Source organism: Neisseria sp. P0022.S010, assembly GCF_051956635.1.
Genome location: NZ_JBQCXF010000010.1, coordinates 1 through 43159 on the forward strand (window position 1 = coordinate 1; position 43159 = coordinate 43159).

Annotated in this window: 47 protein-coding genes; 16 read left to right on the top strand and 31 right to left on the bottom strand. The window is 49.5% G+C overall.

The features are described 5' to 3' along the window. The 3 genes from ACTHUT_RS02375 to ACTHUT_RS02385 form a co-directional block, all read right to left on the bottom strand. On the bottom strand, window positions 1–697 hold a 697-nt coding region (locus ACTHUT_RS02375; RefSeq protein WP_440418668.1), incomplete at its 3' end, for a class 1 fructose-bisphosphatase. Between the two features lie 67 nt (window positions 698–764). Beyond that, window positions 765–1118 carry a hypothetical protein gene (locus ACTHUT_RS02380; protein ID WP_440386277.1) on the bottom strand — a complete coding sequence of 118 codons (354 nt, stop codon included), beginning with the start codon at window positions 1116–1118 and terminating at the stop codon, window positions 765–767. Between the two features lie 129 nt (window positions 1119–1247). Further along, complete coding sequence (locus ACTHUT_RS02385) at window positions 1248–2093, bottom strand: 23S rRNA (adenine(2030)-N(6))-methyltransferase RlmJ (RefSeq protein WP_440386278.1); 846 nt, start codon at window positions 2091–2093, stop codon at window positions 1248–1250. Between the two features lie 125 nt (window positions 2094–2218). On the opposite strand from ACTHUT_RS02385, the gene ACTHUT_RS02390 reads away from it, so the two are divergent. Together ACTHUT_RS02390 and ACTHUT_RS02395 are read left to right on the top strand one after the other, a co-directional pair. Next, a complete protein-coding gene (locus ACTHUT_RS02390; protein WP_440386279.1) occupies window positions 2219–2833 on the top strand; it encodes a riboflavin synthase subunit alpha in 615 nt (204 codons plus the stop codon). Between the two features lie 15 nt (window positions 2834–2848). After that, complete coding sequence (locus tag ACTHUT_RS02395) at window positions 2849–3715, top strand: ATP-binding protein (protein WP_440386280.1); 867 nt, start codon at window positions 2849–2851, stop codon at window positions 3713–3715. Between the two features lie 65 nt (window positions 3716–3780). Here the strand turns inward: ACTHUT_RS02395 and ACTHUT_RS02400 are convergent, their stop codons facing one another. Continuing rightward, complete coding sequence (locus ACTHUT_RS02400) at window positions 3781–4209, bottom strand: Spy/CpxP family protein refolding chaperone (RefSeq protein WP_036490577.1); 429 nt, start codon at window positions 4207–4209, stop codon at window positions 3781–3783. A 277-nt stretch (window positions 4210–4486) separates the two neighbouring features. Here ACTHUT_RS02400 and rpe point away from each other — a divergent pair, with 277 nt between their 5' ends. Then, complete coding sequence (rpe, locus tag ACTHUT_RS02405; protein ID WP_070608225.1) at window positions 4487–5167, top strand: ribulose-phosphate 3-epimerase; 681 nt, start codon at window positions 4487–4489, stop codon at window positions 5165–5167. Between the two features lie 105 nt (window positions 5168–5272). On the opposite strand, the gene ACTHUT_RS02410 is transcribed toward rpe, so the two are convergent. Further along, on the bottom strand, window positions 5273–6655 hold the full coding sequence (locus ACTHUT_RS02410) for a phosphomannomutase/phosphoglucomutase (RefSeq protein WP_440386281.1): 1383 nt from the start codon (window positions 6653–6655) through the stop codon (window positions 5273–5275). 121 nt (window positions 6656–6776) lie between these two features. Further along, window positions 6777–7619 carry a KPN_02809 family neutral zinc metallopeptidase gene (gene ypfJ / locus ACTHUT_RS02415; protein ID WP_440386282.1) on the bottom strand — a complete coding sequence of 281 codons (843 nt, stop codon included), beginning with the start codon at window positions 7617–7619 and terminating at the stop codon, window positions 6777–6779. A 186-nt stretch (window positions 7620–7805) separates the two neighbouring features. On the opposite strand from ypfJ, the gene ACTHUT_RS02420 reads away from it, so the two are divergent. Further along, window positions 7806–8303: a YbhB/YbcL family Raf kinase inhibitor-like protein gene (locus ACTHUT_RS02420; protein WP_440386283.1), complete on the top strand. Its 498-nt coding sequence runs from the start codon at window positions 7806–7808 to the stop codon at window positions 8301–8303. Between the two features lie 80 nt (window positions 8304–8383). Here ACTHUT_RS02420 and ACTHUT_RS02425 read toward each other — a convergent pair whose 3' ends face one another. The 3 genes from ACTHUT_RS02425 to ACTHUT_RS02435 all read right to left on the bottom strand — a co-directional run bounded on the left by ACTHUT_RS02425 (window position 8384) and on the right by ACTHUT_RS02435 (window position 11793). Next, complete coding sequence (locus ACTHUT_RS02425) at window positions 8384–8893, bottom strand: peptidylprolyl isomerase (protein WP_003747093.1); 510 nt, start codon at window positions 8891–8893, stop codon at window positions 8384–8386. Window positions 8894–9008: 115 nt separating this feature from the next. Beyond that, a complete protein-coding gene (locus tag ACTHUT_RS02430) occupies window positions 9009–10427 on the bottom strand; it encodes an SLC13 family permease (RefSeq protein WP_003747091.1) in 1419 nt (472 codons plus the stop codon). A 193-nt stretch (window positions 10428–10620) separates the two neighbouring features. Further along, on the bottom strand, window positions 10621–11793 hold the full coding sequence (locus ACTHUT_RS02435) for a sugar transporter (RefSeq protein WP_440386284.1): 1173 nt from the start codon (window positions 11791–11793) through the stop codon (window positions 10621–10623). Between the two features lie 144 nt (window positions 11794–11937). Between ACTHUT_RS02435 and ACTHUT_RS02440 the strand changes: the two genes are divergently transcribed. The 6 genes from ACTHUT_RS02440 (at window position 11938) to ACTHUT_RS02465 (ending at window position 16405) form a co-directional block, all read left to right on the top strand. Further along, window positions 11938–12147: a heavy-metal-associated domain-containing protein gene (locus ACTHUT_RS02440; protein ID WP_049344680.1), complete on the top strand. Its 210-nt coding sequence runs from the start codon at window positions 11938–11940 to the stop codon at window positions 12145–12147. Between the two features lie 149 nt (window positions 12148–12296). Continuing rightward, window positions 12297–14459, top strand: coding sequence for a heavy metal translocating P-type ATPase (locus ACTHUT_RS02445; protein WP_440386285.1), 2163 nt, complete (start codon window positions 12297–12299; stop codon window positions 14457–14459). Between the two features lie 74 nt (window positions 14460–14533). Continuing rightward, window positions 14534–14893, top strand: coding sequence for a hypothetical protein (locus tag ACTHUT_RS02450; RefSeq protein WP_440386286.1), 360 nt, complete (start codon window positions 14534–14536; stop codon window positions 14891–14893). Window positions 14894–15024: 131 nt separating this feature from the next. Then, entirely contained in the window at window positions 15025–15282 is a 258-nt protein-coding gene (locus tag ACTHUT_RS02455) for a hypothetical protein (RefSeq protein ID WP_049333330.1), read from the top strand. Window positions 15283–15404: 122 nt separating this feature from the next. Next, complete coding sequence (locus tag ACTHUT_RS02460; RefSeq protein ID WP_070460885.1) at window positions 15405–15971, top strand: SGNH/GDSL hydrolase family protein; 567 nt, start codon at window positions 15405–15407, stop codon at window positions 15969–15971. Between the two features lie 116 nt (window positions 15972–16087). Further along, window positions 16088–16405, top strand: coding sequence for a CsbD family protein (locus ACTHUT_RS02465; protein WP_371460129.1), 318 nt, complete (start codon window positions 16088–16090; stop codon window positions 16403–16405). Window positions 16406–16469: 64 nt separating this feature from the next. Here ACTHUT_RS02465 and trpD read toward each other — a convergent pair whose 3' ends face one another. Continuing rightward, the gene (gene trpD / locus ACTHUT_RS02470) at window positions 16470–17498 is read right to left on the bottom strand and encodes an anthranilate phosphoribosyltransferase (protein ID WP_107723128.1); all 1029 of its coding nucleotides are present in this window, start codon (window positions 17496–17498) and stop codon (window positions 16470–16472) included. An 86-nt stretch (window positions 17499–17584) separates the two neighbouring features. Further along, window positions 17585–18175: an aminodeoxychorismate/anthranilate synthase component II gene (locus ACTHUT_RS02475; protein ID WP_250615290.1), complete on the bottom strand. Its 591-nt coding sequence runs from the start codon at window positions 18173–18175 to the stop codon at window positions 17585–17587. Between the two features lie 175 nt (window positions 18176–18350). Between ACTHUT_RS02475 and ACTHUT_RS02480 the strand changes: the two genes are divergently transcribed. From ACTHUT_RS02480 to kdsA, 3 genes are all read left to right on the top strand, one after another. Beyond that, window positions 18351–19892, top strand: a complete 1542-nt coding sequence (locus tag ACTHUT_RS02480) for a YdgA family protein (protein WP_440386287.1) — start codon at window positions 18351–18353, stop codon at window positions 19890–19892. Between the two features lie 78 nt (window positions 19893–19970). Continuing rightward, window positions 19971–20354, top strand: coding sequence for an aspartate 1-decarboxylase (gene panD / locus ACTHUT_RS02485; RefSeq protein WP_128582724.1), 384 nt, complete (start codon window positions 19971–19973; stop codon window positions 20352–20354). Between the two features lie 74 nt (window positions 20355–20428). Further along, a complete protein-coding gene (gene kdsA / locus ACTHUT_RS02490; protein ID WP_003747068.1) occupies window positions 20429–21271 on the top strand; it encodes a 3-deoxy-8-phosphooctulonate synthase in 843 nt (280 codons plus the stop codon). Window positions 21272–21328: 57 nt separating this feature from the next. Here kdsA and mutL read toward each other — a convergent pair whose 3' ends face one another. The 6 genes from mutL to ACTHUT_RS02520 form a co-directional block, all read right to left on the bottom strand. Next, window positions 21329–23305, bottom strand: coding sequence for a DNA mismatch repair endonuclease MutL (gene mutL / locus ACTHUT_RS02495; RefSeq protein ID WP_440386288.1), 1977 nt, complete (start codon window positions 23303–23305; stop codon window positions 21329–21331). 36 nt (window positions 23306–23341) lie between these two features. Further along, window positions 23342–23824: a GNAT family N-acetyltransferase gene (locus ACTHUT_RS02500; protein ID WP_003747064.1), complete on the bottom strand. Its 483-nt coding sequence runs from the start codon at window positions 23822–23824 to the stop codon at window positions 23342–23344. 72 nt (window positions 23825–23896) lie between these two features. Next, window positions 23897–25033, bottom strand: coding sequence for a 5-(carboxyamino)imidazole ribonucleotide synthase (locus tag ACTHUT_RS02505; protein ID WP_440386289.1), 1137 nt, complete (start codon window positions 25031–25033; stop codon window positions 23897–23899). A gap of 82 nt (window positions 25034–25115) precedes the next feature. Beyond that, window positions 25116–25685, bottom strand: a complete 570-nt coding sequence (locus ACTHUT_RS02510; RefSeq protein WP_440386290.1) for an RNA 2'-phosphotransferase — start codon at window positions 25683–25685, stop codon at window positions 25116–25118. A gap of 43 nt (window positions 25686–25728) precedes the next feature. Beyond that, window positions 25729–27204 (bottom strand): anthranilate synthase component I, encoded by a 1476-nt coding sequence (gene trpE, locus ACTHUT_RS02515; protein ID WP_440386291.1) that lies wholly within the window; start codon window positions 27202–27204, stop codon window positions 25729–25731. Between the two features lie 135 nt (window positions 27205–27339). After that, the gene (locus ACTHUT_RS02520; protein ID WP_003747049.1) at window positions 27340–27717 is read right to left on the bottom strand and encodes a hypothetical protein; all 378 of its coding nucleotides are present in this window, start codon (window positions 27715–27717) and stop codon (window positions 27340–27342) included. A gap of 135 nt (window positions 27718–27852) precedes the next feature. On the opposite strand from ACTHUT_RS02520, the gene ACTHUT_RS02525 reads away from it, so the two are divergent. Next, window positions 27853–28473: a Smr/MutS family protein gene (locus tag ACTHUT_RS02525; RefSeq protein ID WP_440386292.1), complete on the top strand. Its 621-nt coding sequence runs from the start codon at window positions 27853–27855 to the stop codon at window positions 28471–28473. A gap of 51 nt (window positions 28474–28524) precedes the next feature. Here ACTHUT_RS02525 and ACTHUT_RS02530 read toward each other — a convergent pair whose 3' ends face one another. The 6 genes from ACTHUT_RS02530 to dnaB all read right to left on the bottom strand — a co-directional run bounded on the left by ACTHUT_RS02530 (window position 28525) and on the right by dnaB (window position 33401). Beyond that, entirely contained in the window at window positions 28525–29010 is a 486-nt protein-coding gene (locus tag ACTHUT_RS02530; RefSeq protein WP_440386293.1) for a PilX family type IV pilin, read from the bottom strand. Window positions 29011–29014: 4 nt separating this feature from the next. Further along, window positions 29015–29563: a pilus assembly PilX family protein gene (locus ACTHUT_RS02535; protein ID WP_049322681.1), complete on the bottom strand. Its 549-nt coding sequence runs from the start codon at window positions 29561–29563 to the stop codon at window positions 29015–29017. Further along, window positions 29542–30477: a PilW family protein gene (locus ACTHUT_RS02540; RefSeq protein ID WP_440386294.1), complete on the bottom strand. Its 936-nt coding sequence runs from the start codon at window positions 30475–30477 to the stop codon at window positions 29542–29544. Before ACTHUT_RS02540 ends, ACTHUT_RS02535 begins: the two co-directional genes overlap by 22 nt. Window positions 30478–30479: 2 nt before the next feature. Further along, window positions 30480–31145 (bottom strand): type IV pilus modification protein PilV, encoded by a 666-nt coding sequence (gene pilV, locus ACTHUT_RS02545; RefSeq protein WP_440386295.1) that lies wholly within the window; start codon window positions 31143–31145, stop codon window positions 30480–30482. 15 nt (window positions 31146–31160) lie between these two features. After that, entirely contained in the window at window positions 31161–31826 is a 666-nt protein-coding gene (locus tag ACTHUT_RS02550; protein ID WP_440386296.1) for a GspH/FimT family pseudopilin, read from the bottom strand. A gap of 159 nt (window positions 31827–31985) precedes the next feature. Then, on the bottom strand, window positions 31986–33401 hold the full coding sequence (dnaB, locus tag ACTHUT_RS02555; RefSeq protein ID WP_440386297.1) for a replicative DNA helicase: 1416 nt from the start codon (window positions 33399–33401) through the stop codon (window positions 31986–31988). A gap of 145 nt (window positions 33402–33546) precedes the next feature. Here dnaB and ACTHUT_RS02560 point away from each other — a divergent pair, with 145 nt between their 5' ends. Then, the gene (locus tag ACTHUT_RS02560) at window positions 33547–34128 is read left to right on the top strand and encodes a superoxide dismutase (protein WP_440386298.1); all 582 of its coding nucleotides are present in this window, start codon (window positions 33547–33549) and stop codon (window positions 34126–34128) included. A gap of 225 nt (window positions 34129–34353) precedes the next feature. Further along, window positions 34354–35895 (top strand): L-lactate MFS transporter, encoded by a 1542-nt coding sequence (locus tag ACTHUT_RS02565; RefSeq protein WP_049322676.1) that lies wholly within the window; start codon window positions 34354–34356, stop codon window positions 35893–35895. A gap of 58 nt (window positions 35896–35953) precedes the next feature. On the opposite strand, the gene ACTHUT_RS02570 is transcribed toward ACTHUT_RS02565, so the two are convergent. The 8 genes from ACTHUT_RS02570 to ACTHUT_RS02605 form a co-directional block, all read right to left on the bottom strand. Further along, window positions 35954–36799, bottom strand: coding sequence for a DUF817 domain-containing protein (locus ACTHUT_RS02570; protein ID WP_036490627.1), 846 nt, complete (start codon window positions 36797–36799; stop codon window positions 35954–35956). Between the two features lie 33 nt (window positions 36800–36832). Next, window positions 36833–38098: a flavodoxin-dependent (E)-4-hydroxy-3-methylbut-2-enyl-diphosphate synthase gene (gene ispG / locus ACTHUT_RS02575; protein WP_070813963.1), complete on the bottom strand. Its 1266-nt coding sequence runs from the start codon at window positions 38096–38098 to the stop codon at window positions 36833–36835. 1 nt (window position 38099) lies between these two features. After that, window positions 38100–38981, bottom strand: a complete 882-nt coding sequence (locus ACTHUT_RS02580; protein WP_440386299.1) for a helix-turn-helix domain-containing protein — start codon at window positions 38979–38981, stop codon at window positions 38100–38102. Next, on the bottom strand, window positions 38982–39737 hold the full coding sequence (pilW, locus tag ACTHUT_RS02585) for a type IV pilus biogenesis/stability protein PilW (RefSeq protein WP_440386300.1): 756 nt from the start codon (window positions 39735–39737) through the stop codon (window positions 38982–38984). Between the two features lie 8 nt (window positions 39738–39745). Beyond that, window positions 39746–40834 carry a 23S rRNA (adenine(2503)-C(2))-methyltransferase RlmN gene (gene rlmN, locus ACTHUT_RS02590; RefSeq protein ID WP_003747025.1) on the bottom strand — a complete coding sequence of 363 codons (1089 nt, stop codon included), beginning with the start codon at window positions 40832–40834 and terminating at the stop codon, window positions 39746–39748. Window positions 40835–41006: 172 nt separating this feature from the next. Beyond that, on the bottom strand, window positions 41007–41432 hold the full coding sequence (gene ndk / locus ACTHUT_RS02595; RefSeq protein WP_440386301.1) for a nucleoside-diphosphate kinase: 426 nt from the start codon (window positions 41430–41432) through the stop codon (window positions 41007–41009). A 94-nt stretch (window positions 41433–41526) separates the two neighbouring features. Beyond that, window positions 41527–42663, bottom strand: a complete 1137-nt coding sequence (gene zapE / locus ACTHUT_RS02600; RefSeq protein ID WP_049336592.1) for a cell division protein ZapE — start codon at window positions 42661–42663, stop codon at window positions 41527–41529. 260 nt (window positions 42664–42923) lie between these two features. Beyond that, window positions 42924–43159: integration host factor subunit beta (locus ACTHUT_RS02605; protein ID WP_440418669.1), on the bottom strand; the 236-nt coding region annotated here is incomplete at its 5' end.

Here is a 43159-nt window from a genome sequence, read left to right on the forward strand (position 1 = left end):
AGCGCATATTGTAGTTTTTGCCGCGTACGCCGGTTTCGCCTGCCAGCAATTCGTCAATGTATTGTTGAACAGGGGCGAACCAATGTCTTTGGTTGGACATATTGATGGCGAATTCTTTAGTGGATTCGGGAACGCGCGGATTTTCTTTGGTCAGCAGGAATTGGTTGGCATCGTCCAGAGTGAAGACGAATACGCCGTGACCGACAGTCAGTACCAGTTGGGTTTGCGGACCGTATAAAACATAACCTGCAGCCACTTGGTCGCGGCCTTTTTGCAGGAAGGACTCGGTAGTCAATGTGCCTTCTGGTTTCGCCAAAATGGAGAAAATTGTGCCGACGGAGATGTTGACGTCGATATTGGAAGAGCCGTCCAGTGGGTCAAACAATACCAAATAGCCGCCGTTTTCGTGTGTAGCGACATAGGTGTCTTCTTCTTCGCTGGCAAGGCCTGCGATGTTGGCATTGGCTTTTAAAACATCAATCATGATGTTGTTGGCGATGACGTCCAGTTTCTTTTGGTCTTCGCCTTGGATGTTGCCGGTACCGGCCATGCCTAAAACGCCGGAAAGCGCGCCGAGGCGGACTTTGGCGTTGATGTCCAAACAGGCGGCGGCTACGGATTCCAGTACGCCGGCCAGCTCCTGCGGCAGTTTGTGTTCGGGCAGGTGTTGGGCTAAGAATTGGTTCAATGTCTTCATGGTTTCACTCTTTTCCTAAGTTTGAATCGAATATTTTTCAATTTCAGGCCGTCTGAAAACGGCGTGTTCATTTGGTTTTGCTGTCGGCCATGCCTAAAACTTCTTTAGTGCAGGCGATGCTGGTGTCTTTGATGCGTTTTTTCAGCTCGTCGCTCATGGTGTTGCTGCCGCCCAAAAGCGAGGTCGCTTCTTCAGGATTGATTTGGTCGACTGTTTTTTCGCCGATGCAGCGGCAGATTTTTTCAGTGGTCGCGGAATCAAACGGGCTTTTTCCGGAGGCTTTTTCCACGCAGGCTTCGGTCGCCGAACGGATAAATTCGGTGCGGAAACTTTGGGTAAATTCTTCTTTAAATTCGTTTTTTACTGATTCGCTGCACGCACAGAGCAGGAGCGTGCAGGCTAGGGGTGTGCGTATATTCATGAGTGACGTCCGTTAATTGTTATGTTGTGAATTGTAGTGGAAAAAGGCTTAAGTATAAAGGGTTAAGGCCGTCTGAACAGGTATGGCGGCAAAATCGAAGCGCTTGGGTATGCGTTCAGACGGCAACGTTTATTTCGTTTTGCTTTCCAATACATAATGCGCGCCGGCATCTTGCGCCAGAATTTTGGAAAGCTCGGGCAGATTGTTTTGCAACTGTTCGGCAAGCATATAGGGCGGGTTGATGATGAACATGCCGCTGCCGTGCATGCCGAAGCCGTCGCTGCGCGGCGTATGGACATGAAGCTCGGCGTGCAGATAATTGTCGGGAGCGATTTTTTTGAGTTCGTCCGGCAGTTTGCGGCTTTCTTCGCGGCTCAAGCAGGGATACCAAACCATGTAGCAGCCGGTTTCAAAGCGTTTTAAAGCATCTTTCAAAACTTGGACGACACGGCGGTAGTCTTGTTTTTCTTCGTAGGGCGGATCAATCAAGACGGCGGCGCGGCGGGGCGGGGGAGGCAAGAGCGAAATCAGGCCTTGATAACCGTCTGCTTGGCTGACTTGCACTTTGCGCGGCGGACGGATTTCGCGCATATTGTTTTGCAAATGGACAAAATCGGCAGGATGCAGCTCAAAGAGGCGCATTTTGTCGCTGTCGCGCGTGAGCGCCTGTGCCAGCCAAGGCGAGCCGCAGTAAAGGTTGTCTTGCGGCAGGATTTGTTTCAGACGGCCTATAAATTCGGCCAATTCGGCAGGCAGCTTGTCAGCTTGTTCCAAGAGCGCAATGCCTTGTTTGTATTCGCCAACTTTTTGCGCTTCGTCGCCGCCCAAATCATACAAACCGGCACCGCTGTGCGTATCGATATACCAATAAGGCTTGTCTTTGCGGTTGAAATATTCGAGGACAAGGAAGAGGGTAAAGTGCTTGAGCATATCGGCATGGTTGCCGGCATGGAAGGCGTGGCGGTAGCTGAGCATGATCGGGCGGCGGAAATAAAAATCCGATTATACCCCAAACCATCGCCACCACCGCTTTCAGACGGCCTTTGTGCCTGGAAAATGCTACAATATCCGCCTTATCGTACCATCGGAAAGAAGACATCATGTTTACAGGCATCGTACAAGGCATGGGCAAAATTACAGACATCGCTCAACCTTCGCCCGACTTTCGTACCCACACTGTCGAGCTGCCCCCCGAAATCGCCGACAATCTGCAAACCGGCGCCTCTGTCGCCAACAACGGCTGCTGCCTGACCATTACCCGAATCGACGGCAACAAAGTCAGCTTTGATTTGATGGACGAAACCTTACGCAAAACCAATCTCGGCAGCTTGAAAGTCGGCGACCGTGTCAATTTGGAACGTGCGGCACGGTTTGGCGATGAAATCGGCGGTCATGTGATGAGCGGCCATGTGATGGCGATTACCCGAATTTCCCGTATCGAATCCAGCGAGTTCAACCGTACCGTTTGGTTTGAGCTGCCGGAAAACCTCAAGCCCTATATCCTGACCAAAGGCTTTGTCGGTTTGGACGGTTGCAGCCTGACCATAGGCGAAGTCGGCGACAGCGAATTTTGCGTACACCTGATTCCGGAGACTTTGGAGCGCACCCTGTTTGGCAGCCGTAAAGAAGGCGACCTCATCAATATTGAAATCGATCCGCAAACCCAAGCCGTTGTCGATACCGTGATGCGTGTGTTGGCGCAAAAGGCCGTCTGAAAGAAGAAAGTAAAAATGAAATTATCCGAATTTTTAAAAAAAGCCTATTCCGTTTTAAACCGTTTGGATTTAATCCTACCTGACGAGCCGGGAAAAACCGATTGGCAGGCACTTGCCTACCGTTGGCACAGCGTGGGCAAAAAAGGCATTTTAGAAAGCCTGCCGCGTCCTCATACGTTTCCTTTGAGCCGATTGGCAGCAGTCGGTTCGCAAACCGACAGGCTGAAACGCAATACCGAGCAATTTTTGGCAGGCCGTCCGGCCAATAATGTCTTGATGACCGGCGCACGAGGTACGGGTAAATCTTCCTTGGTTAAAGCGTTGTTGCACGAATACGCCGAACGCGGCCTGCGACTGATTGAAGTGGACAAAAGCGATTTGGTCAGCTTGCCGGCTTCGTTGACACTGTTGTCCGAACGTCCCGAGAAATTTATCGTCTTCTGCGATGATTTGTCGTTTGAAACCGGCGATGAAACCTATAAAGCCTTGAAAACCGCTTTGGATGGCGGACTGTCGCAACGTTGCGCTAATGTTTTGGTTTATGCCACTTCCAACCGCCGCCACCTGATTCCCGAATATATGGATGAAAACATTGGTACTACAGGGATTCGCGGTGAAATCCATCAGAAGGAAGCCGTCGAGGAGAAAATTTCCCTTTCCGACCGCTTCGGCTTATGGCTGAGTTTTTATCCTTTCGACCAAAACGATTATTTGACCGCCGTAGCCAACTGGTTGGACGATTTCAATGTGCCTTTTGACGATACCGCGCGCCAAGCCGCGTTGCAATGGGCGCAAATGCGCGGCAGCCGTTCAGGCCGCTCGGCGTGGCAGTTTGCCTGCGACTGGGCAGGACGCTTGCCGGAAGAAAGAGTGCTAGATTAAGGCTGAAAAAAGCAAAGGCCGTCTGAATATGGTTTCAGACGGCCTTTTGTATTTTTATTTATCCATTAGCGCAAACATGAAGACAACCATTGTTGGCGTTGGCGCGGATTGAGCAGATGATAGAGGCGGTATTGGATTTCCATTTCATCCACCGCATAGTCCATGCTGGAGAGGTAGCGGCTTTCAACATAGTCGCGGGCGGCGTTTGAATCGAATGAGTCGCCGGAGAGAATTTTGATGATGGTTTGACGGCGGTTGCGGTCGGAGCGTACGGTTTTGCGGTAGGCTTTATCGTTGATTTGTTTGAAGTCGGTACGCAAGCGGCGCAGGGCGGCGTGTTGGTCGGCGGATAAATTGAGCTGTCGGATGTCGCAATTCGGATGGAAGTCGTCCAAAGTGGCCAGAAACGGACCGGCATGTGCAGGCAGACTGGAACAGAGTAGGGCGAGTGCTAAGAAAGTAAAAGTCGGATAGCGGGAAAGTGCGACAGACACGGTGTTTTCCTAATGTTTCATCAGGTTTGGAAATATAACCGATTAGCGTGTGAAAGGCAGTATCAAAGCAGTTAACTTTTGTTAATGATGTTAGATTTTTCTGCACGTGTATGTATTCAAATAATTTATTTTCAAAGCCTTACAATTTAATTTTAAGTTTCATTAATGTATGTGAAATGTAAATTCATAAAAATGACAGTAGAGACGTTGTCGGCAGCATACAACATAGGGGCAAAAATGCGATAATGACAAAGGAACACACTTTAGGAGAACAAACATGACCGACTACCGTATCGCCCCCAGTATTTTGTCTGCCGATTTTGCCCGTTTGGGCGAAGAGGTAGCCGAAGTTATCCGCGCGGGTGCGGATTTGATTCATTTTGATGTAATGGACAATCATTACGTGCCGAATCTGACTTTCGGCCCTATGGTTTGCGCGGCTTTGAAACCGTATGCAACCGTGCCGGTCGATGTGCATTTGATGGTTGAGCCGGTGGACGATTTAATTCATGCGTTTGCAAAAGCCGGTGCCAATATCATTACCTTTCATCCGGAAGCCAGCCGCCATGTCGATCGCAGCTTGGGTTTGATTAAAGAATACGGCTGTCAGGCCGGTTTGGTATTGAATCCTGCTACGCCAGTCAATATTCTGGAAAACGTTTTGGACAAACTGGATATGGTATTGCTGATGTCGGTCAACCCGGGCTTTGGCGGGCAAAGCTTTATTCCGAATACGCTGGTGAAAATCCGCAAAGTGCGCGAGATGTTGGACGAGTATGAACGGCAAAGCAGCCGCCATATCGCATTGGAAGTCGATGGCGGCGTGAAGACAGACAATATTGCTGAAATTGCGGCGGCAGGTGCGGATACGTTTGTCGCCGGTTCGGCGATTTTTGGCAAACCGGATTACAAAGCCGTTATCGATGAAATGCGTCAACAGTTGGCGCAAGTCGGATAACAAAGCAGGGATACTCTTGGTTTTTTAAACTTTGGAATAACAATATTGAATATTAAAGGCCGTCTGAAATAATTTTCAGACGGCCTTTTGTTTTAGCCTAAACCCTTACAGCGGCCATTTCAATGCAGGATTGCTTTCAATGACTGCTTTGAATTGGTTTTGAATACGCTCAATCGCTTCTTGTGTATCCGCTTCAAAACGCAATACCAAAATCGGTGTGGTATTGGAAGCACGCATCAGGCCGAAGCCGTCAGGTAATTCAACGCGCAAGCCGTCGATGGTGATGATTTCGGTCGCACCTTCAAACTTGGCATTGGCAGCCAGCTCTTCAATCACTTTGTGGCCGTTGCTGCCTTCGGGCAGGTCGATGTTGAGTTCCGGAGTGGAAATGCTTTGTGGCAGCTTGTTCAATACTTCGGACGGATTGTCGAAGGCAGACAGGATTTCTAAGAGGCGTGCGCCGGCATACATACCGTCGTCGAAGCCGAACCAGCGTTCTTTAAAGAAGATGTGTCCGCTCATTTCGCCGGCAACCAGTGCGCCGGTCTTTTTCATGGTGGATTTGATGAAGCTGTGGCCGGTTTTCTCCATGACAGGATCACCGCCGTGTTCTTTAATCCAAGGCGCGAGTAGGCGGGTGGATTTGACGTCGAAAATCACTTTGGCTTTAGGATTGCGGCTCAACACGTCTTGCGCGAAAAGCATCAGTTGGCGGTCCGGATAGATGATGTTGCCGTCTTTGGTGACCACGCCCAAGCGGTCGGCATCGCCGTCAAATGCCAAGCCGATTTCGGCATCGCCGTTTTTGAGTTCGACAATGAGGTCTTGCAGGTTTTTCGGTTTGGAAGGGTCGGGGTGGTGATTAGGGAAGTTGCCGTCCACTTCGCAGAAAAGTTCGGTTACTTCGTTGCCCAAGCCTTTGTAGAGTTTGCCCGCGAATGCGCCGCCGACACCGTTGCCCGCGTCGATGGCGATTTTCATCGGGCGTTTGAGCTTGATGTGGCCGACGATGTTGTTGTGGTATTCGCCAGAGATGTCTTTTTCGGTTACGCTGCCTTGTTTGTCGGCGGCAACAAAACCGTCTTTTTCAACAATGGCTAAAAGTTCTTGAATGGCTTCTCCTGCGAGCGTGTCGCCACCGAGCATCATTTTGAAACCGTTGTAATCGGGCGGATTGTGGCTGCCGGTAATCATCACACCGCTGCCGCCACATTCGTTGATGGCCGCGAAGTAGAGCATAGGGGTGGCAACCATGCCGACGTTGAGGACGTCGATGCCGCTGTCTGTGAAACCGCGTTGAATCTGCGCCATCAGGCCGGGGCCGCTCAAGCGTCCGTCGCGGCCGAGTGCGATACGGGTAATGCCTTTTTCGGAGGCTTTGGTGGCAATGGCTTTGCCGATTAAATAGGCTGCTTCATCGGTCAGGGTTTTGTCGACGATGCCTCGGATGTCGTAGGCTTTGAAAATGTCGCGGGCGATATTTGCCATGTGGATTTCCTTTAAATTTAAGGGGAAATAATGAGGCTTATTCTAACACGGCTAAAAGGCCGTCTGAAAAAATCAGACGGCCTTTTGTCGTTACATCAAAGAACAGTGTTGTTTGGACGAATCAATTGTTGAAAGTGTTGCACTGGTTGATGTCGCCGCTTTCCAAACCGCGCTTGAGCCAAGTCATGCGCGCTTCAGACGAGCCATGGGTAAAGCTGTCGGGAACGACATAGCCCTGAGCTTGTTTCTGCAAGCGGTCGTCGCCGACGGATTCGGCGGCCAGCATGGCTTTTTGAATGTCTTCGGCTTTGAAGATATTGTTGTTGACGGCGTAGTGTCCCCAAATGCCGGTGAAACAGTCGGCCTGCAATTCGAGTTTGACGGAAAGGGCATTGGCCTCTTTTTTGCCGACTTGCTGTTGCATTTTGTGGACTTTAGGCAGAATGCCGAGCAGGTTTTGAACGTGATGGCCGACTTCATGGGCAATAACGTATGCAAACGCGGCATCGCTGGCGGATTCGAGCTTGGTGCGCATGTCTTCGTAGAAACTCAAATCCAAATAAACTTTTTGGTCGCCCGGGCAGTAAAATGGACCCATGGTAGATTGGCCTGTACCGCAGGCGGTGGATGTACCGCCTTCATACAACACCATGGTTGTCGGTGTGTAGCGTTGGCCGTGTTGTTGGAAATATTTGCTCCATGCTTTTTCCGTCTCGGCAAGGACGACACGGGACATTTCGTTCAATTCGGCTTCTTGTTGGCTGTCGAGTCGGGTAGCTTGCTGGGTAGGAATGCCCATCGAAGATGAGCCGCCAACCAAACCGCTCAAATCCACGCCGTAATATGCGCCGACCAAAACCACGATAATGCCGAGTATGCTTGGCGTTTTGCCGCCACCGCCGCCGCCACGGCTTCCGCGGCGATCTTCGACGTTTTGGCTTTGTTCACGGCCTTTCCAATCCATAATGCGCATCCTGTGTAGTTTTCATGCGGCGGATTATACTATGGAATGTCAAATGTGTTTGATCGAATTGCGAATATTGCTTGAGGTCGTCTGAAAATGCGACATCGGGAAAGTGAAAACGGCAGTATCTTTCAGACGGCCTTGGGGTTTGTTAGAATGAGCCAACCTACTATTGGGAGATATAAGATGAAAGTCAGCAGTAAAGCTATTGTCAACGGCGAATTTGAAGACAAATACGGCAAGCGCGGCAGCCAGTTCAGCCCGAATGGTATGCCTTCTTATTCGATTCCTTTTGAGATTGAAGATGCGCCGGAGGGAACAAAATCGTTTGCCGTGGTGTTGGAAGACAAAGATGCCATTTCAGCATCGGGTTTCGTATGGACGCATTGGTTGATTTCGGATTTGAAACGTACTTCCGTGGCAGAAAATGAAAGCATTTCTGCAACGGATTTCACGCAAGGCGCGAACACTTGGGCGAGCGCGTTGGGTAAATTTGAAATCGAAGAGGCTTCGTTTTATGGCGGTATGGCGCCACCGAACAACCGCCATCGTTACGAGCTGATTGTGTACGCGCTGGACACTGTTTTGGATTTGCCGCGCGGTTTCCGCTTTAATGAGCTGCATTTTGCCATGCAGGGCCATGTGTTGGATTCGGCATGTGTGGTCGGTACTTATGATGTGTGAAGGTATGCGTCATTAACGATTGAAAAACAGCCTGTCCGTTTTGAATTCGGACAGGCTGTTTTTATGGGAAATCAAATCAATTAAACCACTTCGGCTTTGGTGATGATGACAGGCTCGGTCGGTACATCGTCGTGGTAGCCGTGGCGTTTGGTAGAAACGCCTTCGATGGCATCAACCACGTCAAAACCGTCAACGACTTTACCGAATACGGCGTAGCCCCAGTCTTGGACGACGGTTTTGCCGTACAGTTCTTTAGAACGGAAGTTCAGGAAGGCGTTGTCGGCGGTGTTGATGAAGAATTGTGCGCTGGCAGAGTGCGGATCGGAAGTACGCGCCATGGCGATGGTGTATTTTTCGTTAGGCAAACCGTTGGACGCTTCGTTTTGAATCGGATCGCGGGTTTCTTTTTCGTTCATGTTTTCATCCATGCCGCCGCCTTGAATCATGAAGCCTTTGATGACGCGGTGGAAGATTACGCCGTCGTAGAAGCCGTCTTTAACGTATTGCTCGAAGTTTTTAGCTGTAACGGGGGCTTTGTCGAAATCAAGTTCGATTTTGATGTCGCCTTTGTTGGTGTGCAGGATAATCATGGGTTTCCTTTCGTTAGAATCCGGTTTTAATCATTCGTTAAATTGTGTCTGAACGACAAACTTCAAGGCCGTCTGAAAAATATTCTTTCAGACGGCCTCGACTATGTTTACGGGTTTACGGCATCAGGACGAAATAAGCCCACAGCGCAACCAATACGATACAGAGGACGTTCAGCAATAAGCCGACGTTCATCATTTCGCGTTGTTTAATCAAGCCCGTACCGAACACAATCGCGTTAGGCGGCGTAGCAACCGGCAGCATGAACGCGCAAGACGCGCCGATGCCGATGACGAATACCAAGACTTGTTCGGGCAGCCCCATTTGTGTGGCGATGCTGGCAAAAATAGGCACGAGCAGCGCGGCGGAGGCGGTGTTACTGGTGAACTCGGTCAGGAAGATAATGAAGGCGGCAACCACGAAAATCACCAGCAATGCAGGAGAGTGGGAGAAGGTGGAAGCAACCTGTTGACCCAATGCTTCGGACGCGCCGGAAGATTGCAGCAACGCGCTCAAGCTGATACCGCCGCCGAAGAGCATCAATACACCCCAGTCGGTATTGCGCGCGACTTCTTTCCATTGCGCCACGCCGAATACGACGACGGCAACGGCGGCAATCAGGGCGATGACAGTGTCGGGGTTGGAAATACCGAATGCAGCTTTGATTTTGGAGCTGAATACCCAAGCAACGGCGGCAGCCAAGAAAATCAACAATGCGATCACACGGTGCAGCGTCCAAGGGATAGATTCCTCTTTAACTTCCACGCGTTCGTTCAAATTAGGTTTGAGGATGACGTACATGGAGAACAGCATTAACGGCAGAATCAACAGCATCATCGGCAGGCCGAGCTTCATCCAGCCGACAAAGTCCAAGTTCAGGGCTTTGGCAGCAATCATGTTCGGCGGAGAACCGACCACGGTACCCAAGCCGCCGATACTGGCGCAGTAGGCGATACCGAGCAGGACGAAAACGTAGGTTTTGCGTTCTTTTTCTTGGTCGAGGTGGCTCATCATACCCATTGCCAAAGGCAGCATCATGGCGGCGGTCGCGGTATTGCTGATCCACATGGACAGGAAGGCGGTAACGGCAAACAGCATCAACACGGCCACTTTCATATTGCCGCGCGACAGGCGCAACAGGCTGACGGCGATTTTACGGTCGAGGCGCTGCATGTGCAGGGCTGTGGCAAGCGCGAAGCCGCCGAAGAAGATGTAAATCGTCGGATCGGCAAAGCCCGCCATCGCCTTTTTGATGTCCATGTCGGGGAAGCCGAGTACGACGGCGAGAATCGGCACCATCAATGCGGTTACCGTGATGTGGACGGCTTCGGTAAACCAAAGCGCGGCAACGAAAATCAACAGCGCAATGCCTTTGTTGGCGTCAGGGCTGTAGGGAAGGACGCTGTAAATGCCGAAACAGACGACGGCGGAGATGATGGTGGTCAGCAGGCCTTTAAAGTCGGTAATCGGCTTTTGTGCACTGAGCAGCTCGACGTTTTCCGGGTGCTGGGTTTTGTCCTTTGCGTGCAGATCCATAGAATGTTCCTCTGAAGTTTGCTGGTTTTTCTTTTACGCTTGTGCCAGCCGTTTTCAGACGGCCTGACAGCGACAGTATATTTGTAATTTAATGTAGTGTAAATAAATTGTAAATTATTTTTTAAAATAAAATAAAAAACGGACAAGCAGCAGGAGGGCTGTTTGTCCGTTCGATTAGGAAAGTGATTGGATTTTAAACGTTTTGTGTCGGGTTGGCTTGTGCTTTAACCAGTAGGCTGCACACGGCCAAAGCGGCTGCAGCCAAGAGTGCGCCTGCAATGCCGATATTGGAAAGGCCGAACCAAGTGGTCACGTAATGCCCCAAAAGCGCACCACCGCCGATACCGACATTGTACAAACCTGAATAAATCGAGTTGGCCACATCTGTCGCATCGGAAGCAAACGTCAATACTTTGGAGACCATGCCCAAGCTGACGATGACGATGGCTACGCCCCAAATAAACACCAGCGCATATACCGCATACGGGAAAGAGGCAAGCGGCAGAAGCAGCAGGGCGGAGAGCAGGATGACCGCCACTGCGCCGAGCATAAACAAACGTTGCGCTTTGGCAAACCATTTGCCGAACAGATAAGACGCGGCAAATCCTGCCAAACCGTACAGGCTCAAGACTATTGTTACTTGTTCGGCTTTAAAGTGGCCGATTTGCAAAACGAAAGGCTCGATATAGCTGTATGCCGTGAAATGTGCCGTAATAATCAATACCGTCATGGCATAGAGCAACATCAGGTTGCGGCGTTTGAACAAACTCGGCAGGCTGCTTAAAGAACCGGTATTCTGGCTGGGTAAAGCAGGTAGGTTTTTGGACAACACCAGCATTACGCCGGCAGCGCAGACCCCGATCAGTAGGAAGCTGAGCTGCCAGCTGAAATATTGTCCGACCACGCGTCCCAACGGTATACCCAACACCATCGCCAAAACCGTACCCGTACTGAGCAAGCCCAAAGCCTGATTGGTTTTGCCGGTGGGCGCAAGCCGTACCGCCAAAGAAGCCGTAATCGACCAAAAGACCGCGTGTGTCAGCGCAATCCCGATACGGCTGACCAAGAGGATGTTGAAGTTCCAAGAAAAGAACGACAGCGCGTGAAACAGCGCAAACAGTGCAAACAGCATCAGCAATAATTTGCGCCGTTCGATGTTTTTCGTCATCAGCATCAGCGGCAGCGATAGGAGCGCAACAATCCACGCATACACCGTAATCATCATGCCCACTTCCGTTGCCGCTTTGCCAAAGCTCTGACCGATGTCGCTCAAAAGCGCAATCGGAATGTATTCGGTGGTATTGAAAATAAACGCACCCACCGCCAGCGCGCATACGCTAACCCATTGTTTGAATGTTGAAGTCATTATTATGTCCGTTTGATGAAGCAAAGGTCGTTATTGTACGCCTATCTGCATTTTTCAGACGGCCTTAATGAAGAATTTGCAAGCTGTTTGCGTAAGGAGTAAAGTATTTGACAACCATATTTGTTTGAATGAAAGGAAATATAAATGCAAACTGTTACCCTCAACATCGACGGCATGACCTGCGGCGGCTGCGTGAAAAGCGTAACCCGTCTTTTGGAAGGCGTAGAAGGCGTGGAAAAAGCAGAAGTCAGCTTGGAAAACAAAAATGCAGTGATTACTTTCGATGAAAGCAAGACAGATGCCGACGCGCTGATTGATGCCGTAGAAGACGGTGGCTACGACGTGGCTTTGTAACCGACAAGCGTATTTTGAATAAAGGCCGTCTGAACCGTTTCAGACGGCCTTTGTCTCTTGATAACTTACTTTTTGCCATTATGTCGTTTTCGTTTGATAATACATAAATACAAAAAACACGCGCCAAACAATCAATAGGAGGCTTTGCCATGCAACAAAAAGTCCGTTTCCAAATCGAAGGCATGACCTGTCAGGCCTGCGCTTCGCGTATTGAAAAAGTGTTGAACAAAAAAGATTTTGTCGAATCGGCGGGGGTGAACTTCGCCAGCGAGGAGGCGCAGGTTACGTTTGACGACAGCAAAACCTCTGCAGCCGACATAGCCAAAATCATTGAGAAAACCGGTTATGGTGCAAAAGAAAAAACGGAAGACGCGCTGCCGCAGCCCGAAGAAACCGCGCATGTAAGCTGGCGGCTGTGGCTTTTGCTGGCCATTAATATTCCGTTCCTTATCGGCATGGCAGGGATGATGATTGGTCGGCACGATTGGATGATTCCGCCGTTGTGGCAGTTTGCGCTGGCAAGCGTGGTGCAGCTTTGGCTGGCAATCCCGTTTTACAAAAGCGCGTGGGCGAGCATCAAGGGCGGGCTGGCGAATATGGACGTGCTCGTTACCATCGGCACGGTGTCGATTTACCTGTATTCCGTCTATATGTTGTTTTTCAGCCCGCACGCGGCGCACGGCATGGCACACGTGTATTTTGAAGTAGGCGTGATGGTGATTGGTTTTGTGTCGCTGGGCAAATTTTTGGAACACCGCACCAAAAAATCCAGCCTCAACAGCTTGGGCCTGCTGCTGAAACTCACGCCGACCCAAGTCAACGTGCAGCGCGAAGGCGAATGGCGGCAGCTACCCATCGACCAAGTGCAAATCGGCGACCTTATCCGCGCCAACCACGGCGAACGCATTGCCGCCGACGGCATCATCGAGAGCGGCAGCGGTTGGGCGGATGAGAGCCATCTTACCGGCGAATCCAACCCCGAAGAGAAAAAAGCGGGCGGCAAAGTGTTGGCGGGTGCGTTGATGACCGAAGGCAGCGTGGTGTACCGCGCCACACAACTCGGCAGCCAAACATTGCTCGGCGACATGATGAATGCGCTCTCTGAAGCACAAGGTAGTAAAGCACCGATTGCGCGTGTGGCGGATAAAGCGGCGGCGGTATTCGTGCCTGCCGTCGTGGGCATCGCGCTTCTGACTTTTATCGCCACTTGGCTGGTGAAAGGCGATTGGACGGTTGCGCTGATGCACGCCGTTGCCGTTTTGGTGATTGCCTGCCCGTGCGCGCTCGGTCTGGCAACCCCTGCCGCGATTATGGTCGGCATGGGCAAAGCAGTGAAACACGGCATTTGGTTTAAAGACGCGGCGGCAATGGAAGAAGCCGCCCACGTTGATGCCGTCGTGCTGGACAAAACCGGCACGCTGACAGAAGGCAAACCGCAGGTTGCTGCCGTTTATTGCGTTCCCGACAGTGGCTTTGACGAAGACGCTTTGTACCGCATCGCCGCCGCCGTTGAACAAAACGCCGCTCATCCGCTTGCCCGCGCTATCGTTTCTGCTGCCCAAGCGCGCGGCTTGGATATTCCCGCCGCACAAAACGCGCAAACCGTTGTCGGTGCAGGCATTACCGCCGAAGTGGAAGGCGTGGGTTTGGTGAAAGCAGGCAAAGCCGAATTTGCCGAACTGACCTTGCCGAAGTTTTCAGACGGCGTTTGGGACATTGCAAGCATTGTTGCAGTCTCGGTCGATAACAAACCTATCGGCGCATTCGCACTTGCCGACGCATTGAAAGCCGATACCGCCGAAGCCATAGGCCGTCTGAAAAAACACGGCATCAACGTTTACATCATGAGCGGCGACAACCAAGGCACGGTCGAATACGTCGCCAAACAACTGGGCATCGCACACGCCTTCGGTAATATGAGTCCGCGCGATAAAGCTGCCGAAGTGCAGAAACTCAAAGCCGCCGGCAAAACCGTGGCAATGGTCGGCGACGGCATCAACGACGCGCCCGCACTCGCCGCCGCCAACGTCAGCTTCGCGATGAAAGGCGGTGCGGACGTTGCCGAACACACCGCGTCCGCCACGCTGATGCAGCATTCGGTCAACCAACTCGCCGATGCCTTGCTGGTATCGCAGGCGACTTTGAAAAACATCAAGCAAAACCTGTTTTTCGCCTTCTTCTACAATATCTTGGGCATCCCGCTTGCCGCGCTCGGCTTTCTAAACCCTGTCATTGCAGGCGCGGCAATGGCGGCAAGCTCGGTTTCGGTATTGAGCAATGCGTTGAGGTTGAAGCGGGTGAAGATTGAGTGAAACGTGGCAAAGGCCCTCTGAAAACCATACGCCCAGTTTCATTTTTCAGGTAGCCTCAAATTAGGAATCAAACGATGAAAAGCTATACGCTCGATATTCCCCACTTTGAATACCCTGAATCATTTGAAAAAATCGTCGAACTGAATTTAGTCGATTTCGATATTTGGCATCTGCTCGATAGCGATTGGGCCGCCAAGCTATACCAAGGCATGCAAACGCGTTATCCCAATAGAAAACTGATTCCCTTCGCCAAACGCAGCGATTGCGATGACACTGCTTGCTTCGAAATCGGCAAAGGCGGCATAGTCCAGCTTATCCACGACTTTGCTGACCCCGGCTGGGAGCAGCGTCAAGAATTCCCCGATTGCTGGGCATGGCTCGCCCAAGCGGTAAACGATATGATCGAACACAATCGGGAAGACGATATCCTGTAAACATCAGGCATGTTGGTTTTGGCCAAGGAAATGCAACGTTGAGCTTCAAGCTGAGGCGGTCTGAAGATTGTTTTTCAGACGGCCTTTAATCCATATTTTCTGATTTCGAGACTTAAGCGGGAGTATGTCGTATGGACATGATGTTGTTTACCAATATTGTATTGATTGTTTTATGTATTTTTACCATGTTGCTGGTGTGGTCGCGTAACTGGAAACGCAAGCAGGCGTATTTTGAGAAAATCAAAAGCAATCCGGAAAACCTCAAATGGGTTGGGCAGAATCTGACTGGTCAGGAATGGAAGGATTTGAAAGCCGTGAGCGACCGTTTTGGGCTGCCCATGTTGCAGGCCAAGCAATTAATTGATTTTTATAAAAACAGTCAGCTCTAATTGATGATTTAACGATAGAACTTGACTGAAGTTAAGGCCGTCTGAAATAGCACTCTTATAATAATATAAGTGATATTTCAGACGGCCTTGCTGTTGATTCAAATAAAGGGAGGAGAACAAAAATGACCGTTTACTTAATCGGCGATTCCGTTCGGCTTGCTTCGGAGCCTTACACGCGCGCCGCTTTGCCTGAGGTGGATATTGTTTCTCCATCGGAAAACTGCCGTTCGTCGCATGATGTGTTAGAGCATATCAGGCAATGGACAGAGGGCGCGACTGTGGGAGACATTATCCACATCAATTGCGGTTTGCACGACATCCGCCATAATCAAGGCTGTAATGAGCCGGTGGCCGATATAAAAACCTATCGCAGCAACCTGATTCAAATTTTCGATTATCTGAAACAGACAGGGGCAAAAATTATTTGGGCGAGCAGTACGCCGTTTTTGGAAAGCGTACACAATATCGTCAAACCCTCGCGCCGCTATCTGGCCGACTTGAAGGCCTATAACCGTGTGGCGGAGGATTTGGCAAGGCAATATGGTTTTACCGTCAATGATTTATACAGTCTGATGTTTGAGCAGGATTTGACCGATGTGATGCTGTGCGATGGACTTCATTTCAATGAGTTCGGCAGCAAGATGATAGGCGAGGCAGTAGCCGAAGCGATATTGAAACAGTTGTGCTAACTTGACGTAATCCATTTTTATTATGTTTTTAATATTGAGACAGACTTTAAGTTGCAACCCAATATCTATTGGGGTATAGTGATTACTCTTATCAACATGAAACTAAGAAGGAATAAATGATGACTGGCAAATTAGATCAAATCAGCGGTGAAGTAAAAGAGAAAGCCGGCGAAGTTCTTGACGATTCCAAACTCAAAGCTGAAGGCGTAGTTCAACAAGGCGTCGGTAAGACAAAAGAAGTTGCTGCGGATGCTAAAGAAAAAGCAGAAAACTTTGCAGGCGAGGCTAAAGAAAAAGTAGAAAACTTTGCAGGTGAAGCTAAAGAAAAAGCAGCTCATTTAGCCGGTGAAGCCAAAGAGAAAGTAGCACACTTGGCTGAAGAAGCCAAAGAAAAAGCTGAAGGCTTGATTAATGATATTAAAAGCAAATTTTAATATTTAAAGAATAAAAGGCCGTCTGAAAGATTTTTCAGACGGCCTTTGTTTATGGTTTTAAAGTTTAGGCAAACTGTTTGCCAAATTCGATAAACTCGTCTTTTTTGGCTTTGGCTTTGCCGGAGTCGATGGCTTCTTGCGCGGCTTTGACACCGTCCGCCAGCGATGCGACCACATTTCCTGCGTAGAGCGCGGCGGCTGCATTGAGGACGACGATGTCGCGTGCGGCACCGACTTTGCCATCCAGCACTTCGTTCATTTTTTGCAGGGATTCTTGCGCGTTTTCGACTTTGATTTCGTCCAAATTGCGGCGGATTTCCATGCCGAAATCGGCCGGGCTGATATCGTATTCGGTGATTTTGCCGTCTTTCAGTTCGGCAACGCGGGTTTTGCCGGTCAGCGTGATTTCATCCAAACCGCCTTCGCCGCACACAACCAAAACATGTTTGGAACCAAGCTGTTGCAATACGCGGGAAAGAATGCCGCACAAGTCGATGTGGAACACGCCCAAGAGTTGGTTTGCCGCGCCGGCAGGATTGGTCAGTGGGCCCAAGATATTGAAGATGCTGCGGAATCCGAGCGAACGGCGGACAGGGGCAACATAGCGCATGGCGCTGTGATGGTTGGGCGCGAACATAAAGCCGATGCCGGTTTGCTGAATGCTTTGGGCAACCTGTTCGGGGTTGAGATTGAGGTTGGCGCCCATTTGTTCCATGACATCGGCAGCGCCGCTGGATGAAGAAACGGAGCGACCGCCGTGTTTGGCAACTTGCGCGCCTGCCGCAGCCGCGACAAACATAGAAGTCGTGGAAATATTGAAAGTTTTGGCACCATCGCCGCCCGTGCCGACAATATCGACCAAGTCATCGGCGTTTTCCAGCGGCACTTTAGTGGCAAATTCGCGCATCACGCTGGCTGCGGCGGTAATCTCGGAAACGGTTTCAACTTTAATCCGCAGGCCGGTCAGGATGGCGGCGATTTGCTCGGGCGGAACTTGGCCGCTCATGATTTGGCGCATGAGGTCGGTCATTTCATCGTAGAAAAGTTCGTTATTGCTGATGAGGCGTTCAATCGCTTGTTGAGGGGTAATCATGATTGTTCCTTTGTTCGTGTCCGATGTGATTCAGGCCGTCTGAAAGGAGTTTGAACACTGTCAAACTCCTTTCAGACGGCCTTTCATTAAGATTTTTGCGGGCGATAGTCTTTGAATTCTTCCAAGAAGTTTTTCAGCATATCGTGGCCGTGTTCGGTCAGTAGGGCTTCGGGGTGGAACTGTACGCCTTCGACAGCATATTCTTTGTGGCGTACTCCCATGATTTCTCCGTCTTCCGTCCATGCGGTAATTTCGAGGCAGTCGGGCAGGGTGGCGCGGTCGATGGCCAGGCTGTGGTAGCGCGTGCAGTTAACCGGATTGGGCAGGCCTTTAAACATGCCTGTGCCGTGATGGAAAACGGGGGAGACTTTGCCGTGCATCATTGTTTGCGCGCGCACGACATTGCCGCCGAACGCTTCGCCCATGGTTTGATGGCCGAGGCACACGCCCATGACGGGCAGCCTGCCAGCAAAGTGCTGCATGGCCGCAACAGAAATGCCTGCTTCTTTCGGTGAGCAAGGGCCCGGGCCGATGACCAGATATTGCGGTTTCAGGGCTTCGATTTCTTCGAGGGTGATTTCATCGTTGCAGCGTACCAAAACTTCCTGCCCCAGTTCGGCAAAGTATTGAACGATGTTGTAGGTGAAGCTGTCGTAGTTATCAATGAATAAAAGCATTTGCAAACCTTTAATGACATTTCGGCAGACAGGGTAAGGCCTGCCAAAAGTGTAAAAACCGTTTATATTTGCATAATATCACAATCTTCCCCTAAAGGCCGTCTGAAACGGCGGATAAGACAAAACAGCTAAAAAATGCTATGCTTTACGCTTTGAACCTAATCTGTTTGAAGTGATGAAAAAGTATCTTATCCCGACTGCCGCCGTCGTTATCGCCGCTGCGCTCGGCACGCCTTACTATCTCGGTGTCAAAGCGGAAGAAAGCCTGACCGAGCAACAAAAGCTGTTGCAGGAATCCGGTTTCCTGACCGTTGAATCCCACCAATACGATCGCGGCTGGTTCAGTTCGACCGAGACGACCGTCATCCGCCTCAAGCCGACCCTGCTTCAAAATACGCAAAAATACCTGCCGGACAATTTGAAAACCGTCCTGCAAGAGCCGATTACGGTCATCAACCACGTAACACACGGCCCGTTTGCCGGCGGCTTCGGCACGCGCGCACACGTGGAAACCGAGTTCCAATACCATCCGGAAACCAAAAAAGTTTTAGACCGCTTCTTCGGCCAGCAAACGCCGTTGACCATGACCAATACGGTTTACCTTTCCGGCGACGGCAAACTCAGCCTCAATATCCCCGCCTTCGACTACGAAGAGCTTTCCGGTATCAAGCTCAATTGGAAAGGCTTTAGCGGCAATACCGATTACAGCCAAGGCTTCAAAAGCTATCGCCACGATTACCTTGCGCCGTCTTTGCAAGTCAAATTGGCCGACAAAGGCGATGTGTCTTTGGAAAACCTGCGCTTCGAATCCGAAACAGAAGACGGCCTGACCAAACTTTCTTTGGGCAAGAGCAGCATTACGCTGGATAAATTCCTGCTGCAATGGAAAGAAAACATCGATTACAACGTTAAGTTGAACGAGTTGGTCAACCTCGTAACCAACCTGCAAATCGGTGCATTCATCAATCCGACCGGCACGATTGCTCCGTCTAAAATCGAAGTCAACAAACTGCGTTTCGATACCCAGACCGGCGAAGTCGATAAATTCATCAACAGCGAAGGCCGCTTCCAATTTGAAAGCCTGACCTATGGCGAAGACAAATACGGCCCTCTGGATATTAATGTCTCTGCCGAGCATTTGGATGCCGCATCACTTCTGGCATTGAAAAACAAAATTGCCGAAGTGTCCGTGAAGAAAATGAGCGAAGAGGAAATTCAGGCTTCTTTGCTTCAGACGGCCAAAAACGAGGCTTCAGGCCTGTTTACCAACAATCCGGTTTTAAACGTCAAAACTTTCAAATTTACCATGCCTAATGGTGATGTCGATGTCAGCGGAAAGCTTGCCTTTAAAGGCTTGACGGCCAAAGACCTCAACAGCCTGGGCGATATGCTGAAGAAAACCGAAGCTGACTTCAACATGAGCGTACCTCAAAAATTGTTGGAGCAGCTCGCCGTCAACCAAGCCAGCAGCCTGTTTAGCGTCAATGCCGAAGATGAAGCCGCAGGCCGTGCCAGCATCGACGATATCAACGAGACCTTGCGCCTGATGGTAGACAGCACCATTAAAAGCATGGCAAGAGAAAAATATTTGACCTTAGAAGACGATAATGTCAAAACCCATCTGACTCTGCAAAACAGCGAGTTGAAATTAAACGGAAAAGTCCTTCAAAGCGACCCGGAACCCGAGTTTGACGAATCAGACTTTCCCAATAACTAATCCTCAATCACACAAACAGCGGTTTTAGCTTCACTGAAGTTAAAACCGCAAATCAACCCACAATCAAAAAGGAAACCCATGTTCCGTACCATGCTCGGCGGCAAAATCCACCGTGCCACCGTTACCGAAGCCGACCTCAACTACGTCGGCAGCATTACCGTTGACCAAGACCTGCTGGATGCGGCAGGTATTTGCGTGAACGAAAAAGTCGCCATCGTCAATAATAACAACGGCGAACGTCTTGAAACCTACACCATCCCCGGCGAACGCGGCAGCGGCGTTGTTTGCCTCAATGGCGCGGCCGCGCGTTTGGTTCAAAAAGGCGACGTCGTGATCATCATGTCTTACGTCATGTTGTCCGAACCCGAAATTGCAGCGCATGAGCCGAAAGTCGTCCTCGTCGATGAGAACAACAAAATCCGCGACGTGATTTCTTATGAGCCGCCGCACACCGTGTTGTAATATTCAAACAAAGGCCGTCTGAAACGTTTCAGACGGCCTGTTTCCCAAATTCAACTTATCTGAAAGGCTTTGCCGTGAATATCCAAATCAACAACATCACCGTCAGCAACGATGCGCCCTTTACCCTTTTCGGCGGCATCAATGTCCTTGAAGACCTCGACTCTACGCTGAAAGCCTGTGAGCAATACGTTAAAGTAACCGATAAACTCGGCATCCCTTACGTGTTCAAAGCCTCTTTCGACAAGGCAAACCGCTCTTCCATCCACTCTTTCCGCGGTGTGGGTTTGGATGAAGGTATGAAGATTTTTCAAGCGGTAAAACGCGAGTTTAACGTTCCCGTGATTACCGACGTTCACGAGCCTTACCAATGCCAGCCGGTTGCCGAAGTCTGCGATGTCATCCAGCTGCCAGCATTCTTGGCACGCCAAACCGATTTGGTGGTGGCAATGGCGAAAACCGGCAATGTCATCAACATCAAAAAGCCGCAATTCCTCAGCCCGTCTCAAATGAAAAACATTGTGGAGAAATTCCAAGAAGCAGGCAACGAGCAAATCATTTTGTGCGAACGCGGCGCAAACTTCGGCTACGACAACTTGGTGGTCGATATGCTCGGTTTTGGCGTGATGAAAAAAACGTGTCACAACCTGCCCGTTATTTTTGACGTAACCCATTCCCTGCAAACGCGCGAATCCGGTGCCGCCGCATCAGGCGGCCGTCGCGCCCAAGTATTGGACTTGGCGCTTGCCGGCATGGCAACCCGATTGGCCGGTTTGTTCCTCGAATCCCATGCCAATCCCGACCAAGCCAAATGCGATGGCCCAAGCGCACTGCCGCTTGCGCAATTGGAAGATTTCCTGACCCGTGTTAAAGCAATCGATGAAACCGTGAAATCGTTTGCACCTATGGATATTCGTTAAGGGTCAATCAATAAAAAGGCCGTCTGAAAGCAGTTTCAGACGGCCTTTTTATTGGCATTACTGTCCGCGCAAAAACAGTGCGTCCAATTCTTTTAAAGTCAGTTTGACCCAAGTCGGACGGCCGTGATTACACTGGTTGCTGCGCGGCGTATTTTCCATATCGCGCAGGAGGGCGTTCATTTCCGGCAGGGTAAGCTGGCGGCCGGCACGGACGGAGCCGTGGCAGGACATGGTGGCGAGGATGTGGTTTTCGTGTTCTTCGATGGTTTGGCTGCTGCCGACTTGGGCGAGTTCGCCCAAAACGTCTTTCGCCAGCGAAACGACGTCGGCTTTGCCGAGCATGGCGGGAACTGCACGGACGGCAAGGGTATTGCCGCCCATGTCGGACAATTCCAGCCCGAAGCCTGCCAGCGTTTCGGCATGATCGGCGAGGGCGGCGCATTCTTCGTGGGACGCGGCAAAGGTTACGGGAATAAGCAGGCGTTGGCTTTGCAGGTTGCCGTTTTCCTGACGTTGGCGTTTCATTTTCTCGTAGTTGACGCGTTCGGCGGCAGCGTGCATATCGATGAGCAACAGGCTGTCTTCGGCTTGGGCAAGGATGTAGATGCCTAATAATTGGGCAATGGCAAAGCCGAGCGGCGGCAGTTCGGATTGTGATGGAAGGCCGTCTGAAAGCGGCGTATCTGTTTTTTGGGTAGGGAGTTCAGACGGCATATTGCCGAAACGTGCCTGCTCGAATTGGCTCAACTCAAGGTCTATGTCGTCGGTTTTTTTGTAGAGCTCAGCATAAGTATTCATGGCCGCGCGGCTTTCGCGCAGGGACAGGCTGCGTTGTTGCGGCGAGCGTGCGGCTTGGTAAGGCATGGGCGCGGTTTTGCCTGATGAACCAAAGGCATTGCGTGTGTCGGATTTGTTGCCTGTCGGGTAGTTGGATGCGCCATCAAACAGATTTTCACTGTCGTTTTCAGACGGCATTGGTGCAGGCGTAACGCCGGTAATGTCATGCAACACTTCGCCTGCGTTGCTGACGCTTTCGGTCAAGTCGGCACGCGTGTCGGCAAGGACTTTGTTGAGCGTGTGGAACACGAGTTGGTGCACCTGCTGGCTGTCGCGGAAGCGGATTTCGGTTTTGGTCGGGTGGACGTTGACGTCAACGGCTTCGGGCGGCAGGTCAAGAAAGAGGACGAAAGCAGGCGTCAGTGCGTTGTGCAATACGTCACGGTATGCCTGCTTGACGGCATGGAGCATGACTTTGTCGCGAACAAAACGATGATTGACGAAGCAGTATTGTTTATCGGTTTTGCCTTTGGCGAAAGTCGGCTTGGCAATCGCGCCATAGAGCCGCAGCGCGCCATTGCCGCTGTCAATTTCCAATGAGGCCGTCTGAAAATCATCGCCGACAATGGCAGCAATACGCTCGTGCAGGCTTTGTGCAGGAAGTTTGAATACTTGTTTGCCGTCGCGTTTGAGTGAGAAGGCAATGTGCGGATGCGCCAGCGCGAGGCGTTCGAGCATGGTGGCGCAGTGGGCGTATTCGGTGTTTTCGGATTTGAGGAACTTGCGCCGCGCGGGGGTGTTGAAGAAGAGTTCGGCAGCTTCGATGGTGGTGCCGACGGGGTGGGCGGCTGCGGTGGGGCTGCTGAGTTTGCCGTCTTCGGCTTTAACTTGGGTCGCGTGCGTGCTGTCTTCTTGACGGCTGGTCAGGGTCAGGCGGCTGACGGAGGCGATACTGGCCAAGCCTTCGCCGCGAAAGCCCATGCTGGCAACGTGTTCCAAATCGTTTAAGGTTTTGATTTTGCTGGTGGCGTGGCGGTGGAGCGCGAGTTCGATGTCGTCCGGATGGATACCGCTGCCGTTGTCGCTGACGCGGATCAGGCGGATGCCGCCACCGGCCAGCTCAACATCAATCGCTGTCGCGCCTGCATCGATACTGTTTTCAACAATTTCTTTCAAGGCGTTGGCAGGGCGTTCGACCACTTCGCCGGCGGCGATTTGGTTGACAAGATGGTCGGGCAGGGCGGCAATTCGGGACATCGGTTTCTTTCAAAAAAGCAACGGCGGAAGGGGAAATTACAGGTATTTGCGCATCAATTCGCATTCGACGCGGACGGTTTTGTTTAACTGCAACACGGCAGTGCCGAGCGATTCGTAGCGGTTGAGGCGATAGAAAGGCACGGAATTGAGCGAGGCATACAGTTTGAGAAAGCTGAGGCCTGCATTTCGTGCCATTTCTTCGGCGCGGCTGAGCAGGGCCGTGCCCAAGCCGAGATTGTGGAAGAGCGGATGGACGTATAAGGCATCCAGTTGCGCTTCTTTGAAATCGACTTGGAAGAAGCCTTGAATCAGCCCTTTGTATTCGACCACCCACAAGGCTTTGTTTTTATCGGAGATGGTTTCCAAATAGCTGTTGATGTCGAGCAGACTTTCCCATGCGTGCATAATGGTTTCATCGTAACTGCGGATGCAGGCATATTGAACGGCATGCAGATGGGCGTTGTGTATGGCTTGGCAGTCTTTTTCGGTTGCCGGACGGAGGATGGTCAGAAGGCTCATGGCGGATGGTCGGAAAAATTGATTTCAGACGGCCTTTAGCAATCAAAGGCCGTCTGAAAAAAGTGGGAAAGGTTACAGGCTTTGATGCAAGGTTTGTGCGGTTTGGAACGCGTTGTCCGCATCGTTGGCCAAGACGGTAAAGTGGCCCATTTTTCGGCCTTTGCGCGCGGCTTTTTTACCGTAAAGATGCAGATGTGCATTCGGGTTGCTTTGCAGCGGCAGCCATTCGGGTTCGCCGCCGTTTTCTTTCCAAACGTCGCCCAAAATATTCGCCATACAGCAAGAACTCAGCAGTTTGGTGTCAGCCGGAGGCAGGTTGCACATCAGGCGGACCTGTTGCTGGAATTGGTCTGCCGCGCAGGCATCGATAGTGTGGTGGCCGGAATTGTGCGGACGCGGTGCGATTTCGTTGACGACCAATTCATGTGTGTCGCCGACAACAAACATTTCTACCGCCAATACGCCGACGTAGTTCAATTCATCGGCCAAACGTTGTGCCATCTGCCGCGCCTGTTGCTGAATGTCGGCACTCAGTCGGGCAGGGACGATGGAATAGGCGAGGATGCCGTTTTCGTGAATGTTTTCGGCAGGATCGAAGGTTTGCACGTTGTCATTGTTCAGACGGCATACGATAACGGAAATTTCACCACGCAAGTCCACCATTTTTTCCAAAACGCAATCCACACCACCGTGTTCAGCAAATGCGGCTTTGAGTTCATCCAATGTTTTAACGCGGATTTGGCCTTTGCCGTCATAGCCCAAAGTGGCAGTTTTCAAGATGCCGGGCAGAAATTGTACGCTTTCTTCAGTGATGTCTTCGGTTTTGCAAACTGCTTGATACGGCGCGGTTTGCAGGCCTGCTTTGCGTATCCATGCCTTTTCCTGAATGCGGTTTTGCGCGATGGCAACGCAGTCGCCGCTGGGGGAAACATTGGTGTGTTTGGCGAGAAAACGCATCGCATCGGCATTGACGTTTTCAAACTCGGTCGTAACCGCCGCACATTTTGCCAATTCTTCCAAAGCGGCCGAATCATCAAACGGTGCGCACAAATGGCGGTCGGCAAATTCCGCTGCCGGCGCGTTCGGGTCGGGATCGAGTACGGTTACTTTGTAGCCCATGGTTTTGGCAGCAACAGTAAACATTCTGCCTAATTGTCCGCCGCCGAGGATGCCGAGCATGGCAGGAGGGAGGATGGGGGATGTGTTCATGGATAATCGCTTTATGAGGAAATTGGGTAGGGTGTTTGCAGGCCGTCTGAACATGGTTTATGGCTTCAGACGGCTTGATGTTTTAAAGCTTGCCGATAAATTGCGGCGGAACGTTTTCAGTTAACCATACGCCGTTGTCCGCCAGATAAAATTGATGTTCTGCCGCAAGCATGGCGACAGTGTCGATGGTCAATACAACCGGCTTGCCGTGGCGGGAGCCGACTTTGACGGCTGTTTCGGCATCGGCAGACAGATGAACAAAATGGCGCGAGGCAGAATGCAGGCCTTGCTCCAAAATAGACGGAACAGAGCGTTCAGCCGTACCGTGATACAAAATCTGAGGAGGCGTCGCCACTTTGTGTTCGACCTGAACTTGTGCCGTCGAATGACCTTGCGCCGCGCGGATGCGTTTGCCGTCTTCAGAAAGGGTAAACCGTTTTTTATCGTTGTTTTCGACCACTTCCAACAATATTTCGTAGGTCAGCGGATTGCCCGTAAAGCCGCGCTCAGGATGGTTTGCCTGTGTCAGTAGGCTATCAATATCCACCCAGCCGTCTTTATCCAAAGTAATACCGATTTGCTCGGGATGATGACGCAAGATAAAGCTGAGAAATTTGCTGATGGATTTTAGTTGTTTTTCGTTGAGTATCATAATCTTGTTGTTTAGTCATTTCAGAGCGCAGGCCGTCTGAAAATTATTTATCCAACCCTTCCTGCACCATTTGCGCTGCGCGGATTACTGCCCGGGCTTTGTTTTGGGTTTCCTGCCATTCGGATGTCGGGTTGGAATCGGCAACTACGCCTGCGCCGCTTTGGACGAAGAGGGTATTGTTTTTAATCACAGCGGTGCGGATGGCAATGGCCAAATCCATGTCGTTGTTGAAACTCCATACGCCGACTGCGCCGCCGTAGATGCCGCGTTTGCTCGGTTCGACTTCTTCGATGATTTCCATGGCGCGGACTTTGGGGGCGCCAGAGAGTGTGCCGGCGGGGAACGTGGCGGCGAGGATGTCCATGTTGGTGATGCCGTCTTTCAGACGGCCTTCGACGTTGGAGACGATGTGCATCACATGGGAGTATTTTTCAATCACCATTTTGTCGGTGACTTTGACTTCTCCGGTTTTACTGATACGGCCGACGTCGTTGCGTCCTAGGTCAATCAACATGACGTGTTCGGCAATTTCTTTGGCATCGCTCAGCAGGTCTTGTTCGTTGGCAAGGTCTTCGGCGGGTGTTTTACCGCGCAGGCGCGTGCCGGCGATAGGGCGGACGATGACGTCGTCACGTTCGCGGCGGACGAGGATTTCGGGCGAAGAGCCGACAATATGGAAATCGCCGAAATCGTAGTAGAACATATACGGCGATGGGTTCAGTGTACGCAGGGCGCGGTAGAGGGCAAGCGGATTGTCGGTAAATTCCATGCTCATGCGTTGGCTGGGGACAACCTGCATGCAGTCGCCTGCAAAGATGTAGTCTTTGATTTTGTTGACGCAGGCTTTGAAAGGTTCTTCTCTAAATTCGCTGACTGCTTGGGTTTGTTTGCTGCCGAGCGAGAGCGGGATGGCGCAGCTTTGGCGTAACTGGGTACGGATGTCTTCAAGACGTTCGCGCGCGTGTTCGTAGCCGTTGGCTTGAGACGGATCGGCGTAAACAATCAGGTAGATTTTGCCGCTTAGGTTATCCACTACGGCAAGCTCTTGCGAGAGCATCAGGAGGATGTCGGGCGTACCGAGCGGATCGGCTTTGGCCGTATGTTTCAGGCGGTGGGCAAAATGTTCGAAATTGTAGATGGTTTCATAACCGAAGTAGCCGACCAGGCCGCCGGTAAAGCGCGGCAGGCTTGGGATTTCGGGCGTTTTGAAGCGGTTGTGGAAGGCTTCGATAAAGGGCAGGGGATTGCCGTCGTGTTGTTCGACGATTTCGCCGTTTTGATACACATCGACATGTTTGCCGCTGGTTTTGAGATAGTGGCTGCAAGGCAGGCCGATGAAGGAATAGCGGCCGAAGCGTTCGCCACCGACAACGGATTCGAGCAGGTAGGTGAAAGGCTTGTTGGCTAGTTTGAGGTAGATTGAGAGCGGTGTATCCAAATCGGCAAGCAGCTCTTGAACGAGTGGAATGCGGTTGTAACCTTGTGCGGCTTGTGCTTGGTATTCTTGTTTGCTGATCATCTTGATAAGTCTTTCAGACGGCCTGTTTCAGGGTGTTAAATCGTGTGAAGAGTATAGCATTTTATTGGAATTGTTGACAGTCTGAGCGCCATGTCAGATATGGAAAACGCCGTCTGAAAAAGACGGCGTAAGGTATCAGGCAAGGGGATCGGAAATTTTGTTTTTCCGGCTCCGCTTCCACTTGAAGATATAAGCGGCAATAACGGGAATCAGGGCGATAATGGATTTGAATGTCCAGCCTGAATACCATGTGCCTTCGGGAACGTCGCTTGCAAGCCAAGTGAAGTAGGGCCACCAGCAGGCAACCAGGCTACCGAGAAACAGCGGCCAAATATGACGGCTTAAGTTGCGTTGCCACAAGAAGAAGCATGCAATCGCCCAAATAAAGGTCAATACGGTAATCAGGAGGATGGTGTAGGCATCTGAAATCAGGATGGCGGCGAAGTAGTAGCTGAGTGCGACCCATAATAGGGCAAGTACCAAAACAATAATTTCTTCCGGGCGTTTAAACATGATTTTTCTCTTTGTAAGACTGACAAGGCGACAATACTATACCCTAAACAAGAAGCGATGATAAGAGTCTTTCAGACGGCCTTGTAATTGGGTTTGCTATAATGTGTGCAATCTATTTTTTGGAAAGGACAAACCATGACGGCAAACTTTCAAGAAACGCTGAAGGCTTTGGGCAAACAGGCGAAAAAGGAAGCTGCGGAGCGGGAGGCGGAAGCGAAGGCTAAAAAGCAGGCGGAAGATGTGGATTTCAGCAAGTCGGTTGGCAAGGTTACGCCGTTGAAAAATGCCGGCAACTATTATGAACAGCTCCGCGATAAATCGCCTATCAAACCGCGACCTAAAGAAATGGCGACTTTGGAGCAGGAAGATTATTTTTATGTGGGCAGCGGCGGCTGGGATGAACCGCCGGCTTCGTTCAGTAAAAACGGACAGGGAAAAAATGATTTGATGCGTTTGCGAAACGGCCATTATCCTGTGGTAGCGGATGTGGATTTGCATGGCTATACGCAGGAAGAGGCGCAGCAGGTATTGAACGAGTTTATCGAGTTTACGAAAAAACGCGGCGTTTGCGGCGAGATTGTCCACGGCAGCGGCTTGGGTTCTTCAGGCTATAAACCGGTTCTGAAAAATATGACGCGCCGCTGGTTGATGCAGCATCCTGACGTATTGGCTTATGTCGAGCCTCGACAAGGCAATGATGGCGCAGTTAGAATCTTGTTGAAACGCCAACGCCGAGATGATGATTGGAAGCAGTAAAATAAAAAAGCAGTGTCAGTAAGATGACACTGCTTTTTTATGGTTGTCAGACTAAGAAGATTTCTTTTTGGAAACCGATTCGCAACCTTTTCCATTGGTCATTGTGGTTTTAGAATCTTTGGCAGAATTAATATCAGTACATTTGTAAGCATTGCCCAAGCTATCCATCCAAACGGAAAGAGTATAGCCTGTTTTTGTGGGAATGGCTTTCAAACGATAGGCACGAGTGTTGGCATCAATCATTTCGGCAGAGTATTGGTATTTGTCTGCCAAATCTTTATGGCCTTTATATGAGGAAATAAAGTCATCCAATTTCTTTTTAATCTCATCAGTTTTCCACTTTGGATTTTTAACCATCTGGTTTTTAAAAGCAGAATTGATGGCGACTAACTCGGCATGCGCTTGTGATTGGTAGCCGCGTTCAATGTAGCGGTTGTAAGAGGGAATGGCAATCACGCTCAGGATGGCTAAGATGGCGACGGCAATCATCATCTCAACCAGCGTAAAGCCTAGTTGTTGGGTAGAGGTGGTATTCATTATATTATTCGCTGGCAACGTAAGACTGAAGAACGACTTGGGTATTAGCATTCTTACCCCATGCTTTGGCAGTAACGCGGTAGGTAATTCGACCCTCAGTAGTTTTACCTAAATATTCGATAATGTAGCGGGGATTTTTTGCAATGCCGCTATTTTTACCTAGAGAGTATTCTTTACCGTTGGTATCGATGCAAAGATTTTGATTTTTATCACATTTTCTTTTCCAGGCATCTTCAGTAGCGGTTTCTTCGATGGCTTCGCTGTCAGATTTTACGTTAGGTGTGGCGCAAAAACCATCTTTACACTCTTTGGTAAAATTAGTCTTTTTCCCTTCAATATCAAAAATTTGATTTTCACCTTCACGCAATGCGGCTTCGGCCAAGGTGGTTGCCAGTTTGCGGTCAGCATCGTTGGTGCTGATACGCTGTTCAGTATTGTAGGACTGGGTGGCTGTGACCACGAGCAGGGCGATGACGATCATCATCATTAAGACGATAAACAAAGCATAGCCTTGTTGCCGGTCAGGTTTTATTAGAGTGATCGGTCGGCGCATACGTTTCCTCCACGGATGGTGGCATTAATATTGTAGATATCGACTTTATTGTCTTGTTCTTTCGATGGGTCGATACTGCCGTTATTCAGTACGATTTGGATTGAGGCAGGAGACTTGGCTTCAGCTGAGCTATCCAATGCGGTTTTGTAATCAAAGGATTCTGTATTTACTCCGCTGGCAGAGGCATTTTCAGAATGAGGACATTCTGCATAGATATAGTGGATATCCATAGCAGTGATGCCTTTAATCAGTAGCTGCGGATTACCCCATGAGCCATCATCTGATAATTGGAAACGGAATAAGCCACTCTCTTCACCAAGTTTACCGACGGCATAGGCAATCATTTCATGCTTCATGATGGCGATACTGCCGTTTTGATCAGAGTAGGTCATTTTCAAAGCCGTTTTTGCCGCATTCAAATCTTTAATTTCTGTTTGAGGTTTGGCAATACCGAAACAGCTGCTGACAATGGCAGTTTTTGCAGCAGGGTTTGCTTTGTCGATTCCATATTGAAACAGCAGGGCTTTGCCGGTTTGAGCAAAGCCTGCATAGCCTAATTTATTGATTTCTTTAATCGGTAACAGATTATTCACACCGGCTGTTTTCAATGTGTATTCATCTGAGCTTTTGTCTTCTGTTACTGCAGAGGCAGGAAAATTCGACATATTGAAGCAGCCGAAATTGCCTGCCATACGCGCATCGCGGACGATCATGTTGGCGGCGTTGCGCAAATCTTGTTGGATACCGATACGGGTGTTGGCAGATTTGTTCAATCCGCGTGCAGTAAAGTAGGTGGAGCTGACAGCCATTAAGACAATCATACTGAGCAGGCTGGCAACCAGAAATTCAAGGATGCTGAAACCGCGAATGGCGGTTTTATTGGGAATATGGTTGAGTAAGCGTTTATTGTTCATTATTAGTCTCTTACGCGTGATTGGTAGGTATAGACAACGTGATGCCCCGATGTGTTGAGATTTTTTGAAGTATTCTCTTCTTCGACATCTTGCAACCATAAAACTTTCACGATGGTCGTGTCGCCTTTGCCATCGCATTTTGCGTTAAACCCCTTTTCGTAAGTCGGCTCTGTACCGGAAGAATCTTTGCAGATGGTCGAGAAGACTTGGGCTTCGGGAAGGGCTTTGGCTAAATCGGCTTTAAATTGGGCAATTTGAGCTTGCGCAAGTTGCGCTTTCGTCATTTTGTCTTTAAATTCCGTAGCTTGCTTTGAGCCTTTCAGCTGTTCAGAGCTTGATGTGATGTAAGCATCGTAGGATTTTTTATAACGGGAGGTTTTGTCGCCTGCTGAATTGGTTTCTTCAGAGAGCGTCGGGTTAATGAGCATGCCTTCGATTAGATTTTGCGTAATTTGGGCGACTGTAGTCTGATTTTCAGACTCACGCACGTTGGATACGGTACGCAATTGAACAGCCAGAAGAGCCAGCACACCGATGGCAAGTACAAACATAGCAATTAAAACTTCAATCAGGGTCATGCCTGATTGAAGTTTTGGAGTAAAGTTTGTTGAGCTCGCTTTCAGACGGCCCTTAAATGATCTGAGATGAGTAGGATTAGTAATGTTCATAAGATACCGTTGTTATTATTTGGAAGTGTATTCGCATATTTTGCGCTCATCGTTTTTAGCACAGATTTCGACATGCCCATTGCCATTGATTAAAAGTACGGTAGCACGGGCTTTCTTGGTTTCAGCATCGGCGGCGGATTTATCCGTCAGGCTGATTTTGATGTGGCCGTCTGAAAATTGATAATTCTTGCCATCGGTTGAATGGCCAAATGTACCATTGGGCAGGAATCTCCACCAGACTTCTTTTGAAGCTGAGGTCGAGAGGGCGGAACGGCCATTACCGATAGGGATATAGTTGAAGCTATATTCCACTTTGTCGGTATCCCCATTAAGGATAATGGAGCGGACGGATAAATCGACTGTATCGTTTTTATAGTTGGAATCTCCGTTTTTATCGGCGTAGGCCAACATACCATTACCGGCATATTTGGAATCGCAACCATTATTGGGCGAGCCATCGGATTTGATTTTGACCGGGCAGATGTAAACGGGAAGATTGAGACGGACCGCCTCATTTCGCGCGAAACGCAGCAGATTGGCAATTTGCTCTGCTTGCGATGCCGCACGTCTGGAGGCAATCCATTGATTCATATTTGGAAATGCGATGACGGCCATTATTGCTGCAATAGTAATGACGATCAGCAACTCAATTAGGGTGAAGCCTTTTTGTGTCTGATACATGAGTGATTTTTGGGTAGTAATGTGTTGGGGTAACCGACGTTTTCTCTTTTTGCATTTGCCTGTGGCAATGCTTTTGCTTTTATTGGATTTATTCTAAACGATTTTGTAATGCGTGACTAATAAAATATGAAATTCGGTTAGTTTTTCAGATAACCTGTCTCAATCTTCCATCAACATGGATTCTGGAACATAGGCAGCATTATCAAATTTGGTAAATTGGCCCATCCAAGTGAGGAACACTTTCCCGACGGGACCGTTACGGTGTTTGCCGATAATACATTCCGCCAAGCCTTTTGCGGGTGATTCTGAGTTGTAGTATTCATCACGATACATGAACATAATTAAGTCGGCATCTTGTTCGATGGCGCCGGATTCACGTAAGTCGGACATCATCGGGCGTTTGTCGGTACGCTGTTCAACGGTACGGCTCAACTGCGACAGGGCAATGACGGGAACTTGCAACTCTTTAGCCAATGCTTTGAGGGAGCGGGAAATTTCGCCAAGCTCGGAAGCGCGGTTGTCAGAACGGCCGGAGCCTGACATTAATTGCAGGTAGTCGATGACGATCAAGCCCAGTTTGCCGTTGAACTGGCGCGCAAGGCGACGGGCGCGGGTGCGCAGTTCGAGCGCGGTCAAGCCCGGAGTTTCATCGATATACATGGGTGCATCGGAAAGTTTAACGACCGCTTCGTTCAGACGGCCCCAGTGTTCGTCTTGCAATCTGCCGGTTTTTAAAACGCTTTGATCCAAACGTCCGACTGAACCCAGCATACGCATAACCAGCTGCGCGCCGCCCATCTCCATCGAGAATACGGCGACAGGCAGCTTGCCCTCTACGGCAACGTGTTCGGCAATGTTGATCGAAAAGGCGGTTTTACCCATAGACGGACGGCCTGCGACGATGATCAAATCACCCGGTTGGAGGCCTGATGTTTTTTTGTCGAGGTCGATAAAACCAGTCGATATGCCGGTTACTTCGTCAGGATTGTCGCGCGAATAAAGCATATCGATGCGCTCGACCACTTCTTTCAGCAGGTCGGGCATCTCAAGGAAGCCTTGTTTGGATTTGGCGGTACTTTCGGCAATTTGGAATACTTTGTTTTCTGCCTCGTCCAAAAGTTGGCCTGCATCGCGCCCTTGCGGATTGTAGGCGCTGCGTGCAATTTCCGTGCCGACTTCGGCAAGCTGGCGCATGATGGAGCGTTCGCGCACGATTTCGGCGTAGCGGCGGATATTGGCTGCGGATGGCGTGTTTTGCGCCAGCGTAATCAGATAGTTGAATCCGCCTGCCGCTTCCAATTCTTCATTGCGTTCCAAACTTTCTTGAACGGTAATGACGTCGGCAGGGCGGCTTTCGTTAATCAGGTTGGCAATGGTACGAAAAATCAGGCGGTGTTCGTGGCGGTAGAAATCTTCGCCGGAAACTACATCGGCAATACGGTCCCAAGCCGAATTTTCCAGCATCAGGCCGCCCAAAACGGATTGCTCCGCTTCTGTGGAATGCGGCGGCAAGGATAATGCGCTGATTTCACGGTCTTCAGACGGTATGTCGGAATAATTGCTCATGACGGGCATCTCTGGCTGGAAAATTGTAATCCGCTATTATAACGCAGTGTAAGTTCAATTGGTTTGTTTAGGCTAAAGCAGGTAAAATAGTCATGTTGTCAATATGACGACGCACACTACCAAAATATAAATATCAACAATCAGGAGCACAAAAATGGAACATAAGCTGCCACAACTGCCTTATGAACTGGACGCATTGTCCCCACATCTGACCAAAGAAACTTTGGAGTTCCACTACGGCAAACACCATCAAACCTACATCACCAACTTGAACAATCAAATCAAAGGCACTGAGTTTGAAGAAATGCCTTTGGAAGAAATCGTGAAAAAATCTTCCGGTGGTATGTTCAACAACGCTGCCCAAACTTGGAACCACACTTTCTACTGGCTGGGCTTTACCCCTAAAGGCCAAGGCAAACCTGCCGGTGAATTGGCTGCGGCCATCGACTCCAAATGGGGCAGCTTCGAGAAATTCCAAGAAGCGTTCAATGCCTGCGCGGCCGGTACTTTCGGTTCCGGTTGGGCATGGTTGGTGAAAACGCCTGCCGGCGAATTGGATCTGGTTTCTACTTCCAATGCAGGTACTCCGCTGACTACTGAAAATACTCCGCTGTTGACTTGCGACGTATGGGAACACGCCTACTACATCGACTACCGCAACAGCCGTCCTAACTACCTGAAAGGTTTTTGGGAAATCGTTAACTGGGATGAAGTTGCCAAACGCTTTGCCGCATAAAACGATATGAATGAAAAGGCCGTCTGAAAGATTTTCAGACGGCCTTTTTGTTGATATTGGATGAGGAAAATGGTTTAGATGAATGTTTTTTCTGTCTGATGCGCAAAATTATCATGGAGCGGACAAAAAGGAAAATGGGAGATTAATGTTACAATATTGTTAACAATTTTTCGATTCCACATGATATGGAATCAGCGTTTGACATACATAAGATAAGAGGATTTTATGAAGTTTTTAGACCGTGAGGCGACCATTGCCCAACCCGGCTTTAATCGTTGGCTGGTACCGCCTGCCGCTTTGGCCGTGCATCTTGCCATCGGACAGATATACGCTTATTCCGTGTTTAATGCGCCTTTAACCAAGCTTATCGGTATCACTGAGTCGGCTGCCGGAGATTGGAAGCTGACCACGGTGGGCTGGATTTTCAGTATTGCCTTGGCGATGTTGGGCGCGTCTGCGGCCATGTTCGGTACATGGATGGAACGCGTTGGGCCGCGTAAGGCGATGTTTGTTGCCGCCTGCTGCTTTAGCTTGGGCTTTTTTGTGTCGGCAATCGGCGTCCATACGCACAATCTGTTTTTGCTTTATTTGGGCAACGGCGTGATTGGCGGGATTGGTTTGGGCTTGGGCTATATCGGGCCTGTATCGACATTGATGAAATGGTTTCCCGATAAACCGGGCATGGCGACAGGCTTGGCGATTATGGGTTTTGGCGGCGGCGCGATGTTGGCTTCGCCTTTGTCGGTATCGCTGATGAGTTTTTTCTCCAGTGAAACTTCGGTTGGCGTTGCGCAGACTTTTGTGGTTTTAGGGTTGTTTTATTTGGTGTTGATGATGTTCGGCGCGTTTACGATCCGTGTACCTGCCGATGGCTGGAAACCTAAAGGTTATGTTGCGCCGAAAAACAAAAGCAAATTGGTCAGCAGCAATCATGTCAATGTCTCACAAGCCATGAAAACGCCGCAATTCTGGCTCTTGTTTTGGGTGTTGTGCTTGAATGTGACGGCCGGTATTGGTGTGTTGGGACAGGCTTCCGTCATGATTCAGGAGCTGTTTTCCGAGGCATCTGTAGGAAAACAAGCGGCCATTGGTGCGGGCGCGGCGGCAGGTTTTGTGAGCCTGTTGAGCCTGTTTAATATGGGCGGCCGCTTTTTGTGGTCCAGTGTGTCCGATAAAATCGGCCGTAAAAATACTTATACCATTTTCTTCGTGCTCGGCTCGCTGTTGTATTTTGCCATTCCGTCTATTGGCGGGAGCGGTAACAAGGCTTTGTTTGTCATTGGTTTCTGCGTCATTATTTCCATGTATGGCGGTGGTTTTGCAGCGATTCCGGCGTATTTGAAGGATTTGTTCGGCACTTATCAAGTCGGTGCAATCCACGGCAGGATTTTGCTGGCATGGTCAACTGCGGCCGTTATTGGTCCGGTATTGGTCAACTATATCCGCCAAAGTCAAATTGAAAGCGGCGTTCCGGCTGCTGAAGCTTATAGTATTACCATGTACATCATGGCGGGTTTGTTGATTGTCGGTTTGCTGTGTAACTTGAGTGTCCGTTCGGTTCATGAAAAGCATCACGAGAAAGACATTAAAGTAGCGGCACATAGCCGCAATCCCGATGATGAAACCGCTGTATCCGATGCCTATCTGATTAGCAAAAAAGTATCAGCGGGCGGTATCGGCGTATGGTGGCGCTGGGCTTTGGTCTGCATTCCTTTGGGCTACGGCGTCATTATGGTTTTTGTGAAAGCCTTAAGTTTGTTTAATTGATTGTTGAAAATGAAAGGCCGTCTGAAAGTTTCAGACGGCCTTTTAAAATGTTAAACAATTAATCTTTCGATACGCTGATGGTATGTTTAATATGTTTTAAATTCGCAACGATGGTAAAAGTCATCATCACCAGTAAAGCCCATGAGCTCCATTTGCTGATGTGTACCGATGCCCACGCGCCGATTTGGTTGGGATAGCGCCAAACGCCGAATAAAGTTCCTAAATTTTCCGCCAGCCAAATGAAAAATCCAATCAGGACGAAAGCGAGCAGGAGCGGCATTTTGCGAGTGGTGTCATAGGGCGTGTATAAGACCGTTGTCCGGGCGTATAGGCCGAGAGCAAAGGCTGCGAGATACCAGCGATAGTCGCCGATATAGTGATGAGTGAAAAAATTGATATAAATCGCCAGCGCGCACAAAGTGCCTAACCAATATGGCGGATGGCTTTTGATTTTGAGGTCAAACAGCCGCCATGCTTGGATAATATAGCTGCCGACCGCGGCATACATAAAGCCCGCAAACAGCGGTACGCCGCCGATTTTGGTATATGCTTCTTCCGGATAGCTCCAGGATTGGATACCGCCTGATGTCTTGAACCACTCTAAAGCAAAGCCGACCAAGTGAAACAGCGTAATCGATTTTACTTCGTCCCAAGTTTCCAGCTTGAAATACAGCATGGCTGCTTGCACGGAGACGGCAAAAATCAGCAGCAGGTCATAGCGCGAAATTCCCAGCCAACCTGTTTTGGGAATAAGAAACATGGCAATGAAAAACAAGCCTGCAAATAAGCAGGCTCGTGCTTCTTTTAAACCAAAAAACCAAAATTCAACGATAAAGCGTCGCCAACCATGCAAATCCTTGCGTTTGGGATGCTCAGTCAGCCAAGTATCCAGTTTGCCCAGCATATTTTCAGACGGCCTCTTTATCTTGATAATGTTTTAGGCAGACTGAATTGGAATGACACGGTTTTGCTTACGTTTTGCGCCACCTTCACAATAGTTGGTTTTGACATAATCTTCAACGATCTGCAAAAACTCGGCAGCGATATTGTCGCCTTTGAGGGTCACTTTGCGTTCGCCGTCTACATAAACCGGCGCAACCGGAGTTTCGCCTGTACCTGGCAGGCTGATACCGATATCGGCAAGCTTGCTCTCGCCCGGGCCATTGACTACGCAACCCATTACGGCAACGTTCAATGATTCAACGCCTGGATACTCAGTGCGCCAAACAGTCATTTTTTGACGTAAATAGTTTTGTACGTCTTGCGCCAATTCTTGGAATACGGTACTGGTGGTACGGCCGCAACCCGGGCAGGCTGTAACCATTGGTGTGAAGGAACGCAAGCCCATGGTTTGCAGGATTTCCTGACCGACAATGACTTCCTGAGTGCGCGAACTGCCGGGCTCGGGGGTTAGGGAGATTCGAATGGTGTCGCCGATACCTTCTTGCAGCAATACAGCCAAGGCAGCGGTAGATGCCACAATACCTTTGCTGCCCATACCGGCCTCAGTCAGACCGAGATGGAGCGGATAGTGGCAACGGCTACCCAATTCGCGGTAAACCTGAATCAAGTCTTGTACGGCGCTGACCTTGCACGACAAAATGATTTTGTCTTCAGGCAAGCCCAAAGCTACGGCTTTTTCTGCCGACTCTAGCGCCGAAACAATCAAAGCCTCTTTCATGATTTCTTCAGGCGGCTTCGGTGTGGCAGAAGCTAGGTTGGCATCCATCATGCGCTTGGCAAGGCTTTGATCAAGCGAACCCCAGTTCACGCCGATGCGTACGGCTTTATTGTTTTCCGCCGCTGTACGAATCATAAAGGCAAATTTCTCATCGCCTTTTGCACCTTTGCCGACATTGCCCGGATTGATGCGGTATTTAGACAGGGCTTTGCCGCACTCGGGAAATTCAGCCAATAAGCGTTCGCCATTGAAATGGAAATCGCCGATCAGGGGCGTGGTATAACCCATATCGTCTAAGCGGCTACGGATTTCGGCGACTTTGGAAGCCGCTTCCGGAGTATTGACCGTGATGCGTACCATTTCCGAGCCGGCATCGCTCAACTCTTTGACTTGTCGGGCGGTTGCTTCTGCATCTGCGGTGTCGGTATTAGTCATAGATTGTACAACGACGGGCGCATCCGAACCAACGATGAGATGATCGATTTGTACTTGATGTGTCAGACGGCGTTTAGGTGTGGTCATTTTAGTTTTTTCCTGCAACAAAAGAGGCGGATTTTTCACCGGCAACACGGTGTTTTAAAGGTTCGATTGGCGTGCCGCCGTAATTGGCTTCCGAACCGGCTGCAATACCGATCCAAACATTATAAGGCGCGCCGCCTCTCAGACGATGTTCGCTTCCGGCCGGAACAATGCGGCTGAATACTACTTTTCCATCTTTGTCTGCAATAATCAGATTGCTTCGGTATTGGACTTTAATCCACAGTTCGTCTTTCTCGACTTTGACGGCAGGTTTTTCTTCTACAACGGCGGAAGCTGCTGAAGCTGCTTGTTCATTGGCTGCTTCAGGCTTATTGGTAATTTCTTTTTTGCCCTCTTCGGTCATTTCGCTAACGGCAACATTATCCGTTTTCAAAGCAGGCGTTTTCATCGTATCGGCAACATCTTTGCTGTTTTGAATATTTGCCTGTTCGTTTTCATAGCTGGATTTACTTTGCCAAAAGTAAACACCGCCTATTGCTAAAGCCAATGCGGCTGCACCCAATATCCATTTTGGGAAACCCTGTTTTTCAGCATCCTCGTAGCTTAAGCCGCTGTTGGTGCTGCGTGTTACTGCATATACATGGTCTTCAAGTTGCGGAGTAATCGAGTGTAAATGTTTGGTGATGGTTTGTTCATCGATTTTGAGGAATCGTGCATATGAACGAAGATAGCCTGAGACGAAGACCAGGCCCGGAAAATTTGAATATTCCCCTTTTTCCAAGGCATCAATTTGTTCGGCAGACAGTTTTAAACGTGAAGCAACATCTTCAATATCGATTTTGGCATCAGTTCTGTGCTTGCGTAATTCATCCCCCAGTGTTTTGGCGGCTTGTGTGTCGTAGTTGATTTTATCGTTATTTTCCATTTAGTGGCCTGTTGTAACAGTTTGTAGTTCGTCTGAATAAGGGAAGTTTGCCCTAAGTTGGGCTTCGTATTCGTATGCGGCGTGTTTATTACCCAAGGCGGTAGCCAAACGCCAGCCTAAAAGCAAATCGTCAGCCTGCAGGACATCGACTTTGCTTTGGTATTGGCGGAAATAATAGTCGGCATCGTTCAGATTGCCTGCCATCATTTTGGTTCGGGCAAGCTCTTTGAAAGCAGGGAAGAATTGTGGATTGGCTGCCAAAGACCTTTCTAAATAGGCTTGAGCCAAAGAGTATTGGCCTAACCTTGCGCTGCAAATGCCTTTATTCATATTGGCAATAAAGGGGCTCGGGTAGGTCGGGTCAGCCAGTGCTTTATCAAAATAAGCCATGGATTCGGCAGGTGCATTCATTTGATTGCATAAGAACCAACCGTAATTGTTGTTAACTTCCGCACTATCCGGTTTTAAAGACAATGCTTTAAGAAAGCTTTCCTGAGCTTTATCGCGGACCTTCAGATATTGATAAATTTCAGCACGTACCAACCAAGCAATATCGTTTTTTGAATTGAATTTAAGCGCCTCTTCGATACTTTCAGTAGCTTGGCGGTAGTTTTGGCCGCGCATATATTCCACAGCAAGCTGGGTTTTGATATTGGAAACCTGAATGGCACGTTCTTTGGGGCTTGGTCCGGAAGAGGATACGCAGGCAGAAAGAGTCAGTGCGGTAAGTAAAGCGAATCCGAACTTGATTTTCATAATTAACCTTATTGTTCGACCAAAATTTGTTGCCATTTTTGTTGGCGGCGTGTTTTATCTTGTACTTGTCCGGCCAATTGTCCGCAAGCGGCATCAATATCGTCGCCGCGGGTTTTGCGGACAGTAACGACAAAGCCGGCTTGTTGCAGAATGTCGCGGAAGATGCGGATATTCTCGTTGGTAGAACGTTCGTAGCCGGAATTTGGGAAAGGGTTGAACGGAATCAGATTGAATTTGCACGGTACGTCTTTAACCAATTCAATCAATTCGCGCGCGTGTTGGGCCTTGTCGTTGATGCCGTCGAGCATAACGTATTCAAAGGTAATAAAGTCGCGGGGGGCTTTGACCAGATAACGTTGACAGGCCGCCATTAATTCTTTCAACGGATATTTCTTATTCAGCGGAACGATTTGATCGCGCACTTCGTCGTTGGAGGCGTGTAAAGATACTGCTAAAGCAACAGGCATTGCATCGCGCAGTCTGTCCATTTGCGGAACCATGCCCGAAGTGGAAACGGTCACGCGGCGGCGGCTCAAGCCATAGCCGTGATCATCCAGCATAATGCTCAAAGCGGTAACAACATTATCAAAGTTTGCCATGGGTTCGCCCATACCCATCATCACCACGTTGGAGATAACGCGTTCATTTTTAGGGGTAACACCCATGGCTTTATTGGCCCACCAAAGCTGGCCGATAATTTCTGCGGCAGTCAGGTTGCGGTTGAAACCTTGTCGTCCAGTAGAACAGAAGGTGCATTCCAATGCGCAACCTACTTGGGAAGAGATGCACAAAGTACCGCGTTCGGCTTCGGGAATGAAGACGGTTTCTACACCGTTGCCCGTGCCGACATCCAGCAACCATTTGCGTGTGCCATCCGTAGATTCTTGTGCCATCATTAATTTAGGCACTTCGATTGTGGCTTGTTCATTCAGCTTGGCGCGCAATGATTTGGCCAAGTCAGTCATTTCTTCAAAGTTTTGTGCACCGGCTTGATGCATCCAACGCATGACTTGCTTGGCGCGGAAAGGTTTTTCACCCATTTCGGCAAAGTGTTGCGTCAGTCCGTTTAAATCGTAATTCAGTAGATTGGTTTTCATGTATTTTTATGTTTCTCAATAAAGCTTTTAAAGTAAAGAGGCTTATCGGTCAGCTTTGCTTTAAAAGCCTTTAGGGGGTTTCAGACGGCCTGTCATTTGCAGGGCATACAAAGCAGTTTTGCCGTCCGATATGGAATCGGACGGCCGTATAGCGGCTACAGGCTTTTTGCTTTTATCGTGGGCAGATTTCGCTTTGGCTGAAGAAGTAGGCAATTTCAATCGCAGCGTTTTCCACGCTGTCAGAACCGTGCACAGCATTGACGCTGACAGATTCTGCAAAGTCGGCGCGGATTGTGCCTGGAGCGGCATCAGTCGGATTGGTTGCGCCCATCAATTCACGATTTTTAGCAACGGCGTTTTCACCTTCCAATACTTGAATCATGACGGGATTGCGTGTCATGAATTTAACTAAGTCTTCGTAAAAAGGGCGGCCTTTATGTACGGCATAAAACTCTTTTGCTTCGCGTTCAGACAGCTGTTTCATTTTTGCCGCAATAATGCGCAGGCCGTTTTCTTCAAAGCGGCTATAAATCTTGCCGATGACGTTTTTTTCTACCGCATCGGGTTTGATGATGGAAATCGTACGTTCGATGGCCATGTTATGTCCTTGTTTTTATTGATAGGTAAGTTGTCGCAACCAAGAGGCGAGGGAAGTGTATTCTAGCAAATTTCGCCCCTTTTTGGGAAAGGCATTATTTGCTTAAAGTCAGGTGTGGTTGTTCCAAATAGACTTCAGATTGCATTTCGATCATACGGCTGGCTGTACGGGTAAATTCTTCGGCAAAATCGCCTTCGACATAAATATCGTTTACGCCAACTGCACTGGTGGCGCACAATTTCACACGGAAATCGTATAAAACGTCAATTAACCATGTCAGACGGCGTGCTTCTGCTTTTTCTTGCGGGGTCAGGCGTTCCAATCCTGATAGAAAAACCATCTCGTAATGTTCGGCCAAATAAAGATAGTCGGCTTGTGAGCGCGGACCGAAACACAATGCACGGAAATCAAACCAGATGGCGCGTTCCGACTGGGCTTTATGAGGAATTTCCCGTCCATGAATAATGCTGATTCCTGGATTCAATTCAGAGATTCCGCTCATTTCTTTAAATAAAGTAGCCAGTTTTTGCTCGTTTTCTTCATTATTGGGCACAAAGAAAATTTCGGCAGGGCGCAATGTGCGCAATCGGTAATCTTCTCCGCCATCTACATTTAAAACGGTCAGGTTAGATTCGATAAGGGCGATGGTTGGCAGAAAGCTGCTGCGGTTTTGGCCTTGAGGATAGAGTTCGGATGGGGCGTAGTTGGAAGTGGCCACCAAAACAACACCTTCGCTCAGCAGGTTTTCCAACAAACGGCCTAAAATCATTGCATCGGCAATGTCGCTGACGTGAAATTCATCAAAGCATAATACGCGTGTTTCTTTGGCAATTTCTGCTGCAACGGCTTTTAAAGGATTCGCTTCACTCTTTAAAGCTTTCAGCCGTTGATGAATTTCGGCCATAAAGGCATGGAAATGCACGCGGCGCTTACGGCGATAAGGGAGGCAGCCAAAAAAAGCGTCCATCAGGAAACTTTTACCGCGTCCTACGCCGCCATAAAAATAGAGTCCTTTAGGTACTTGAGGGGAACGCAGGCTGCGGCCGAGAAAACGGTTGCGTTTGCGTTTGAACATCATCAGCTCGGTCCACAAGCGATCCAAATATTCAATGGCTCGTGCTTGTGCTTCGTCACGGATGAAGTTGGGTTGTTCGGCGGCGGCCTGATACCAAGTCAATGGGCTGTGGTTTTCAAATGGCGGTGGCGTAAATAGTTGGTCTCTATTGCTCATGTATAACCTTTATTATGTTTTGCTGGCGATAGTCGAAACATCATCCGCAATAATTTGGACAGTAGTCGGAATGATGTTCTCATTATGGAATAGTCGGTCTATTATAAATGATTTCAGACGGCCTGCGTTTTTTGCAAAGGCTTTGTTGTCAATATAGTTGGAAAAGTGTGCGATTAAAGTGCAAGTAAAAAGGGCTGGCTTTAGTATTTTTTGAAAAAACAAAAAAACGCCGCATTTCTGCGGCGTTTTGCTACTAAGTATTAATGAGCACTTTCTTGCAATGCCAAGTCTACACGCTCACGCAACTCTTTACCCGGTTTGAAGTGGGGAACATGTTTTTCAGGCACTTCCACACGTTCGCCGGTTTTAGGGTTGCGCCCGATACGGGCAGGGCGGTGGTTCAAGTCGAAGCTGCCGAAGCCGCGGATTTCGATACGTTGTCCACGAGCCAGTGAGCGGGTCATGGTATCAACCAAGACTTTTACACTGTATTCGA

Bases quoted from the DNA above. Each gene is read 5' to 3' on its own strand.
- pilW (WP_440386300.1), bottom strand. From the start codon at position 39,737: ATGAAAATCAAGTTCGGATTCGCTTTACTTACCGCACTGACTCTTTCT.
- ACTHUT_RS02420 (WP_440386283.1), top strand. From the start codon at position 7,806: ATGAAAGTCAGCAGTAAAGCTATTGTCAACGGCGAATTTGAAGACAAA.
- ACTHUT_RS02475 (WP_250615290.1), bottom strand. From the start codon at position 18,175: ATGCTTTTATTCATTGATAACTACGACAGCTTCACCTACAACATCGTT.
- ypfJ (WP_440386282.1), bottom strand. From the start codon at position 7,619: ATGGATTGGAAAGGCCGTGAACAAAGCCAAAACGTCGAAGATCGCCGC.
- ACTHUT_RS02500 (WP_003747064.1), bottom strand. From the start codon at position 23,824: ATGAGCCTTCTGACCATCCTCCGTCCGGCAACCGAAAAAGACTGCCAA.
- ispG (WP_070813963.1), bottom strand. From the start codon at position 38,098: ATGACCACACCTAAACGCCGTCTGACACATCAAGTACAAATCGATCAT.
- ACTHUT_RS02540 (WP_440386294.1), bottom strand. From the start codon at position 30,477: ATGAACAATAAACGCTTACTCAACCATATTCCCAATAAAACCGCCATT.
- ACTHUT_RS02385 (WP_440386278.1), bottom strand. From the start codon at position 2,093: ATGCTCAGCTACCGCCACGCCTTCCATGCCGGCAACCATGCCGATATG.
- ACTHUT_RS02580 (WP_440386299.1), bottom strand. From the start codon at position 38,981: ATGGAAAATAACGATAAAATCAACTACGACACACAAGCCGCCAAAACA.
- dnaB (WP_440386297.1), bottom strand. From the start codon at position 33,401: ATGCCCGTCATGAGCAATTATTCCGACATACCGTCTGAAGACCGTGAA.
- ACTHUT_RS02440 (WP_049344680.1), top strand. From the start codon at position 11,938: ATGCAAACTGTTACCCTCAACATCGACGGCATGACCTGCGGCGGCTGC.
- ACTHUT_RS02565 (WP_049322676.1), top strand. From the start codon at position 34,354: ATGAAGTTTTTAGACCGTGAGGCGACCATTGCCCAACCCGGCTTTAAT.
- zapE (WP_049336592.1), bottom strand. From the start codon at position 42,663: ATGAGCAATAGAGACCAACTATTTACGCCACCGCCATTTGAAAACCAC.
- ACTHUT_RS02505 (WP_440386289.1), bottom strand. From the start codon at position 25,033: ATGAACACATCCCCCATCCTCCCTCCTGCCATGCTCGGCATCCTCGGC.
- ACTHUT_RS02480 (WP_440386287.1), top strand. From the start codon at position 18,351: ATGAAAAAGTATCTTATCCCGACTGCCGCCGTCGTTATCGCCGCTGCG.
- ACTHUT_RS02450 (WP_440386286.1), top strand. From the start codon at position 14,534: ATGAAAAGCTATACGCTCGATATTCCCCACTTTGAATACCCTGAATCA.
- rlmN (WP_003747025.1), bottom strand. From the start codon at position 40,834: ATGAAAACCAATCTACTGAATTACGATTTAAACGGACTGACGCAACAC.
- ACTHUT_RS02395 (WP_440386280.1), top strand. From the start codon at position 2,849: ATGAAATTATCCGAATTTTTAAAAAAAGCCTATTCCGTTTTAAACCGT.
- ACTHUT_RS02520 (WP_003747049.1), bottom strand. From the start codon at position 27,717: ATGTTTAAACGCCCGGAAGAAATTATTGTTTTGGTACTTGCCCTATTA.
- ndk (WP_440386301.1), bottom strand. From the start codon at position 41,432: ATGGCCATCGAACGTACGATTTCCATCATCAAACCCGATGCGGTAGAA.
- ACTHUT_RS02390 (WP_440386279.1), top strand. From the start codon at position 2,219: ATGTTTACAGGCATCGTACAAGGCATGGGCAAAATTACAGACATCGCT.
- ACTHUT_RS02380 (WP_440386277.1), bottom strand. From the start codon at position 1,118: ATGAATATACGCACACCCCTAGCCTGCACGCTCCTGCTCTGTGCGTGC.
- ACTHUT_RS02535 (WP_049322681.1), bottom strand. From the start codon at position 29,563: ATGCGCCGACCGATCACTCTAATAAAACCTGACCGGCAACAAGGCTAT.
- ACTHUT_RS02550 (WP_440386296.1), bottom strand. From the start codon at position 31,826: ATGTATCAGACACAAAAAGGCTTCACCCTAATTGAGTTGCTGATCGTC.
- ACTHUT_RS02530 (WP_440386293.1), bottom strand. From the start codon at position 29,010: ATGAATACCACCTCTACCCAACAACTAGGCTTTACGCTGGTTGAGATG.
- mutL (WP_440386288.1), bottom strand. From the start codon at position 23,305: ATGTCCCGAATTGCCGCCCTGCCCGACCATCTTGTCAACCAAATCGCC.
- panD (WP_128582724.1), top strand. From the start codon at position 19,971: ATGTTCCGTACCATGCTCGGCGGCAAAATCCACCGTGCCACCGTTACC.
- ACTHUT_RS02435 (WP_440386284.1), bottom strand. From the start codon at position 11,793: ATGACTTCAACATTCAAACAATGGGTTAGCGTATGCGCGCTGGCGGTG.
- ACTHUT_RS02410 (WP_440386281.1), bottom strand. From the start codon at position 6,655: ATGGCAAATATCGCCCGCGACATTTTCAAAGCCTACGACATCCGAGGC.
- trpD (WP_107723128.1), bottom strand. From the start codon at position 17,498: ATGATTACCCCTCAACAAGCGATTGAACGCCTCATCAGCAATAACGAA.
- pilV (WP_440386295.1), bottom strand. From the start codon at position 31,145: ATGAACATTACTAATCCTACTCATCTCAGATCATTTAAGGGCCGTCTG.
- ACTHUT_RS02455 (WP_049333330.1), top strand. From the start codon at position 15,025: ATGGACATGATGTTGTTTACCAATATTGTATTGATTGTTTTATGTATT.
- ACTHUT_RS02570 (WP_036490627.1), bottom strand. From the start codon at position 36,799: ATGCTGGGCAAACTGGATACTTGGCTGACTGAGCATCCCAAACGCAAG.
- ACTHUT_RS02445 (WP_440386285.1), top strand. From the start codon at position 12,297: ATGCAACAAAAAGTCCGTTTCCAAATCGAAGGCATGACCTGTCAGGCC.
- rpe (WP_070608225.1), top strand. From the start codon at position 4,487: ATGACCGACTACCGTATCGCCCCCAGTATTTTGTCTGCCGATTTTGCC.
- ACTHUT_RS02525 (WP_440386292.1), top strand. From the start codon at position 27,853: ATGACGGCAAACTTTCAAGAAACGCTGAAGGCTTTGGGCAAACAGGCG.
- ACTHUT_RS02465 (WP_371460129.1), top strand. From the start codon at position 16,088: ATGATGACTGGCAAATTAGATCAAATCAGCGGTGAAGTAAAAGAGAAA.
- trpE (WP_440386291.1), bottom strand. From the start codon at position 27,204: ATGATCAGCAAACAAGAATACCAAGCACAAGCCGCACAAGGTTACAAC.
- ACTHUT_RS02510 (WP_440386290.1), bottom strand. From the start codon at position 25,685: ATGATACTCAACGAAAAACAACTAAAATCCATCAGCAAATTTCTCAGC.
- ACTHUT_RS02430 (WP_003747091.1), bottom strand. From the start codon at position 10,427: ATGGATCTGCACGCAAAGGACAAAACCCAGCACCCGGAAAACGTCGAG.
- ACTHUT_RS02460 (WP_070460885.1), top strand. From the start codon at position 15,405: ATGACCGTTTACTTAATCGGCGATTCCGTTCGGCTTGCTTCGGAGCCT.
- ACTHUT_RS02425 (WP_003747093.1), bottom strand. From the start codon at position 8,893: ATGATTATCCTGCACACCAACAAAGGCGACATCAAAATCGAACTTGAT.
- ACTHUT_RS02560 (WP_440386298.1), top strand. From the start codon at position 33,547: ATGGAACATAAGCTGCCACAACTGCCTTATGAACTGGACGCATTGTCC.